Genomic DNA, 57,671 nt, shown 5'->3' with positions numbered 1-57,671 from the left:
TGCGGCGCACGACGTTCCTCGACGAGGTCGTCGCCGAGCTCGGCCTCTCCCACGTGACGGTCGTCCGCGGCCGGGCCGAGGACCTGCACGGGTCGGCCACCTTCGACGTCGTGACGTCTCGAGCCGTCGCTCCCCTGGAGCGCCTGCTCGGGTGGTCGATGCCGCTGGTGGCGCCGACCGGTGCGACCATCGCGATGAAGGGCCGGTCGATCCACGAGGAGATCGCCCAGGCGCGAGGCTTCCTGACCGCCTGGCGGTGCGGGGAGCCTCAGGTGTTCGAGGTGGGTGTCGATCTACTCGATCCGCCCACCACCGTGGTGCGGGTGCCGTGGGCCGACCCGGCCCGGATAGGTTGGCCCCTTGCCCGTGTTGCCAAGCGGCGCTCCGGGCGTCGAGACCGATCATCGGTCAAGCGAGAGGTGAGCTGAGTTGAGCCAGGGCCCCAGCGACAGCGCGGGATGGCGTCGGACCGACGACGCGCCCTACCCGTTTTCCACCGCTCCAGACCACTCCGCTGAGCGCGACTATCCACAGAATGTGGGTGTTCGTCCACAGGACGGGGATGACGGATCTGTTTCACGTGAAACGGCAGCGCAGGATGTTTCACGTGAAACGCGGCCGGCGTGGCAAGTACGCACCGCCGGAGATCTTGCCGGGCAGGACAACGACTTCGCCGACCACGCGACGCCGCTGGCGCAAGCGGCCCAGCACTCGGTGCTGGCTCGCACCGGCGGCCTCCGTCGACAGGGTGTTCCCCGCCCGGACGCCACACGCGTCCTCGTCGTCGCCAACCAGAAGGGGGGCGTCGGCAAGACCACATCGACGGTCAACGTGGCTGCTGGCCTGGCCCAGCTCGGTCAGAAGGTGCTGGTCATCGACCTCGACCCGCAGGGCAACGCCTCGACCGCCCTCGGCATCGAGCACCACCGGGGCGTCCCGTCGACGTACGACATGCTGGTCGAGGGCGCCCCGCTGGCGGACGTGATGACCGAGTCCGCCGACCTGCCGGGGCTGTGGGTCGTGCCGGCGACGATCGATCTCGCCGGCGCGGAGATCGAGCTCGTCAGCGTGGTCGCGCGCGAGCAGCGACTGGACCGGGCGATCACCGCTCACCCCCTGGTCGGCAGCGCCGGCGACGTCGGCGAGGAGCGCTTCGACTACGTGCTGGTCGACTGTCCCCCGTCGCTCGGGCTGCTCACGTTGAACGCCCTGGTCGCCGGCCGCGAGATGTTCATCCCGATCCAGGCGGAGTACTACGCCCTCGAGGGACTCGGGATGCTGCTGGAGACGGTCGAGATGGTCCGCCAGCACCTCAACCCGCGCCTGGTCATCTCCACGATCCTGTTGACGATGTACGACGCGCGCACCCGGCTGGCGGCCGGCGTGGCCGACGAGGTGCGCGGGCACTTCGGCGACCAGGTGCTGAAGACCGCGGTGCCGCGGTCGGTGCGCGTCTCGGAGGCGCCGTCCTACGGACAGACCGTGATGACCTACGATCCTGCGTCGGCGGGCGCGCTGTCCTACCTGGAGGCAGCCCGCGAGATCGCCAGCAAGGGAGCACCGGCATGAGTGAGGTCCTCGGATGAGCAGCAACGCACCGCGCCGAGGCCTGGGCCGTGGCCTGGGGTCGCTGATCCCCACTGCCCCGAGCCAGCCCCCGCCGTCCTCGACGACGATCTCGACGACGCCCGTGCCGGGCGCGACGACGGCCCCCGGTGACCGCGACGGCCGGCCGGAGCAGGCGGCCGGTCCCGTCGACGGCGCGGAGGCGTCGGGCGCCTCGGTCGCCTCGGGCGCCTACTTCGCCGAGCTGCCCATCGCGCAGGTCCGGCCCAACGCCCGCCAGCCGCGCCAGGTCTTCGAGGAGGAGGCGCTGGCCGAGCTCGTGCACTCGATCCGCGAGGTCGGCCTCCTGCAGCCCGTCGTCGTACGACGCACCGGCGAGGACTCCTACGAGCTGATCATGGGCGAGCGGCGGTGGCGGGCCTCGCAGCAGGCCGGCCGCGACACCATCCCGGCGATCGTCCGCGAGACCGACGACGAGGACATGCTGCGCGACGCGCTGCTGGAGAACCTCCACCGCGCCCAGCTCAACCCCCTCGAGGAGGCAGCCGCCTACGGCCAGCTCCTCGAGGACTTCGGCTGCACCCACGAGGAGCTCGCCCAGCGCATCGGTCGCTCGCGGCCGCAGATCTCCAACACGCTCCGGCTGCTGAAGCTCTCCCCCGCGGTCCAGCGCCGCGTCGCTGCCGGCGTCCTGTCCGCCGGGCATGCCCGCGCCCTGCTGTCGGTCGACGACGCCGGCCTGCAGGACCGGCTCGCGTCGCGGGTCACGGCCGAGGGCATCTCGGTGCGCGGCCTCGAGGAGATCGTGTCCGTCGGGGTCGAGGACGACGCCCCGGCACGCGTCGTACGCAACAAGCCGGTCGCCCCCGGCCTGTCCGAGCTGGCCGACCGCCTCTCCGACCGCCTGGAGACGCGCGTCAAGGTCGACCTCGGCAAGGCCAAGGGCAAGATCACCGTCGAGTTCGCCAGCCTCGATGACCTGCGCCGGATCGTCGACATCATGGACCCCCGCAACCGCGACGACCGTCCGATCTGAGACGCGCGCACCCGCGCCTCTCCCGCGTCGTACGCAACTGGTGGGGGGAGTCTGACACCTGGAGGGGGTTGTAGAGGCCTCCAAGAGGCAGACTCCCCGCCTGAGCGGGGACTCAGCGTCGAGCCCGAGCCGCAAATGTCGACAAAGCAACTCATCGACCTGTCGACAGATCGATGTAGCGACCTAGCGCTTTGTCTTCTTCGCCCGCTTGGCGGCGCGCTTGCGGGCCCGCTCGCGCTTCTCCTCGGCGTCCAGGCGCGCGGCCTCCTCCAGCGTGGGAGCCGAGCCCCCCATCGAGGCGGGCACCCACCACGAGCCCGGCGGCTGCTCGTCCGCGGGGTAGGCGGCGACGGTCTCGCGCAGCATCTGCGACATCTGGGCGTGGAGACGCGCGGTGTCGCCGACCGGGTCGTCGCCGGTCGGGTACATCGGCTCGCCCACCGTGATCGCGATCGTCTTCCCGCGCGAGAAGTCACGGGGGTGGTCCTTGGTCATCATTCGCTGGGTGCCCCACATGATGACCGGCACGAGGGGTACGCCGGCCTCCGCGGCGATGCGTACGGCCCCGGTCTTGAACTCCTTGAGCTCCATCGCCCGGGAGATGGTGGCCTCGGGGAAGATCCCGACCGCCTCGCCCTGGCGCAGGTGGTCGACCGCGGTGCGGAAGCTGTCGAGGCCGTCGCCGCGGTCGACCTCGATGTGGTGCAGCGAGCGCATCAGCGGGCCCACCCACCGGTGGTCGAACAGCTCGCGCTTGGCCATGAACCGCACGAGGCGGCCGGACGGATTGGCCGCGAGGCCGCCGTAGACGAAGTCGACGTAGCCGACGTGGTTGTAGGCCAGCAGCACGCCGCCCTCGCGCGGCACGTGCTCGGTGCCGGTCATCCGGAAGCGCTGCCCGAGGGCCTTGAAGGCCGCCTTGGCGGTGACGATGATCGGTGGGTAGGTCACATCGCGCATGGCGAGGAGCCTAGGGCACCCTGGAGTCAGTCGGGCCGCGCCTGCGACCCTTCGTGATCAGCGCCGCGTGGCGAGGAAGTCGGCGATCCTGCCGATGGCCTCCTCGAGCACCGAGGCCTCCGGCAGGGTGACGAGCCGGAAGTGGTCGGGGTCGGGCCAGTTGAAGCCCGTGCCGTGCGTGACGAGGATCTTCTTGGCGCGCAGGAGCTCGATGACGAAGTCCTGGTCGTCGTCGATGGGGTAGACCTCCGGGTCGAGCCGGGGGAAGCAGTAGAGCGCGCCCCGCGGCTTCACGTTGCTGACGCCCGGGATCTCGTTGAGCAGGCGGTGCGCGAGCATGGACTGCTCGTAGAAGCGGCCACCGGGACCGATGAGCTCCTCGATGGACTGGTAGCCGCCCAGGGCCGTCTGGATGGCGTGCTGGGCCGGGACGTTGGAGCACATCCGCATGTTGGCGATCAGCGTGAGGCCCTCGAGAAAGTCGGTGGCGACCTCCTTCGGGCCGGAGATCATCACCCAGCCGGCGCGGTAGCCGCACACGCGGTAGGCCTTCGAGAGGCCGGAGAACGTCAGGCACAGCACGTCGTTGCCGCCGTAGGTCGCCGCGTGGTGGTGCTGGGCGTCCTCGAAGAGGATCTTCTCGTAGATCTCGTCGGCCATCACGACGAGGTGGTGGCGGCGCGCGATGTCGACGAGCGCCTTGACCGTCTCCTCGCTGTAGACGGCACCGGTGGGGTTGTTGGGGTTGATGATGACGATCGCGTGGGTGTTCTCGGTGATCTTCGACTCGATGTCGGCGAGGTCGGGGTTCCAGTCGTCTTCCTCGTCGCACCGGTAGTGCACGGGCAGCCCCCCGGCGAGGGTCACCGCTCCCGTCCAGAGCGGGTAGTCGGGCGCCGGGACCAGGATCTCGTTGCCGTCGTCGACGAAGGCCTGCAGCACCATCGAGATCAGCTCGGAGACGCCGTTGCCGATGAAGATGTCCTCCACGCCCACGTCACGCAGGCCGCGGGACTGGTAGTAGTGCATGACGGCGGTGCGCGCCGACCAGATGCCCTGGCTGTCGGCGTACCCCTGCGACTGCGGCAGGTGGTGGATCATGTCGGCGAGGATCTGCTCGGGGGCCTCGAAGCCGAAGGGGGCGGTGTTGCCGATGTTGAGCTTGAGGATGCGGTGTCCCTCGGCCTCGAGCCGCTGGGCCTCGACCAGGATCGGACCGCGCACGTCGTAGCGGACACCTTGCAGCTTCTTGCTCTGTCGGATCGGGCGCACGCTCCATCCTCTCAGGCGCCATCCGGCGCTACCATCGAGACGTGTCCCGCAAGACCGCCCGCCTGACGGTCGACCACCTCGCGGAGCTGGCCGACCCTGTGCGCTCGTGCCTGTTCTGGGAGCTCACGCCCGTCGACCGGGCCCGGCTCGACCACGAGGAGCGGATCGCGGAGAAGGAGAGCTGGCTCTCGGCGGTGCTGCGTGACTGGGGCTCGTGCGGACGCGTCGTACGCCTCGACGGACGCACGGTCGGGCACATCGTCTACGCCCCCGCGGCGCGGCTCCCCGGGGCGGCGAGCCTGCCCACGGCGCCCGGCTCGCCCGACGCGATCATCGCGGCCACGGCGTGGATCGACCCTGCCTTCCGGCGCGGTGGCCTCGGCCGGTTGCTCGTCCAGGCGATGGCCGCGGACCTGGTCGAGCGCGGCCACACGGCGATCGAGGCGTACGGCGACATGCGCGGGAAGACGGTCGGCTGCGTGCTGCCGGCCGAGTTCCTCGGCAGTGTGGGCTTCAAGACCCAGCGCGCCCATCCGACCACCCCGCGGATGCGGATGGAGCTGCGCACCGCGCTGAGCTGGAAGGACGAGGTGGAGCTGGCCCTGGAGAAGGTGTGGGGGGTCGTCCGCCCCACGCACAAGGCGACCCGCCCGATCGGATCGGTGCGGGTCGCCTCAGGCGACTAGCGGGTATCGATTTCGACGCGCCCGTCGCGACTTCGTGCCTCAGTCGCGGGGCTTGCTCAATCTGGCCGAGCCCACGCCGACCGCTCGTTCCTCGCAGCCGGCTGCTCGACTCAGATGATGCCGTCGAGCTCCTTGAGGAGCGCGGCCTTGGGCTTGGCGCCCACGATGGACTTCACGACCTCGCCACCCTGGTAGACGTTGATCGTCGGGATGCCGGTGACGCGGTAGGACGAGGGGGTCACCGGGTTCTCGTCGACGTTCATCTTGAGGAACGTGAGCTTCTCGCCGTGCTCGGCGTTGAGCTCGTCGAGGATCGGAGCGACCTGGCGGCACGGGCCGCACCACTCCGCCCAGAAGTCCACGAGGACGGGCTTGTCGGACTTGAGGACCTGCGCCTCGAACTCGGCGTCGGTCACGGCGGCGATGTTGGCCACGGAGGTGCCCCTTTCAGGAGGTCTGGGTTGTCGAACGACTGTGACTACTCAACAGCACGTCACCGACAGATGTTCCCGGCGGCGCGCGTGGGGGAGGGGCTCAGGCCCCGGCGGTCTGCACCTCTTCGGCGATCGCCTCGACCGTGGCCGCGGCGTCACCGGCGGTGGACGCCTCGTGGTCGAGGGCTGCGATGAAGCGCTCGGCGTCGAGGGCGGCCGCGCAGCCGGTGCCGGCGGCGGTGATGGCCTGGCGGTAGACGTGGTCGACGAGGTCACCGGCGGCGAAGACACCGGGGAGGTTGGTCTTCGTCGACGGGTGGTCGACGAGGACGTAGCCGTCGTCGTCGAGGTCGACCTGGCCGGTCAGCAGCTCCGAGCGCGGGTCGTGGCCGATGGCGATGAAGAGACCGGTCACCTCGAGCGGGCGCTCCTCACCGGTGACGGTGTCGCGCACGGTGATCGACTCCAGCTTGTCGGCGCCGTTGATGGCAGCGACCTCGGAGTTCCAGACCATCTCGAGCTTCGGGTCGGCGAAGGCGCGCTCCTGCATGATCTTGGAGGCACGCAGCTCGTCGCGGCGGTGGATCAGGTAGACCTTCGACGCGAAGCGGGTCAGGAAGGTCGCCTCCTCGATGGCGGAGTCGCCGCCGCCGACGACGGCGATCGCCTGCTCGCGGAAGAAGAAGCCGTCGCAGGTGGCGCACCAGGACACGCCCCGCCCGGAGAGCTCGTCCTCGCGCGGCAGTCCGAGCTTGCGGTAGCCGGAGCCGGTGGACAGGATCACGGAGCGGGCGGTGTAGGTGTCGGTGGCCGTCTTGACGACCTTCACATCACCGGTGAGGTCGACCTCCACCACGTCGTCGGAGACCAGCTCGGCGCCGAAGCGCTCGGCCTGGGCGCGCATCTCGTCCATCAGGGCCGGGCCCATGATGCCGTCGCGGAAGCCGGGGAAGTTCTCCACCTCGGTGGTGTTCATCAGGGCGCCACCGGCGGTGACCGAGCCCTCGAACACGAGCGGCTCCAGAGCGGCGCGCGCGGCGTAGACGGCGGCGGTGTATCCCGAGGGACCCGAGCCGATGATGATGACGTTGCGCGTCTCGGTGCTGGTGCTCATGTGCGGTCAGTGACTCCTGGGGCTCTGGATCGGGGTGTGCGGTACGTCGTCCTCAACCGATCGTAGGCGACCGTTGTTCCGCGCCCCGCCGGGACCGCTCAGGGCGCGGGCAGGGTGAGCGTACGCACGGGATCGGGGGTGCCGCAGACGTAGAGCTCGACGCCCTGGTCCTCCCCCAGCGGGCGTCGGTACACGACCAGGCCGAGCTCGCCGTCGACCTGTGCCGGCACCACGGCGGCCCACCGACCCGCATCGACGCCGTCGCAGCCCTGCAGCGCGGCGAGCGACGTGAGGCGCTGCCGGCCGGTCGTGGCGTCCGGTCGGAGCACCACCAGCTGGTCGACGAGGTCGGCGTCGTCGTCGGAGAACAGGGTGGGGCCCGGCGCCAGTCCGGGACTCAGGAAGCTGTCGTCGGACTGCCGCGCCTCGCTGTCGGCGAGGTTCCCGGAGCCCTCATCTGCCGAGCCTGCCGAGTCGCCACCGCCGTCCTCGGACGTGGGCGCCTCGGCCAGGGAGCTGTCCGACGCCGATCCGGCGCTCGAGTCGGCGGCGTCGCCGCCGCCACGCGGGGGGCTGTCCGAGCGCGACGCCCGCGACCACGACGGAGGCGGCGGCCAGCAGCCCGATGCCGGCCACCCGCCGGCGGCGCGAGCCGATGTCGACGACGCGCCCCGGCGAGGTGTCCGCGGCCGCGCGCTCGGCCCGGAGGGCGGCAAGGGTGTCGTCGAGGCGGGCGACGACGTCGGGAGGCGGTGGCCCGTCGTGGCGCGTGTCGGCGAGCAGGCGGCGTACGGCCTCCTGCTCGGGCGGGAGTCCGGAGGACTCGGTCATCGGCGGTCACCTCCTCGGGGTGTCGGGTGTGGGGGACGGGTGCGGTCGGTCCTGCTCAGGGCGTGGGCGGACCTCGCGGACGCACGGTCGGTTGGACGGGACCGTCGGAGGGCGGGTTCCCGTGAGGCGGGTCACCGGCCGGCTGGTGGAGGTCGGTCAGCAGCGCGGCCAGAACTGGTGCGGCCGCGCGAGCAGCGCGACTTCACGGTGCCCTCGGCGCACCCCAGCATCTCGGCGACCTCGGCGACCGGGTAGCCCTCCATGTCGACGAGCACCAGCGCGGCCCGCTGCTCGAGGGGAGGGGTCGCGAGCGCGTCGAGGACCCGCCGGCGGCGTTCGGCGTCCTCCGCGACGGCCTCGGGCTGGTCGTCGTGCACGGCCGTGGCGACCACCGTGCCGCGGTCCTCCACGTCGTCGGGCAGGGCCTCGAGGCGCCGGATCTTCGAGGCCCGGATCCGGTCGAGGCAGGCGTTGACCACGACCCGGTGCAGCCAGGTCGTCACGGCGGCGTCGCCGCGGTAGGACCCCGCTCGCCGGAAGGCAGCGATCATGCCGTCCTGGAGGCCGTCGGCCGCGTCCTCCGGGTTGCCCATCGTGCGCAGCGCCACGGCCCAGAGCCGGTCGCGGTGGCGGGCGAACAGGCTCGCCGAACGCGTCGACGTCACCGTCGACGTGGGCCTGCAGCAGCCCCCGGTCGGAGCGGTCGTCGCTGGTGGGGGTGTGACTCACCCGAGGACCTGCACCTCGGTGATCGTGCCGCGGAACCCGTCGGGCACCTGCGGCAGGAGGGTGAGCCAGATGGTGACAGCGCCCCGACACCGGCTCCGCGAGGTCCACCGACAGGCTCGCCGTCGCCCGACGCCGTCCCGACGGGCGTGAGCGGAGACGCCCGTGGGCGCGTCGGAGGTGACGTACGCCGCCAGGGAGGTCTGGCCGCCCTCGGTGGTCACCAGCACCTGGCGCACGGCCCTCGTCGCGCCGAGGTCGACGACGAGGCCGACACCGGTCTTGAGCCCGGCAGGGCCGAAGTTCTGCTCGTAGGTGGAGGTGGTCCACGAGGTCGCGGGGTCGCCGTCGAGCACGTTGGGCACCGAGTCGGGGTTCTCCTGCTGGCCGTCGGTGCCCTGCGGGTCGAAGTCGTCGGCGACGAGGTCGGTGAACGGGGTCGGCGGGGCGACGCTGGGGGTGGTCTGGGTGGTCGGCTCCTCGCTGGTGCCGGGGGTGGGCGGCTTGAGACCGAGCCTGGTAGGCCGCGACCGCCGCCACCCCGACGAGCAGGCAGATCCCGACGATCATCGCGAGCCGGATCCAGGCGCGGCCGGGCACCTGGTCGCCGGTGTCGTCGAACCCGTCGCCGGTGTCCCAGCGGTCCTCCGACCAGGAGCCGGAGGCCCACGACCCGGTGTCGCGGCCCACCGGGCGCACCCCGGGGTCGCGGCCCGGGTCCCGACCGGAGCCGCCGGAGTCCTGGCTGGAGTCCCAGGGCCAGTACTCCGGGGCGGTGGTGGCACGGCTGCCCGGGCGCGGACGGCGTACGGGCTCGCCGTCCGGCGGGTCGGGCGCGAAGAGCGGCTTGGGGGCGGGGTCGGCGCGGGGGGGCGGGGGCGCGGGCTTCTCCGAGCGCGCGCGCAGCCAGTCGACCTCGTCGTCGTCGTGGAAGACGGGCATCCCGGCCTGGGTCGGCAGCTCGGTGCTCGGGCGCTGCGGGGCGTCCGTCGGCGGCGGCTCCTCGGCCCGGACGTCGGTGGTCACCTCGGGCTCCGGACCGACCGGCGCGTCGGCGGTCACGTCCGGCGCGTCGGGTGCGTCGTCGGTCGCGTCGTCGGGACCCGGCTCGAGGTCGGCGGCCGGGACGACCGGCACCACCGTGGTGGGGGCGACGGAGGAGGTGGGAGGCGGGGTCGACAGCGGGGCGGTCTGGCCGGCCTGGGAGGCCTGGGGGGACGGGTGCGGGGTCGGCCGCGCGCCCGGGACGGCGACGTGCGTGCCGGTCATCTCGCCCACGTGCTCGAGGAGGACGTCGCGGATGGTGCGCGCCGACGGGTGGGGGTGGTCGGACTCGCGCTGCGGGTTGAGCACCTGGTCGCAGAGGGCGTCGAGCACCCGCGGGATGCCAGCGCGCACCCGCCGCGGGCGGAGCACCTCGCCGTGCACCTCGGGAGCGGCGGGCAGCGCCGACGGCGACACGCCGGCCCACTTGCCGGTCAGCGCGCAGTAGAGGAGGCCGGCGAGGTCGATCTCGTCGACGTTGACCCGTCCACCGGGCAGGCCGCGCAGGGCCGCCTCGACGCCGAAGCCGATGATCCGCACCTGGCCGTGCTGGTCGATGAGCACGTGCTCGGGAGTCAGGCAGCCGTGGGCGAGTCCGGCCTCGTGGGCGCCGACGAGGCTGTCGGCGACCTCCGCCACCAGCCAGGCCGCCCGGCGCGGGGCGATCGGTCCCTCGCGGGTGAGCAGGTTGTCGAGGGAGTCGCCCTGTCCCCACTCGTTGACCACGAAGCAGCGCCCGTCGGCGGCCTCGGCGTCGAGGACCCGCAGCAGCCGACGGTCGATGACGGGGCCCGTGCGGCGGGCCGCCTCGAGGAGCGGCTGGGCGCGGTCGTCGTCCTCGGCGATGATGTGCACGGCCACCGGACGGTGGAGGACGAGGTCGTGGGCGCGCCAGAACCGGCCGGCACCGGCTTCGGCCAGCAGGTCGTCGAGGCGGTAGCGCCCGGCGAGCACGTCACCGGCCTGCATCGACATCGGCACCGCTCACCCCACCTCCCTCACCTGTCCCACTGCTGAGCAGATTGCTGGGCCCACTCTAGGGAGTCTCACCCGCGTCGCAGGCGCGCCGCGACGATGTCGACCAGGCTCGTGACCTCACGCACGCGCAGCAGGCGCGCCCCGCCGAGCACGACGAGGAGGCCGGCCAGCGCGCTCGCCCCGCCGCGGACCAGGCCGACCAGCGGCCCCGGGCGCTCGCCGAGACCGGCCAGCGCGAGCTCCACCGACCACGCGGCGGCGACGGCGGCGACGAGCACGAGCGACATCCGGGTGAGGAACCGGAGCAGCTGCGGGGTCTCGAGCCCCCCGACCGTGCGCCGCAGGAGGACGAAGCTCACGACCGCGCCCACGGCGTACGACGTCAGGTAGGCGACGACCAGCATCGGGGCGGTCTCCGCAGGTGGACGTGAGGGCACGAGGAGGGTCGCGACGAGGACGTTGGTGCCCGAGACGGCGATCTGGATGAAGAAGACGAGCCGGGTCATCTCCATCGCGTAGAAGCCGCGGAGCATGAAGTAGTGGACGGTGAAGAAGGCCAGGGCCGGGCCGAAGAGGGCGAGGGTCGGTGCGAAGCTGGCCGCCGTGTCCTCGCCGCCGCCCCACCCGAAGGCGAACCCGGCCACGTCGCCGGCGACGACCGGCAGCAGGACCGCGAACGGCAGGACCAGCGCGAGCGACGTGCGCATCGTCGACCCCACCGTGCTGCCCAGCTCGCCGAGCCGGCCCTCGTGGGCGAAGGACGAGATCCGCGGCAGGATCGCGGTCGCGAGCGAGACCGTGACGATCGAGTGGGGCACCATCATGATCAGCAGGCTGTTGGCGTAGACGGTGTAGCCGGTGCCGTCCCCGCCGGCGGCGGTGCCGCCCGAGGCGAGCTTGACCACGACGAGGTACGCCGCCTGGGTGACGATGACGAACAGCACGGTCCACACGCCCAGGGCCAGCGTCTTGCGCAGCTCGGGGTCGCGGAAGTCGAAGCGCGGTCGGTAGACGAAGCCGGACGCCCGGAGGTAGGGCAGCAGGACGAGGAACTGCGCGACGATGCCCACGGTCGACCCGAGACCGAGCAGCACCTGCTGGCTCGTGTCGAGGGGCTCGTAGAGCTGGGGCCCGTCGCCCACCGGGCCCCACACGAGGAGGTAGGTGACGAGCATGCCGATCGACAGGACGTTGTTGGCGATCGGCGCCCACATCATCGGACCGAAGCGCCCGCGCGCGTTGAGCACCTGCCCGACCAGGACGTACATCCCGTAGAAGAACACCTGCGGCATGCACCAGCGGGTCAGGGCGATGATCGAGTCGAGGTGCTCGGCCCGGTCGGGCTCGAGGTAGCGGTCGTTGAGGTAGAGGCTGAGCAACGCCGGGGCGAAGACGACCAGCAGCACCGTCACCGTGCCCAGGAACAACGCGGAGAGGGTGATCACCCGTCTGGCGTAGGCGTCGCCGCCGTCGGGGTCCTCCTTGATCCGCCGGACGAGCTGCGGCACGAGGACGGCGTTGAAGATGCCGCCGGCCAGCAGGATGTAGACCATGTTGGGCAGCGTGTTGGCGATCGAGAAGAGGTCACCGCGGATCGCGGCACCGAGCGCCGTGACCAGCAGGGCGCTGCGGATGAAGCCGGAGGCCCGGGAGAACACGGTCCCCGCGGCCATCACGGCCGAGGAGGCCAGGATCCGCTGTTCGCTCACGGGCGCTCCACCGCGGTGGGCGCGGTCGGCTCGGGTGCTGCGGCGTCGTCGCCCGCATCCACCTGTCCGGGAACGGGCTGCTGGTCGGCCTCACGGTCGGCGGCGGCGAGCTCGGCCCGGCGGGCCCGGATCTGGCCCGGCAGCCGGTAGCCGATCATCCCGAAGAGCACGAGCGCGCCGAGGGCCATGACGATCCAGATGAGCGCGCTCACCCGGGCGGCGCGGATGGGCAGCTGGTCGGTGGCACCGAGCGGCACCCCGTCGAGGCTGGTGACCGCGAGCCGGACGTTGTGCACGCCCGCCCGGCTCGTCGTCGCCTCGAACCGGACGACGCTGCGCGCCTGCGGACCCAGACGGCGTACGCCACCGCCGCTCAGCGTCAGCTCCCCGTCGGTGCGGACCTCCACCTGCACCTCCACCGGCTGGTCGAGACCGTTGACGAGGGTCACGCCCAGCGGGCCGGAGTCGCTCGACAGGGTGACGGCCGGAGGAGCCTCGATCGAGATCTTCGCGAGGTCGCCACGCAACGACTCCCGGACCCGGTCGGCCGCGCGCACGGCCAGTCGGGGTCGCGGCCGGTGCTGCTCGGACAGGGTGACGAGCACCTCGTCGCGCACCTGCGCCTCGATGGTCGTCACCGGGATCACCACCTGCTCGAGCAGGGTGGCCGTGTCGCCGGCCCGGTTGGCCGCCGCGAAGGACGCGGCGGGCAGCTCCTGGGCGATGTCGTCGTCGGTGTAGGTGAGGCTCGCGGCCGGGACGCCCTTGGGGGTGCGGGCGGCGACGGTGCCGAAGGGGACCAGGTCGAGCCACGGCTGCTCGAGGTCGGTGAAGAACGAGGCGGCGTCCTCCCCGCGCCACACCGTCGGCAGCGTGACGACCAGAGGGGCGGTGTCGTCGGCCTCGAGCCGGAGGGCCGCCTCGCTCAGCAGTCGCTGGCGCAGCGCGAGCGGGTCGTTGGCCGCGGTCGGCGCGGGACCGCCCGCCTCGGCGCCGGTGCTCGTGACGACCACCTCGTGGCCGAGCAGCCTGACCACCGACGTGGGGCTGGTCGGCGGGATGGCGAAGGCGTTGTCGCCGAGCAGGATCGTCGTGCCCTGCGGCACGGCGGCGATGGCCTCGGGGCTGAGCAGGTCGTTCTCCGGCGCCACGGTCGGCTGGGAGGGGAGCTCCAGGGCGGTCATCACCTGGGTGCTCTGCGCGACCGCCTGGTCGAACCGGGCGCGGTCGTGGCGGACCGCAGCCGAGACGTCGAGGTCGCCGTAGGGCAGGGTCAGCACGGGCGTGGCGCCCACGAGCAGCCGGAACCGCTCCAGCCACGCCGCCGCCGACGCAGCCAGCTGCGCCTCCTCCTCCGTCGGCTCCTCGGTGGGGACCGTCTCGGTCGGCGTGAGCGTCTCCTCCGCCGGCGCCGGGGACTCGCCGCCCTCCTCGCTCCCGTCCGTGGGCTCGGCCGGTGGCGGCTCCTGGCCGGGCACGTTGGGGTCGGGGGTGAGGGTGCGGGGCGGGTTGCCGCGGGCGAGACGCGCGAGGGCGTGCAGGACGGCGGGGTCGACCAGCCAGCTGTACGGCGCCGAGCCGGCCGAGTCGGCCATGTCGAGCACGCCGTCGAGGCTGCCGCCCTCGGCGAGCCGCTTGGCCCAGCGCTCGGTGCCCGCGATCCGGCCGTCCTCGTCGAACCAGACCCGGCTGCGGATCGGCAGGATCACCGATGCCTCCCGTGCCTGGCCGCCGCCGGACGGCTCGCGGGGGATGAAGGTGCGGGCCCGGCCGTCGGCGACGATGTCGCGCGGCACCGCCCCGTCGCCGATGGCGTGGATGCCGATCCAGTAGACGCCGGGCTCGCCGGAGGTGGCGAGCAGCTCGACGGGAACCGAGTCGCTGAAGGTCGCGGACTCCCCGGGTGCCAGCTCGTCGATCGTGTCGAAGGTCCCCGGCACCGTGACCCGCAGGCCGACGAACTGGCTGGGATCGATCGTCGCGGACTGCTGGAGGTTGAGCGCGTCGAGGATCGGTGCCTCGGAGGAGAACGGGTGCAGGTTGATGCGGGTGAACGTGTCGTCGCTGACGTTGGTGACGGTGCCGGTGATCTCCACGTCACCGGTGCGCGGCAGCACGGGGGTCATCGTGTCGATGTGCACGACCAGCGGGTCTGCGTCCTCCGCCGGTGCGGCCGGAGCGGGCGCGGCGAGCCCTGCGCTCGCGATGCCGAAGGTCAGGAGCCCCGCCAGGGCAGCACGGAACGACGACGAGCGGGGCACGCACCGATGCTAGACGGTATGAGTGACCCGTTCGCGGTGAAGGGGTTGCGGGCCGGGGCCTCACTCACAAATGGTCGTGGGTTACCGAGTAGGGGCTGCCTGCTCGGCCTATCCAACAGTTGTGGGAGGCCCCGGTGTTCACTGAGCGTACGAGCGTTGGGCTCGACGTGCACGCACGATCTGTCGCGGCAGCGGCGATCGACGGCGTCACGGGCGAGCTGGTCCAGACGAAGCTGACCCCGTCGTATGAGCACGTCCGGTCCTGGATCGAAGGCCTGGCGGGTCCGGTCGCGGTGACCTATGAGGCCGGGCCGACCGGGTTCGGGCTGCATCGTCACCTGGCTGCTGCGGGGGTCCGGTGTGTGGTCGCGGCACCGTCGAAGTTGCAGAAGCCCTCGGGGGATCGGGTGAAGACCGACGCCAAGGACGCGGTTCACCTGGCCCGGCTGCTGCGACTCGACGAGGTCACCGCGGTCGCGATCCCTTCAGCGGACCAGGAGGCCGCCCGTGACCTGGTCCGCGCGCGGGAGGACTGTCGAGGCGATCTGATGCGGGCTCGGCACCGGTTGTCGAAGCTGCTGCTGCGCCACGGGATCGTCTACTACGACGGTGACGCGTGGACCGGGAAGCACGATGCGTGGCTGCGTCACGAGGCGCTGCCGCAGCTGAGCGGTCGAGCGACCCGGTTGGCGTTCGACTCCGACTACGACACGGTGCTGGTCACCAAAGCGCGTCGCGACCGGCTCGATGACGCGATCGGTGAGATGGCCGCCGACTCCGAGTTCACGCCACTGGTGCGGCGGCTGGGGTGCCTGCGCGGGGTGAGCACCCTGACCGGGTTCGCCCTGGCGGTCGAGATCGGCGACTGGCACCGGTTCACCGGCAACACCATCGGCTCCTTCGTGGGCCTGGTGCCCAGCGAGTACTCCTCCGGGTCCTCGCGGGTGCAGGGGTCGATCACCAAGACCGGCAACACCCATGTGCGGCGGCTCCTGGTCGAGGCCGCGTGGCACCACCGCTCCCGTTACCGGGTCGGGAAGACCATGCGCGATCGGTGGGACCTGGCCCCTGCCGCCGCGCGGGCCCGTGGTGACGAGGGCAACCGCCGACTGCACCAGCGGTGGGTGAGGTTCATCGAGCGCAGCAAGAAGCCCACCATCGCCAACGTCGCGATCGCCCGTGAGCTGGCCGGCTGGTGCTGGTCCCTGGCAGTTCTCGAGGAGTAGCCGACCACGATCTGCTCCGTCGTCCACCGGGCTGGTGGCAGCGCGTGGAGCGACCCGCGAAACAACTATGAGCAACGGACATCTCGTCCGTGACGCTCGCTGCTAGACACGCGGTCCCGCTCCTGCCGAAAGCACCGTCCTGCGGTACCCAACCCGCGCATATCAGTCTGACCGCGCGTCGCCAACGACACGCTCGCCAGCACCCACGACGACGAAGCACGAGGCGCCCGCCCCGAACACCGGGACGGGCGCCTCACCCTGCCTCTTGACAGGAGGTCACTCCATATCAGTTGTTCGGCACCACCGGACCGGCACGTAGACTGGCCTGTCGTGTCCGACGTCGCACTGCAGCCCCTCACGATCGTCGAGATCCAGCGCCGGGTCGGCGAGGAGCTGGACCGCATCGGGTCGGTCATCGACGAGCTCGGCACCCTGTTCGCCGACGCCGGTGAGGAGCTGGCGCTGGTCGGCGGTCCGGTCCGCGACGCGATGATCGGCCGCCTGCAGAACGACCTCGACTTCACGACCTCCGCGCACCCCGACGTCACGGAGCGCCTCGTCTCCGGCTGGGCCGACGCGGTGTGGGACATGGGCCGCGACTTCGGCACGATCGGCTGCCGCAAGGGGCCGTGGCAGGTGGAGATCACCACCTACCGCTCCGAGAGCTACGACCCGTCCTCCCGCAAGCCCGACGTCGACTTCGGCGACTCCCTCGAGGGCGACCTGGGTCGCCGCGACTTCAGCGTCAACTCGATGGCGGTGCGGGTGCCGGGCCGCGAGTTCGTCGACCCGTTCGGCGGCATCGTCGACCTGGCCGAGCGGGTGCTGCGCACCCCCGGCACCCCGGAGGACTCCTTCTCCGACGACCCGCTGCGGATGATGCGCGCCGCCCGCTTCGCCGCCCAGCTCGGGTTCACCGTCGCTCCCGAGGTGGTCGCGGCGATGACCGCCATGGCCGGTCGGATCGAGATCATCTCGGCCGAGCGGGTCCGCGACGAGCTGGTCAAGCTCGTCTGCGCGCCCCACCCCCGGCTCGGGCTCACGCTGCTCGTCGAGACCGGCCTGGCGTCGTACGTCCTCCCGGAGCTGCCCGCCCTCGCCCTCGAGCGCGACGAGCACCACCGCCACAAGGACGTCTACGAGCACACCCTCACGGTCCTCGAGCAGTCGATCGACCTCGAGCACCGCTTGGGCGGTGGTCCCGACTTCGTCTCCCGCTTCGCCGCCCTCATGCACGACGTCGGCAAGCCGCGGACGCGCCGCTTCGAGACCGGCGGCGTGGTGACCTTCCACCACCACGACGTCGTCGGGGCCAAGCTGACCCGCAAGCGGATGAAGGCGCTGCGGTTCTCCAACCACGACATCGAGGACGTCTCCCGCCTCGTCGAGCTGCACCTGCGCTTCCACGGCTACGGGTCGGGGGAGTGGACCGACAGTGCCGTACGCCGCTACGTCCGCGACGCCGGCGACCAGCTCGAGCGGCTGCACATCCTCACCCGCGCCGACTGCACCACCCGCAACCAGCGCAAGGCCGACCGGCTCCGCCGCACGTACGACTCCCTCGAGGAGCGGATCGCCCGCCTCTCCGAGGAGGAGGAGCTCGCCTCCATCCGCCCCGACCTCGACGGCAACCAGATCATGGAGCTCCTCGGCATCGGTCCCGGCCGCGAGGTGGGCGAGGCCTACGCCTTCCTGCTCGAGCTCCGGATGGACGAGGGTCCGCAGACCCCCGAGCAGGCCGAGGCCGCGCTCCGCGCCTGGTGGGCCGCCCGGGGCTGACGCGACCTGATGTGTCCCTGATCCGCCTCGGGACTGCCAGTGGGGAGGATCGTCGTGACATGTCGGGGACGATGCTCCCCACTGGCAGTCGGGGGCGGGCGGGAGCGGGCGGGTGCTGAGGCACCCGAGCCTCAGGCGGTGCGGTCGCGGACCGCGTCGTCGAGCCAGGCAGGGAAGGCCGACAGGTCGTCGAGGACGACGTCGGTGCCGGCGTCCTCCAGCTCGGCCCGCGTGCACCCCCCGGTCAGCACCGACACGCTGAGCACGTCGGCGGCCCGGGCACCCTCGACATCGTGCACGTGGTCGCCGACGTAGGCGAGTGCTCCCTCCCGGCGCAGGACCTCGGCCTTGCCCACGCCCCAGACCCAGCTCTCGAGGTGGTCGGCCTCGAGGCCGAGGTGGTCGAGGTGGAGCTGGGCGTTGGGACCGTACTTCCCGGTGACGACGAGCACCCGACCCCCGTGGGCGCGCACTGCCGCGAACGCCTCGTGCGCCCCGGCCAGTGCGGGCACCGTCGTGATCGCATGGTCGGGGTAGAGGGCGCGGAACCGGTCGCCCGCCGGGCCGACCTGGTCCGGAGGCAGGTGCGGTGCGAGGAGGTGGTCGAGGGGCGGGCCGAGCCGCGCCGTCATCTCCTCGACCGGGAAGTCGACGCCGAGCTCGGCGCCCAGCGCCAGCAGCACCTGGCGGAACCCGGCCGCGGTGTCGATCAGGGTGAGGTCGAGGTCGAAGCCGACCACGAGGGGCGTACGAGCGGTCACGCCGGCGAGCGTACGGAGGCGCCGCCAGCAGCACGACGGCCCCGTCCCTGAAAGGGGACGGGGCCGTCGTCGACCCGGCGCCGGGCCGGGTCAGGCGTCACTCGCCCTTGATGAACTTCTCGAGCTCGGCGCGACCGAGCTCGTCGGCCATCTGCACGGGCGGGGACTTCATCAGGTAGGCCGAGGCCGGGAGGATCGGGCCACCGATGCCGCGGTCCTTGGCGATCTTGGCCGCACGGACGGCGTCGATGATGATGCCGGCCGAGTTGGGCGAGTCCCAGACCTCGAGCTTGTACTCGAGGTTGAGGGGCGCGTCACCGAAGGCGCGGCCCTCGAGGCGGACGTAGGCCCACTTGCGGTCGTCGAGCCAGGCGACGTAGTCGGACGGGCCGATGTGGACGTTGCGGTCGCTGACCTTGTCGGCGAGCTCGCCCTTGAGGTTGGACGTGACGGCCTGGGTCTTGGAGACCTTCTTGGACTCCAGGCGCTCGCGCTCGAGCATGTTCTTGAAGTCCATGTTGCCGCCGACGTTGAGCTGGTAGGTGCGGTCCAGCGCCACGCCGCGGTCCTCGAACAGCTTGGCCATCACGCGGTGGGTGATGGTCGCGCCGACCTGGCTCTTGATGTCGTCGCCGACGATCGGGATGCCGGCGTCCTCGAACTTCTTGGCCCACTCGGGGTCAGAGGCGATGAAGACGGGGAGCGCGTTGACGAAGGCCACGCCGGCGTCGATCGCGCACTGGGCGTAGAACTTGTCGGCCTGCTCCGAGCCCACCGGGAGGTAGGACACGAGGACGTCGACCTCGGCGTCCTTGAGCGCCTGGACGACGTCGACCGGCTCGGCGGCCGACTCCTCGATGGTCTGGCGGTAGTACTTGCCGAGACCGTCCATCGTCGGGCCGCGCTTGACCTCGACGCCGAGCGTCGGGACGTCGCAGATCTTGATGGTGTTGTTCTCCGAGGCGTCGATGGCCTCGGAGAGGTCCTTGCCGACCTTCTTGTCGTCGACGTCGAAGGCGACCACGAACTCCACGTCCTTGACGTGGTAGTCACCGAAGACGACGTGCATGAGCCCGGGGACGGTCCCGCTGGGGTCCGCGTCCTTGTAGTACTCCACGCCCTGGATGAGGGACGTGGCGCAGTTGCCCACTCCCACGATCCCTACTCGTACCGAACCCATGGGGCTCTCCTTCTCTGTGCTGGGCCTTCTGGCTGCTGGTCGGTGGTGGTGCTCAGTGGTGGTGCTCGGTGCTGGTGCTCAGTGCTGATGCTCGGTGGTGGTCTGGCTCGGCGGGGTGCCGTGCTCGTCGCCGCGCTCGGCACGGATGAGGTCGGAGAGCCAGCGCACCTCGCGCTCCACCGACTCCACGCCGTGACGCTGGAGCTCGCCGGCGTAGCGGTCGACCTCGGCCTGGGTGCGGGCGAGCTCGGCCTGCACGCGGGCGAGCCGCTCCTGCAGCCGCGAGCGACGTCCCTCCAGGACGCGCAGGCGGATCTCCATGTCGGTGGAGGAGAAGAACGCGAACCGGATGTCGAAGTTGTCGTCCTCCCACGCGGTGGGGCCGACCTCCGACATCAGGCGCTGGAACTGCTCGTTGCCGGCGGGGGTGACCTCGTAGACGATGCGCGGCCGGCGGCTCGTCGACGTCGTGGTGGCGCTGGCCTCGGTGATGAGGTTGGCCCGCAGCATCTTCTTCAGTGCCGGGTAGAGCGAGCCGTAGGACAGCACCCGACCCCAGCCGAGCATGAGGTTGAGCCGCTTGCGCAGCTCGTAGCCGTGCATGGGTCCTTCGTGCAGCAGTCCGAGGACTGCGAGCTCGATGGTGTCACCACGGCGTGCCATGTGACCTATCGTACCGATATATCTGCGGGTGACGAATCTGGGTTGTGGGACCCCTGCCCGTACCCTGTTGCCCTGTGAGTGCTAAGAAGCGGAGGGCCGACGGCAAGGCCCAGACCCGGCGTCCGAAGAAGCGGCGTACCGGCAAGCAGCAGGCGGCGCGGATCGCCAAGGTCCTGGCGATCGTCGGTGTCGTCGGTGCCCTCGTCCTCGGCGGTGTCGTGGTCGTCCTCTACCAGGCGATCAGCATCCCGCAGCCCAACGAGGACTTCGAGGCCCAGACCACCTTCGTCTACTACCGCGACGGTGAGCGCCAGCTCGGCACCTACTACGAGGACCAGAACCGGGTCTCGATCCCGCTGCGCGAGATGCCCGAGACGATGCAGGACGCGGTGGTCGCGGCCGAGAACCAGACCTTCTGGACCGACAAGGGCCTCGACCCGAAGGGCATCCTGCGCGCGGCGTTCTCCAACGCCCGCGGAAACGACCGCCAGGGCGCGTCCACGATCACCCAGCAGTACGTCAAGATCCTCTACCTGACCAGCGAGCAGAGCTACAAGCGCAAGATCAAGGAAGCGATCGTCTCGCTGAAGATCCAGCAGCAGCTGAGCAAGGAAGAGGTGCTCGAGGGCTACCTCAACACCATCTACTTCGGCCGCGGCGCGTACGGCATCGAGGCCGCGTCCGAGGCCTACTTCGACCACCCGGCCAGCGAGCTCAACCTGCGCGAGTCGGCCGTCCTCGCCACGGTGCTCAACAACCCGTCGAAGTACGACCCGGCCAACGGCAAGGAGGCCAAGGCGGACCTCAAGGGCCGCTACGCCTACGTCCTCGACAGCATGGCCGAGATGGAGACCATCACGCCCGAGCAGCGTGACAAGGCGCTCAAGAAGCTGCCGAAGTTCCCGAAGATCGCGGCCCAGAGCCAGTTCGGCGGGCAGCGCGGCCACATGCTCGCGCTCGTCAAGCAGGAGATCCTGGCCCGCGGCATCGCCGACGAGGACGAGATCGACGGCGGTGGTCTCCGCATCACCACGACGTTCGACCCGCAGGTGATGACCGACGTGGAGGAGGCCGTCACCGAGCAGCGTCCCGACGCCGGCATGCCCGGTGCCGCGGGCAACAAGGACCTGCACGTCGGCGCCGCCACCGTCGACACCGCGACCGGCGAGCTCCTCGGCTTCTACGGCGGCCAGGACTACCTGGAGTCCCAGATCAACTGGGCCGTCGCCGGCGGCATGGCCGGCTCGACGATGAAGGCCGCCACCGACGTGGCCGCCATCCGCGACGGCTTCTCCCTCAACGACACCTTCGAGGGCAACAGCCCCATCGACATCGCCGGCACCGAGTTCGGCAACCAGGGTGACACCGACTACGGCTCGGCCGTGTCGATGCTCAGCGCCACCGAGAACTCCGTCAACACCGCCTTCGTCGACATGGTGGACGCGATGGACGACGGCCCGCAGAAGGTGATCCAGGCTGCGGAGGACCTCGGCATCCCCGGCAACGAGGCGCAGCGGTGGGGCATCCCGCGCCGCTCGATCGACTTCCAGGACAACGTCGGGGTCACCCTCGGCACCGCGCAGGTCAGCCCGATCAACATGGCCAACGCCTACGCCACCCTCGCCAACAACGGCGTCCGCAACGAGGTCCACGTCCTGCAGAAGGTCGTCGACAAGGACGGCAACGTCCTCTACGAGGCCCAGCAGCGCAGCAAGGAGACCGTCGACCCCGACATCGCCGCCGACGTGACCTACGCCCTGCAGCAGGTCGTGGAGTCCGGGTCGGGCACCGAGGCGCTCGCCCTGGGCCGCCCCGCCGCCGGCAAGACCGGCACGGCCACCAACGACGACGACGAGGTCTCGTCCTCGTGGTTCGTCGGGATGACCCCGCAGGTCTCGACCGCGGTGATGTACGTCCGCGGCAAGGGCCGCGAGGGCCTCGACGTCCCGCGCCCCGACGGGGCCGACCTGTGGCTGCCGACCAGCTCCGACGGCAAGTCCGGCTACTTCGGCGGCAACTACCCCGCGAAGACCTGGACCTCGATCATGCAGCGGGTCATGGAGGGCAAGGACGTCGAGGAGTTCCCGGAGCCGGTCTACGTCGACGGCGAGGCGCCGTCGGACGGGCACGACTACACCCCGCCCCCGCCGCCCCCGCCGCCCTCCTCGTCCGCGCCGCCGCAGCCCTCCAACACGCCGACGGAGACCGCTGGGCCGCCGACCGAGGAGCCCTCGGAGACGCCGACGGAGACGCCGACGGAGACCCCGGTCCCGACGGAGACCCCGGTCCCGACGACCCCGCCCCCGCCGCCCGCGCCGACGGAGACCCCGCTCCCGACGACCCCGCCCCCGCCGCCGCCCGCGCCCACGGAGACCCCGACCACCCCGCCGGCCGCCGGCCGCCTCCAGCCGCGCCAGCCGCTGGCCGACGTCCGACCCTGAGCCCGTCGGTGGACCGCCCCGACCGCCCCGCGTCCGAGGTCGTCCTCGGCGACCACGACGCACCCACGCGCACCGACCCGGTCGCCGCGGCGATGTCGGAGGTGGTGGGTGGCCCGCTGGGCGACCACGCCGCGGGGCACCGCTGGTGGGACGCCGGTCGGGTGCTGGCCGGCGCGACCGCTCTGACCCTGGCCGCCGGCATGGTCAGCAAGGCCGCGTGCGTGCCGTCCGGCTGGAGCCACCAGGACCAGCCGTTCACCGAGCTGTGCTGGACCGACCTCGCCGGCACGTCGGTCGACGCCGGGTCGCCGCCCCGGGTCGCCGGCTGGCTCGAGCGGGCGGCGGCGTGGCTGCCCGGCACCGGGACGGTGGCCACCACCGCCGTGCTCGCCGTCCTCCTCGCGGCGCTCGCGCTGCTCGCGACGGCCCTGCTCGTGCGCGTCGACCGGCGCCGGCCCTGGGCCGCCGCCGGCTGGGCACTGGGCCCGGTGCTTCTCGTCCACTGGCTGTCGTGGGAGCTGGTGGCTGCCGTCGGGGTCGCCGTGCTGCTGTGGGGCTGGACCTCCGGGCGCCCCTGGCTCGCCGGCATCGGGGCCGGGGTGGGCGCGGCCTTCGCGCTGCCGGTGGCCGTCGCCTTCGTGGGCGTGGTCGCCGTCGGTGGCCGCCTGCGCGACCGGGTCGACGCCCTCCTGGCGGCTGGCACCGCCTACGTCCTCGTCACCCTGCCCGGCCGTGCGACCGCGGAGACCCCCGACATCGGGTCGGTCTGGTTCCTGCTCGCCCGCACGGACGTCGGCGGGTCCGCCACGACGCGCACGGTCGTCCAGGTCGTCGTCCTCGCCGCGGCTGCGGGCGCCGTCTGGTGGCTCGTCCGGCGCGCAGGGCGATCCAGCCCGCTGACCAGTGCCCGCGCCGGCCTGGTCCTCCTGGCGGCCGCGCTCGCGGTGGCGCCGTCGGCACCTCCCGAGACCGCCCTGCTGGTGCTGCCGCTCGCCGCGATCGCCGTACGCCGCTGGCGCGACCTGCTCGTGTGGCAGGCGATGCACCTGCTCAGCTGGGTGCTCACCGGGTGGTACGTCGGGCAGGTGCTCGTGCCGACCGTCGCCGACGACGTGCGCGCCTACTGGCTGGCGGTCCTGCTCCGGGTGGGCGGGCTGGTGTGGCTGGTGGCGGTCGTGCTGCGAGACGCCGCCGCCGGGTCAGTCGACGACGACGCGGTCGAAGTCGGTCGCCGTGAACCGGACCCGGACCTCGATGTCCTCGCCGATGCGGGGGACCCGCGCCCCTGACGGGACGAACAGCATCGACGCCTGCATGTGGGGCGGCTCGGCGAAGAGCCGCTGCTTGCCGTCGATGGAGAACGGGGAGCGCACGAAGCCGACGGCGTCCAGGCCGCCTCGTGCCAGCGTCGCGGCGCGTGCCTTGAGCGACTGGTCGCCGGTCGGCGCCTCCAGGCCGATGCCGTGCGCGGTGCCGCCGCTCACGACGACGATGTGGCCCTGCTTGGGCGCGCTGCGTCCCCGGTAGCCGAAGGTGTCGCCGCGATCGACCTCGTGGACGTCGAGGACCGTCGCGGTCACCGAGAGGGCCCCCCGGTCGCCGAGCCAGAGGTCGGTGCCGATGCGGGGACGCACCGTGAAGTCGGGGTAGGTCGTCGCCAGCTGGTCGAGCTCGGCCTCGGTGAGGTGGGAGACGAAGACGGTGCGCGTCGGCAGGCCGGAAGCCACGACGTCGTTGATGAGACGGGTCACCTCGCCGAGGTGCGAGGTGGTGTTGAGCGGGAGGTGCATGGCGACGCCGCACAGGCCGCGCCGGTCGCTGCGCGCCGGACCGAGCGTCGCGGCGGCCGCGGCGAGGCCGCGACGGGTCATCCCGTGGCGCAGCATGGAGGTCAGCTGCTCCAGCACGAACCGGGCGTCGGGGTCGCGCTCGCGCAGGGCCACCAGGTCCTCGGGGCGGCTGACCGTGTGCACCACACGGGACGCGAGTCGCGGGTCGAGGTCGAGCGCCGCACCGAAGGGACGCCACGGCGTGAGCACGAGGAGGTCGCCCGCGTAGCGGCTCGCCGCCTCGGCCACCTCGTCGTAGGTGCCCACCGCGACCGTGTCCACCGGGGCCCCGGTGTCACCGGCGTGGTCGGCAAGCCACTGTGCCCGCCGCGCGAGGCGACCGACGGACAGGCCGTAGCCGTTGCCCTTCGCCACCGGCACGATGCCCGGGTGGGTGCGGACCGTCTGGAGCAGGTGGGAGCGCCAGCGCTCGCCGTCGACCCGCAGGACCAGGCTCATGCGCGCCTCACCCGCGCCGGGCCAGGTAGAGCTGGAACGCCTTGTAGATGGCGCGGTTGACCGGGAGGTCCCACTCACCGGCGTACTCGACCGCCTCGCCGCCCGTGCCCACCTTGAACTGGATCAGCCCGACGTGGGGGTCGTCCGCGTCGAGGGTCTCGGTGATGCCGCGCAGGTCGTAGACGTGGGCGCCGGCGTCGAGGGCGTGGCGCATCATCGCCCACTGGACGGCGTTGGAGCCGCGGACCTCCCGCTTCTCGGTGGAGGACGCGCCGTAGGAGTACCAGGCGTGGGTCCCGACGCGGATCCCGATCGTGGCCGCGACGAGGTCGCCCTCGTGGCGGGCCAGCCACACCTGGATGCGGCCGGGGTCCTCGGCGGCGAGGGCGTCGTACATCGTCTCGAAGTAGGACAGCGGGCGCGGGGTGAAGTGGTCGCGCTCGGCGGTGTGGACGTAGAGGTCGTGGAACGCCTTGAGGTCGGTGCGCTCGCCCAGGGTGACCTCGACGCCGGCCTTGTCGGCCTTCTTGATGTTGCGGCGCCAGAGCTGGTTCATGCCCTTGAGGACCGCGTCCTCGCTGCGCGGCTGGCCGTCCTGGTCCACCAGCGGGACCTGGAAGTTGAACTGCGGCTGCCCGGCGGTGAAGCCGCCCTCGGCGGACTGCTGCTGCCACCCCAGCTCGTGCAGCTGCGCGACCACGCGGGCGCCGTCCTGCGTGCGCTCGAGGGGAGGTACGTCGCCGAGCCGGCGCACGGACTCGTCGGCGATGCCGGCCTTGACCTGATCGGCGGACCAGCGGCGGGTGACGACGGGCGGGCCCATGCGCACGGCGAAGGCACCCTCCTGCTTGAGGTGGGCGACCATCGGCCCCAGCCACGAGCCGAGGTCGTCGTCGGACCAGTCGATGACCGGACCCTCGGGGAGGTAGGCGAGGTAGCGCCTCACCTTCGGCAGCTGGCGGTAGAGGACGAGGGCCGCGCCGACGAGCTCGGTGCCGCGGAACCACCCGAGCGACTCCGAGCGCCACTCGGCCTTCACGCTCGCCCAGCCCGGGGTCTGGAGGAAGCTGGCGGACGACCGGCTCGCGATGAGGTCACGGTGCTGCTGGGTGGAGATGGGGCGCAGCGTCAGGGGGGTCGTCACCCCGGAGAGATTACAAGGGACCAGACACGACCCCCGTACGTGTCTGGTCCCTTCACCGGTAGAGACGCAGGGCACCCCCGTTTGGTTGCCCCGCGGTGGCGACTTCGTCGGGACCGTCCTCGCGTGGACCGCCTGTGGGGGTGGAGAACAGGAGAGTTCGTCCGGTGATCGTCAGAAGATCGTCAAGACGCTCACAAGGTTGGCCGCAATCCGCTATGGGGCCGTAGCAGTCGGGTACGGCAGGACGTTGCACAAGTGGGGGAGCAGAGCGGCCCGTGGGGACGATGCCGCCGCGCCCCTGCCACCGACGGCGCACCTCGCGCCGCACTCAACCCTTGGGGGACACCAGCATGAGCTCTACCGACCACTACCGCCTCGCTCCACGACTGGGCCTGGCCGCACTGATCTGCTTGGGGACGGTCGCCGCCGCCCCGCTCGCCGCAACCGCGGGGCCTCCCGGCAACAACGGCACCGTGAAGGTCGCCCCGTATGGCGACATCGACGCCATCCCGAACAACCACCCGCACGTCGGGTGCACCTTCCAGCTCGAGTGGTACGGCTTCGACGCCGGGGTGACCTCGACGGTCCTCTTCGAGGAGCAGGCGCCCACCACCGGCGTGGGCATGAGCGTCGCGGGTGACACCACCGTCCAGCTCGACAACGACCCCGGGAACGGCGCCGGCAACGGCGGCATCGACGGGTCGCAGGCCTACACCTTGTCCTTCACCGGAGCGCCGCACCCGCAGCAGGGCTACCACGTGAAGCTCACCATCAACACGCCCGAGTCCAACGGGGCGACGGTCAAGCACAAGGTCTTCTGGGTGGAGGGATGCGGCACCCCGCCGACGACTCCGCCGACGACTCCGCCGACGACCCCGCCGACGACCCCGCCGACGACCCCGCCGACGACTCCGCCGACGACTCCGCCGACGACTCCGCCGACGACTCCGCCGACGACCCCGCCGACGACCCCGCCGACGACCCCGCCGACGACCCCGCCGACGACCCCGCCGACGACCCCGCCGACGACCCCGCCGACGACCCCGCCGACGACCCCGCCGACGACCCCGCCGACGACCCCGCCGGCCACTCCGCCGACGACCCCGCCGGCCACTCCGCCGGTGGAGCAGCCGCAGGAGGCCGAGGACACCGAGTCGCCCGAGGTGCTGGGCGTCCAGGCCTTCGGTGACGACGGCGACTCGGGTGCCGGCTCGAACGACAGCACCAGCCCGTCGTCCTCGTCGCCGCAGTCGCAGCAGCTCCCCACGGCCGTCAACGCCGGCGCCGCGGGAGCGACGCCGGTCGGCCCCAGCCCGATGGAGGCCCTGCTGGGCCTGCTGATGGTGCTCGTCGGTGGGGCGCTCGCCCGACTGGGGTGGCTCCGCGTCCGTGGCTGACACCCGTCGTCGTCGTCGACTGACGACGCTCCTGCTGGGAGCAGCCGCACCCGCGCTCGTCGTGGGTGGGCTGTTTCTGGCGGGCGGGGGACTCGAGGCGACGGCACCCGTGCCGGCGCCGGCAGTGCAGGCGGCGCCGCCGCCCGCGATCCGGGTGGCCGGGCCCACCGGCGCGCCGGCGTCCGCGCCGTCCGGTCCGTCAGTGCCGTCCCCCGCCCCGGCGGCGGCAGCCGGCGTGCGACCCCAGGTGGTCGTCGTACCGGCCCTCGGGGTCGAGGCGCCGGTGACCCCCATCCGCACCGTCGACGGGGTGCTGACCCCGCCGTCGGACCCCCAGCAGGTCGGGTGGTGGGCGGATGGCGCGCGGCCGGGGGCAGCCCGGGGCGCCGCGGTCGTGACGGGTCACACCGTGCACACCGGTGGCGGGGCCTTCGACGACCTCGAGACGCTGACTCCCGGCGACCGGGTGACGGTGGGCTCGGGTGCGGACACCCTCACCTACCGCGTCGGCACCGTCGAGGTGCTGAGCCGCGACGAGCTGGCCCGGCGCAGCGCCGACGTGTTCGGCCGGACCGGCCCGGGCCGGCTGGTGCTGATCACGTGCGAGGACTGGGACGGCACGGGCTACCGCAGCAACGTGGTGGTCACGGCACAGCCCGTCGGCTGATCAGAGGTGCTCGCGGAGCCAGGCGAAGTCGGCCTGGTGCTCCGCCGCACCGCCCGGCGTCTCGCAGATCACGGGGGCGCCGGCCTCGCGCACGACACCGGCGAACTCGTCGGCCGGGAGGTGGCCGTGACCGAAGTTGGTGTGGCGGTCGGCGCCGGAGCCGAAGGTGTCGCGCGAGTCGTTGGCGTGGACGAGGTCGATGCGCCCGGTGATCCCGCGGACCTTCTCGACCGCGTCGGCGAGCTCGATGCCGCCCGCCCAGGCGTGGCAGGTGTCGAGGCAGAACCCGACGTCGTCCGCGCCCTCGGCCGACGAGATCGCGTCCCAGACGCCGGCGATGCGGTCGAGGTGGCGGGCCATGGCGTTGTCGCCGCCGGCGGTGTTCTCGATGAGCAGCGGCACCTTGATGTCGGTCGCCTCGATCGCCTTGCGCCAGTTGTCGAAGCCGACGGCCGGGTCGTCGCTCTTGTTGACGTGGCCACCGTGCACGATGAGCCCCTTCGCGCCGATCGCGGCCGCCGCGTCCATGTGCTGCTGCAGCAGCTTGCGGCTCGGGATCCGGATGCGGTTGTTGGTCGTGGCGACGTTGACCACGTAGGGGGCGTGGACGTAGAGGTCGACGCCGGCCTCCTCGGCCGCCGCCCGCAGCCCCTCCGCGCCGCCCGCGAACCGGACCTCGGGGCCCTTGTATCCCTGGGGGTCGCCCAGGAAGAACTGCACCAGCGAGGTGTCCCGGGCGAGCGCCTCGGCGATCGGGTCGGTCTGCTCGACGTGGGCGCCGATGGCGAGGGTGCTGGTCATGCGGTCCAGCCTAGGAGGACCCACAGACACCCGACGACCACGCCCGCGAGGCCCGCGACCGCGACCCACCCGACCCAGTCCACGGCGCGCGCCCGCGACGTCGTACGCCGTCCGCGCGGGGGCGGTCCCAGCCGGTCGGGCACCGGCGGGCCGGCGGCCTCCGGCACCGGGAGCCGGCGGAGCAGGCGCAGCGCCGCGTCGGCGGTCGCGATGCGCTGCTCGGGATCGGCCACCAGCAGCCGCTCGACGAGCGGACGCAACGGGTGCGACGGGATGGCGCCCTGCCGCGCGGGCGGCTCGCCGGTGAGGAGCTCGAGGGCCACGCGCCCCACCGCGTAGAGGTCCTGGGTCGGCTCCGGCGGGGCTCCCCGCGCCTGCTCGGGCGCCATGTAGCCGTCGGTGCCGATGGCGCCGGGCACCGTGGTGAAGCGTCGGTCCGCGACGGGCGCGGCGACGCCGAAGTCGCCGAGGCGCAGGTGGGGCGGCCCGTCCCCCGTGGCCTCGAGGAGCAGGTTGGCCGGTTTGACGTCGCGGTGCACCAGCCCGGCCCCGTGCACGGCCGCGAGGCCGAGCAGCAGCTGCTCGACGAGCAGGCCGCAGGTGCCTGCGTCGAGCGGGCCGTGCTCGCGCAGCAGGTCGGCCACCGACCCGCCGGTCACGAGCTCCATCGCGAGCACGACCAGGCCGTCCTCGGCGGCCCAGCCGTGCGGGGCCACGACGTGCGGGTGCCGCACGCGGACGGCCTGCTCCCGCACGAACCTGGCCAGCAGTGCGGAGCTGTGTCGTCCGAGGACCTTGAGCGCGACGTCGTCCCCGGTGCGCAGGTCGTGCGCGCGCCACACCGAGCCCATCCCGCCGGCCCCCACCTGGTCGAGCAGCCGGTAGCGGCCCGCCACCACCGTGGAGGTCCGTGGGGCGGTCCACGAGGAGGTCCACGAGGAGGTGGTCGCGCGCACCTCTCGACGCTAGCCCGCCCGGGAGCCGGTCCGGCGCTCCTCCACAGGCGCCGTACGACGATTCCGGCCGCGGGTCCGTGCGCTGGTAACCTTCTCCGGTTGCCTTCGGGCGACCGCGGCGCACGACCCACGTCGTACTCCCGCCGCGAACGCACAGTCCTCCTGCCACGGAGAGCCCGTGGCCGCTCTAGCCCAGAGGAGGTGGAGACCGCTATGCGTGCCTATGAAGTGATGGTCATCCTCGACCCGAGTCTCGACGAGCGCACCATCGAGCCGTCGCTCGACAAGTACCTCAACGTGATCCGCAAGGACGGTGGCTCGATCGAGTCGCTCGACGTGTGGGGTCGTCGCCGGATGGCGTACGAGATCAAGAAGAACGCCGAGGGCATCTACGCCGTCGTCAAGCTGACGGCCGAGCCCGCGACGGTCAAGGAGTTCGACCGCCAGCTCACGCTGAACGAGTCGATCCTGCGCACGAAGGTCATGCGTCCCGACGCCCACTGAGCGCCCTCCGGCGTCTGTGGATAGACCCTTCCCGCTGTCGGTGAGTGCCTGTTTGATGGGCTCATCACCGGGAGCAACCCGGATCAACCTGCACAGCAGCATTCTGAGGAGACCCTGACATGGCAGGCGAGACCACCATCACCGTGATCGGCAACCTCGTCGACGACCCGGAGCTGCGGTTCACCCCCTCGGGGGCCCCCGTGGCCAACTTCCGGATCGCGTCGACGCCGCGCACCTTCGACCGCCAGAGCAACGAGTGGAAGGACGGCGACACGCTGTTCCTCTCCTGCGCTGTGTGGCGTCAGGCCGCGGAGAACGTCGCCGAGTCCCTCCAGAGGGGCATGCGCGTGATCGTCCAGGGTCGCCTGAAGTCCCGCCAGTACGAGACCCGCGAGGGTGAGAAGCGCACCGTCTTCGAGATCGACGTCGAGGAGGTGGGCCCGTCGCTGCGAAGCGCCTCGGCGAAGGTCACCAAGACGACGCGGCAGGGCGGCGGTGGCGGCTACTCGGGTGGCGGCGGCGGCGGGGGTTACTCCGGTGGCGGTGGCGGTGGCGGGCAGCAGTCCGCTCCGGCCGACGACCCGTGGGCGACCCCGGCCCCCTCGCAGCAGGGTGGCGGCGGCTGGGGCGGTCAGTCCCAGGGCCAGCAGGGTGGCGGACAGTCCGCGCCGGCCAAGGACCCGTGGGCCACGCCCGGGGTCAACGGCGGCAACGACGAGCCCCCGTTCTGATCCGGAACATCAAGCAACGACATTCATTCCATTCCGTCCCTGATTGCCTTCAGGGCCGGGCTCACTGAAAGGGAGCACCACAATGGCCAAGGCAATTCTGCGCAAGCCCAAGAAGAAGGTTTGCCAGTTCTGCAAGGAGAAGGCGACCGGTGTCGACTACAAGGACACCACCCTGCTCCGCAAGTTCATCTCCGACCGCGGCAAGATCCGCGCCCGTCGCGTGACCGGCAACTGCGTCCAGCACCAGCGCGACGTGGCCATCGCCGTCAAGAACGCGCGCGAGCTGGCGCTGCTGCCCTACACGTCCACCGGTCGCTGAGAGGAGCACGGACGATGAAGCTCATCCTGACCCAGGAGGTCGACGGCCTCGGTGCTCCCGGTGACGTGGTCGAGGTCAAGGACGGCTACGGCCGCAACTACCTCGTTCCCCGTGGCCTCGGCATCCGCTGGACCCGCGGCGGCGAGAAGACCATCGAGTCGATCAAGTCCGCCCGCACGGCCCGCGCGGTGCGCGACGAGGACCACGCCAAGGACGTCAAGGCCAAGCTCGAGGCCAACGCGGTCAACGTGAAGGTCCGCTCCGGTGAGGGCGGCCGCCTGTTCGGCGCCGTCACCACCACCGAGATCGCCGACGCCATCACGGACGTCTCCGGCGAGAAGGTCGACCGCCGCACGATCGTGGTGGCCAACCCCATCAAGTCGCTCGGCGCCCACGAGGTGACCGTCAAGCTGCACGACGAGGTGTCCGCCACGGTGGCCCTCAACGTCGTTCCCGCCTGACGCGACCGACGTACGACACCACCACGGCCCGCCGCCCCTCAGGGGTGGCGGGCCGTGGTGCGTCCGGGACCGGTCAGGACCCGATCAGGACCCGGGACAGGAATCGGTCAGGACTCGGTCACTCGGTCGGCTTGTCGCAGCGCGCGGGCGGCTGGCTGCCGCCGGCGTGGTACTCGTAGGTCCGCCCCCCGGCGCGCAGCGTGATCCGTGAGCCGTCGACCAGCGCCTGGGTGTACGCCATCCCGGGCTGGGCGCAGCCGCGGCTGCCGTCGCGCCAGGTGACCTCCTCGACCGAGACCACCTCGACGTCACCCGCGTCGACGCCGAGCGCGGCGGCGAGGTCGTCGACAGCTTGTACGACGTCGGGGCGTGCGGCGCCACCCGAGGGCCCGGACGACGGGCTGGGCGAGGGCGGGCTGGACGACGGGCTGGGGTCCACGGCGGTCTCCTCGGTGCTCGGCGATCGGTCCGGCGCGCCGCACGCCACCAGGAGGGTGCAGGCCGCCAGCAGCAGGGCGGGGCGTCGCGTCGTGGTCATCATGGCAGTCTGACGGGCGGTCGGCAGCGGTCGTTCCGGGGGACGACGAAGGGGCCGCCGGTGTCACCACCGACGGCCCCCTCACGGTTCCTGCTACCTCACCTCATCGCACGTTCCTGCGATCGACGACGGTGAACTTGATCTTCTTCTTGCTGGACTCGACCGCTGCGTCACCGGAGTACTTGATGCGGACCTTGACCTTGCCGGTCCGCTTGAACTTCGGCAGCGTGACCTTGGCCTTGCCGCGCTTGTTGAGCTCGACCGTCCAGGTCTTCTTCTTCCCGGCACCCTTCAGGACGACCTTGACCTCACCGGTGGGGGTGACGTCCTTGGCCCGCACCGTCATGCGCAGCTTGACCTTGGTCCGGACCTCCAGGGGCTTCACCATCTTGGGGAAGATCTTGGACCGGACCTTGGCCGGGGCCTCCGCGCCCTTCGACACGACCAGGTTGACCGGCGCCGACGTGGAGCTGGAGTACGGAGCCTCGGCGACGTACCGCGCCGTCACGGGGACGGTCCCCGCGGCGGAGAAGCCCGTCAGCTGCGCCGTGGCCCGGCCAGCCGCGTCGAGCACCGCGGAAGCGGCCTTGCGGTCTCCCGCCCAGAACTCGACGGTGCCGGTGGGCGCGGTCGCGCTGGTGCCGAACACCTGCGCCGTCGCGGTGGTGGTGCCACCGGTCTGGATGGTGGTCGGGTCGAGCGACAGCGCCACGAAGGAGCTGGCGGCCGCGCCCGTGATCTTCACGGTGTGACGCGCCGAAGCGGGCTTGGCACCCGGGTCGTCGGTCGTGTGGACCACCTTGTTGGTCAGGTCCTTGGCACCGATGGTCGGGTCGACTGTCACCTGGTAGGAGAAGCTCGCGCCCTCCGCCGCCGGCTCGGAGTACGTCGCGCAGACCGCGAGGTCGTCCTCGAGGACGGTGCTCGCATCGCCGGCGTTGACGAGTGCCGCCCCCACCGAGCCGTCGGCGTTCTCCGTGCCGATGGTGGCGCCGTCCAGGAGCGGACCCGCCTCGACGTTGTCGTAGACGAAGACGAGGTCGTTGCTCCCCGCAGTGGCGATCACCTGCATGTCGAGCGAGCCACCGTCACCGGCCTCGTCGTCGTAGAGGCGCATGTCGTCGTACTCGATGATGGCGATCTCGCCCGGGTCGAGCGTGGAGTTGCCGTTGGCCGACGCCGTGCTGGCCAGCGACACACCGGCTCCGGTCCCGGCGTCGTAGCGGAACTCCATGTCCTGCCAGAGCAGCGCGGCGACGTTGTTCGGCGTCGCGGCGTTCGGCACGGCCTGTGGGATCCAGGGCGATCCGGCGTAGCCGTCCCCGTAGACGAGGAACCCGTCGTCGGAGAAGGTCAGGCCCTGCTGGAACTCGCCGTAGAAGCCGAACGTGCCGGTGCCGAAGGTGGAGAAGGTCTCCGTGTCGCCCACGACCGCCGACTGGGCCGGGATGCCCAGGGAGGCGAGGTCGAGGTAGCCGGGCGCACAGGCCTCGGGGTCCTCGGCGCTCGTCGTGAGCGTGTAGTTGCCCTCCTCGCCGTAGGTCGACGCGAGCTCACCGGTCCACGACACGACCCCGTCCTCGACGGTCGCGCCGTCGGTGGCCGAGCCCTCGACGTACGTCGCACCGTCCGGCAGCGTGTCGGTGATGGTGTAGCGCAGGTCCTCACGCGTGACGTTGGGCGCGACGTCGACGGTGTAGGTGACGGTGTCACCCGGAGCCGCCTCGGTCACGTCCGCCGACTTGGTCACGTCGTCGGCCACCCGCTCGATGGTCACCGGGACGACACCGATGTCGCCCTGGGTGGACGGCGAGGTGCCGAGCGTCAGGGTGCCGTGCCAGGTCTGGCCGGCCTCCATGGCGTCCTCGTCCCAGAAGGTGCGGAGCGAGAACGGCGTGGCGGCGGGAAGGTCACCCTCGGGGCCCTCGGCGCGCAGGTTGCCCTGGTCGCCGGCGACCACGGCGGTCACCAGGTCGGTGGTGTCGCTGCCGCCGGCCGTGCTGGCCTCCCAGTTCTGCACCAGGACCCAGTAGGTGCCCGGCTCGGGGTTGGCGATCTCGACCGACTCGTTGGAGCCCGCGCTGGCGCTCATGGCGACCTCGTTGGCCGCGGACACCTCACCGGTGCCGACGTAGAGGTCGAAGTCGGGTGCCGTCGGGTCCTCCAGCTTCGCGATGAGGCTGGTGGCGCCGGCGGGGACCTCGACCATCTCGACGTGCGTGCCGTTGCCGTCGTAGGGGTCACCGTTGGTGGTGTCCAGCGGGACGGTGAGCTCGACCCGGTCCTCGGGCACGAGCCCGCTGGCCTCGACCTGCAGGTCGGAGATGGCGACGGCCTCGAGGCCGTCCTCCACCTGCGAGCCGGCGTCACGACGCGTGGTGATGTCGATCGAGCTCGGCAGCACGCCCGCCGAGGGCAGGACGCCCACGGGCAGGTGGGCGGTCGGAGCCTCCGAGCCGGCGGGCGGCGTGAGCACCAGGGTGCCGAACAGCCACTCGTCGGTGGGCATCCCGGCGTCGATGGTCGCGGTGACGGCGACGTCGGCCGTGCCGCCGTCGGTCACCTCGATCGAGTCGACGTCGGTGGTGAGGGTGACACCGTCGGACAGGTTCTCCACCGAGACGTCCCACGTGCCGGCGCCGGTGGCGGTGCCGGTGAAGGTGCGGGTCCAGTCACAGGACTGGAGGCACTCGTCGTCGGCCATGCTCGCGGTGTTGAGGTCGCGGACGTCCCCGCCGGTGGCGGGGTCCGCGCCCTGGTAGCCGGCGAGGGTCTCGTCGAGCACCAGGCCGGCCTTCGCGGCGCGGCGCAGCTCGATGCGACCCGAGCCCATGTCGAACCAGTCGGCGGCGGTGCCGTCGGAGTCGGTGATCTCGCGCTCCGACGTGGTCATCAGCGCGGACTGGGCCTCGGCGGGGGTCCACTGGTCGGCCTCGGGGAGGTCGAGCTGCATGCCCTTGAGGAGCGCGAGCGCTCCGGCGGTGTGCGGGCTGGCCATCGAGGTGCCGGAGATGAAGTGCCACTCGACGCTGTTGTCCACGCCGGCAGCGGCGAGGATGTCCACGCCGGGCGCCGAGACGGACGGGCTGATCGAGGAGACCGCACGGTTGGGTCCGCGGCTGGAGAACGCGGCCATGATGTCGCCGTTGGCCGGGTCGACGTCGGCGACGGCGCCGGAGAGCGCGGCCTCGGTGCCCGGGTGGTCGGCCATGAACTGCTTCAGGGCCTGGCCGTCGGCGTAGCTGATGTGCGCCGTCGGCAGGGCGTGCGCGTCACCGTTGAGCGAGTTCCCACTGGCCTGGTCGTTGGCGAGGATCATGCCCTCGGCGTCGAGGGCCTCGACGTTGACGCCCTTCTCGACCCGGCCGTTGCCGCCGCGGTCGCAGATGACGATCTTTCCGGTGAAGTCGGTGCCGGCCGGGAACGTGGTGCCGGTCCCGGGAGGCGCGTCGGTCGGGGCACCGCAGAGCGCGTTGCCGAAGTCACCGGCGTACACGAGCGGGAAGGAGCCGTCGGTGGGGCCGGAGAGGCCGGTACCGGCGATGTCGGGCCGCGTGGCCTCGTCGGTCGCGGTGATGTCGACGACCGAGGAGACGTACTTGCGGTCGTGGGTGGTCGCACCGACGCTCGTCATCCACGGCACGTCGCCGGGGCCGCCGATCGTGGCGGCACCGGGTCCGGCGTTGCCGGCGGAGGTGGCCACGTGGATGCCGTTGGCGCGGGCGTTGAGGAACGCCACCGCGTCGGCGTCGGTCCACGGGTTCGACGCGGCGCTCGAGCCGATCGAGTAGTTGATGACGTCGACGTCGTCGATGATCGCCTGGTTGATCGAGGCGAGGATCGAGTAGCCCTGGCACCCGCCGTCGCAGACGTCGTAGCCGATGATGTTGGCGTGGGGCGCGACGCCCTTGATCGTGCTGGTGACGGAGAAGTCGCCGCCCTCGGCGAGCGCGGTGGCGTCGACCTGGTTGCCGGCGGTCGTGCTGCCGGTGTGGCTGCCGTGGCCGTCGTCGTCGTAGACGTCGTCCTTCGGGTCGCCGCCGGCGGCGGGGTTCTCGAAGTTGTAGTAGCCGATCAGCTTGTCGTTGCAGCCCCAGTCGGCGACGTACTGCTCCGCGTTGTCGGGGTCGCACATGCCGAGGTAGTTGCCGGCACCGAGGGGGTTGGTGTGGTCGTAGCCGTCACCGCCGTCCTCCTCCGGCACCACGTCGGCGAACGACGGGTTGGCCGGGTTGAGGCCGGAGTCGAGGATGCCGACGATGACGCCCTCGCCCTTGTTGCCCTCGAAGCCCGCCGGGACGTTGGAGCCGTCCCACACGGTGGGCGCGCCGATCCACTCCGGGCCCTTGTCGGTGGTGAGCTCGCGCTCGAAGTCGACCTGGACGGCGGCGACGCCGTCGATCCGCGCGACCTTCTGCGCCTGCGCGCGGGTGAGCTGCACCGCGATGCCGTTGATGGCCTCGGTGTAGCGGTAGAGCACCTTCGCGTTGCCGTCGGTCACCCGGGAGATGGACGAGACCAGGTCGGCCTGCTCGGACTTGAGGTCCTGGCGGTAGGCCGACTCCGACTGCGTGCCGGCCTCACCGCGGCCCGCCGCGCTGGCGCGGGTCGGGACTGCGGGAGCGTCCAGCTGGACGATGTAGGTCTCGGCCTTCTTGCCGGTGCCGAGGTCGAGCACGGTGCCCTTCTCGAGGGCCTTGGCCGGCGATGCCTTCTCCGGCTTGAGCTGGCCGGGGTCGAGGTCGGCTGCGTGGGCAGCCGTCCCCCACGGCACGAGGAGTGCGGCAGCGACGCTGGTGGCAGCGCCGGCCGCGATGGTACGACGGATCACGCGGATCTCCCGTTCGACTGAAATGGTCTGACCGCGCGACAACGAGACCCCGAGAGCGAATGGGTGCCGAGCAAGTCAGCAGAGGGTGGAGCCCCTGTATCCCAAGTCACTCCAGCATCTGCTGTCAACGAATTCGTCGGTGAAAGTTCTCCTGTAACGAGGCTGTAATACAGCAGTGTCGTGCGGCGGTCATCGGGGCGCGGCGGGAAAACGGTTGGGCCGCGCGACGACGGCGTCGAGGACGACCGGCCGGGCGCTCAACGACTCGATGACGATCCGCCCCGACCGGATGCCGGAGTAGCGGTCGATGACGACGAGCTGCTCCGACGACGTCTTCGGCCCGGACAGGTCCACCACGTGCCAGGCCCGCTTGCCGACGCGCACGCGCACCTTGCCGTGGCCCCGGCCCGTCGCCGCGAGGAGCCGGAGCTCGCCGACCCTCGTTCGCGGGAGCACGAGGCGGGCACCCCGGCGGGACGTCCTCACCGCGTCGCCGTCGACGTAGCCCGAGCCGGTGACCTTCTTCCAGCCGCGCTGACGGGTGAGGTCGCGCGGCACGAAGAACTCGATCGTCGGCGACCAGCTGCTGGCGTTGCCGGCGGCGTCGATCGTGCGGGCGGAGAAGCGGTGCCGTCCTGCGGTCGGGTCGGGGAGCTGCCACCGGCCGCCGGTGCAGGCGACGGGCCGGTCGTTGTCGGTGCACTCGAAGCGCGAGCCCGCCTCGCTGCTGTTCAGCCGGATCGGCACGCTCGCTCCGGTCACGACGGGCTGGGTCGGGGTGATCTCGTCGTAGGACGTGCCGGTGACGAAGACGAAGGGCGCCCGGGTGTCCTGGCCCCACGTGAAGGTCGCCGGCGTCGGGTCCTCGTCGGGGGTGTCGGGCACCGTGGGCGGGAGCAGCGGAGCGGTGTCGGGGGTGCGGGCCCGGTCACCGAGGTCCACGGCCCTGGCCTCGAGGACGTAGGTGCCCGCCGCGGCGTCGGGCAGGTCGGCGTACGTCACCGGGCTGGTGCAGGCGCGCCAGTCGTGGGCCTGCGGGCCGCCGGTCAGGCGGCACTCGAGGCCGAACGGCCCGGGGTCGCCGTCGGTGACCTGCCACCCGAGGGTGAAGGACATGGTCGACACGGTCACGAGACCGGCGGCGTTGGGCGCCGTGGACGGCGTCAGGGTGGTCTCGGGCGGGGTGCTGTCGTCGCAGCCGTCCTGCAGGAGGCTCGGCGCCGTCTCGTCGACGCAGCCCGGGGTGGCGCCTGCCGGTGCCGCGGCCAGCGGCACCAGGGCGCCGCCCAGCAGTCCCAGCACGGCCAGCCGGCTCGCGGTGCGGAGTCGATCCATGGGTCCTCCCTCGGGTCCGGCGCGCTCCCGTGCGCCCTCACCGGGGTCAACGAGCGGAGGCGGCTCCGGTCACGAGCCACCGGTCGCCGCGTGCCCGCCACGAGAGCAGGACGCCGCGCGCGCCCATGAAGACGACCGTCATCGCGACCCAGACCGCGACCAGGCCGTGGGGCAGGGTGGCCGCCCAGAGCGCGGCGGGGGCGTACGCCGCCAGCACCACGAGGCCGGCCCACGCGAGGTAGGCGCCGTCGCCGGCTCCGATGAGCACCCCGTCGAGGACGAAGACCACGCCGGCGACCGGCTGGCCGATCGCGGCGACCAGCAGCACCGGCACGAGCAGGTCGCGCACCGCGGGGTCGGTGGTGAAGAGCGCACCGACGAACGGGGACACGGCCGCCAGCCCGACGCCGGCGACGATGCCGCTGCCCCATCCCCACCGGACCATCCGGCGGGTGAGGCGGCGGGTGCCCTCGACGTCGCCGCTGCCCAGGGCGCGACCGGTGAGCGCCTGGGCGGCGATCGCGATCGCGTCGAGGCCGAAGGCGAGGAAGCTCCAGAGCGTGATGGCGATCTGGTGGGTGGCGACGTTGACGTCGGTGGCCCCGGTGCCCACCCGGGTCACCGCGTAGGTGCCCACGAGCAGGCAGGCCCGCAACGCCAGGGTGCGGATGACGAGCGCGACCGCGGCGTGGGCGGCGGCGGCGATGCCGGCGCGGTCGGGGCTCATCGGTGCGTCGTGCTCCCGGGCCGCGCGGACCACGACGGCGAGGAGCCATCCCGCGCTGAGGACCTGGGCCAGGACCGAGCCGATGGCCGAGCCGGCGATCCCGAGTCCGAAGCCGTAGACGAGGACGAGGTTGAGGACGATGTTGAGCCCGTTGCCCACGACCGCGACCAGCAGCGGCGTACGCGTGTCCTGCAGGCCGCGGAGCACGCCGGTCGCGGCGAGCATGATCAGCAGCGGGGTGGTGCCGAGGAAGGCGATCGTGAGGTAGGTCTCCGCGTGCCCGGCCACCTCGGCCCCGGTGTCGAAGACGCCGACGAGCGCCGGGGTGAGCGCGATGCCACCGGCGGTGGCGAGGACGCCGATGAGGACGGCGAGCCACACCCCGTCGATGCCCTGCGCGAGCGCGGCGCGCAGGTCGCCTGCGCCGAGGTGGCGGGCGACGCTCGCGGTGGTGCCGTAGGCGAGGAAGACGCACAGCCCGACCACCGTCTGCAGGACCACCGCGGCGACGCCGAGGCCGGCGAGCTCCGGTGTGCCGAGGTGGCCGACGATGGCGGCGTCGGAGAGCAGGAAGAGCGGCTCGGCGACGAGGGCGAGGAAGGCCGGGACGGCCAGCCGCAGGATCTCGCGGTCCGTCTCCCGGTGTGACTCCCGGTCTGCCTCCCGGTGCGCGGCCTTCACAGGTTCACCCTAGGAACCCGGCATTCTCCGCCGATTCCGGGGCGGCATAGCGACGGTTGTGCATCGACGTACATAGCCCGTTGGAACTACCTGTGCATGGCCGTGTGGATGACGGCGCGGCGGCGCCGTTCGTGGCAGGAGGGCGACCCGGCGGCAGGCATCTCCCAGATGACGGACGGATGAACGGTCCTGTCAGGCAACAATTTCGTGTCCACAGGGTGTGTGCGACGTTTGCGCAGGTCAGAGCCCTGAGCCGGATAGATTTCCCCCGTGCGTCCACAGGGTGTTCCACGGTGTGTGCACCTGGACCAGCGTGTCGTCCACGGCCGCCCCCACCTTCTCCACAGACCCTGTGGATAACTCGGGGTCGTCGGCTTCCCACCGGGGGTGGGGAGCACGTACCGTCCTGCGCGAAACCAGTGCTGGACCGGCTGGTGGAACTCGGGTGCGAGCGAAGCCGGCAGCGATGTCGGTCCGATGTCGGAGGTCGTCCCTAACGTCGTGGTCAGCGGACCCGAGCGAGGCCTAGCGAGTGGGAGGGAGCACCGGTGAGCGTCACCTTCGAGGGGGACACCGACGAGGCCTGGGGCGACGGACCGGCGGCCTACGAGCCCGGCCAGTCGCCGCGCTCGGCGGGCGACCGGACGCCTCCCCAGGACAACGCGGCGGAGCAGAGCGTGCTCGGCTCGATGTTGCTGTCCAAGGACGCCATCGCCGACGTCGTCGACGTGATCAAGGGGGTCGACTACTACCGACCTGCCCACGAGGTCATCCACGACGCGATCATCGACCTCTACGGTCGCGGCGAGCCGGCCGACCCGATCACGGTGGCGGCCGAGCTGGTCAAGCGCGGCGAGCTGCAGCGCATCGGCGGCGCCCCCTACCTCCACACCCTGTCGGCCAACGTGCCGATCGCGGCCAACGCCGGCTACTACGCCGAGATCGTGCGCGACAAGGCGATCCTGCGCCGCCTGGTCGAGGCCGGCACCCGCATCGCCGCGCTCGGCTATGCCGGCGAGGGCGAGATCGACGACGTCGTCGACCACGCGCAGGCCGAGGTCTACAAGGTCACCGACCGCCGCGCGGCGGTCGACTACGCCCCGCTGAGCGACATCATGAGCGGGGTCCTCGACGAGATCGAGGCGATCGGCAACCGCGAGGCCGGGCTCTACGGCGTGCCCACCGGCTTCGCCGACCTCGACGACCTGACCAACGGTCTCCACTCGGGCCAGATGATCATCGTCGCGGCGCGTCCTGCCATGGGCAAGGCGCTCGCCCTGGACACTCCGCTGCCGACGCCGACCGGCTGGACCACGATGGGGGAGGTCGAGGTCGGTGACGAGCTGTACGACGCCCATGGCCGCCCCACCCGCATCGTCGCGGCCACCGAGGTGATGGTCGACCGGCCTTGCTACGAGGTCACGTTCTCGGACGGGTCGGTGATCGTTGCCGATGCCGAGCACCAGTGGCTGACCGAGACCCGAGCGGCGCGGAAGTCGAAGTGGGCGGCCGACAACCGCTACAACCGGGTACGAAACCAGCGCATCCACGCATCCGTCGTGACCACCGAGGAGATCGCACAGACGGTTCGCCTGGGACGTGAGCAGCGCGCCAACCACGCCGTGCTCAACGCGGGCGCCCTGTCGGGCCACGACGACGTGCTTCCGATCGACCCCTACGTGCTCGGTGCCTGGCTGGGAGACGGTCACAGTGCCGGCGGTCGCATCACCTGCGAGACGCCCGAGATTCCGATGCGGATCGAAGGTCGCGGTTACATCGTCACGTCACAGGGCAACATGCGCTACAGCATCCGCACGCCGCGCACCGTTGCGACGGAGCGAGGTGTCTGCCCGGGGTGTGGCGGCGGCATGCACGGCAGCTACCTCTGCGCTTCGTGTCAGGAGGAGCACGGATCCTTCACGGCACTTCTGCGCGGTGCTGGTGTGCTCAATGACAAGCACATTCCTGACACCTATCTGCGTGCGTCGGAGGAGGCACGTCGTGACCTCCTCGCCGGTCTGCTCGACACCGACGGCACTGTGGTCAAGGGCGTGGGGTCCGTCCAGTTCGCGGTGACCAGCGAGCGGTTGGCCGACTCGGTCTACGAGCTCGTCGTGAGCCTGGGCTACAGGTGCGGCCGAACGACGAAGCGGGTGGCGGGCCGCTCGGAGGAGTCGTCGACCTGTTACATCCTGAACTTCTCGACCGTTGACGACGTGTTCCTGCTCGAGCGGAAGGCCTTGCTCCACAAGGAGGAGCGTCCCGCCTCCACTGTCCGCATCGGCAAGCGCTACATCACTGCCGTGAGGAAGATCGAGTCCGTGCCGGTGCGGTGCGTCCAGGTCGACAACGAGGAACACCTCTACCTCGCCGGCCGGTCGATGATCCCGACCCACAACTCGACCCTGGCCCTCGACTTCTGCCGGGCGGCGTCGATCCACAACAACCTCACCAGCGTCTTCTTCAGCCTCGAGATGACGCGCTCGGAGATCATGATGCGTCTGCTCTCCGCGGAGGCGAAGGTGCCGCTCAACCACATCCGCAACGGCACCATGCGTGACGACGACTGGGAGAAGCTCGCCCGCAAGATGGGCCAGGTCTCGGGGGCGCCGATGTTCATCGACGACAGCCCCAACATGACGATGATGGAGATCCGCGCCAAGGCGCGACGCCTCAAGCAGCGCCACGACCTCAAGCTCATCGTCATCGACTACATGCAGCTGATGAGCTCGGGCAAGAAGGTCGAGTCCCGCCAGCTCGAGGTCTCGGAGTTCTCCCGCAACATCAAGCTCCTCGCCAAGGAGCTCGAGTGCCCGATCATCGCGCTGTCCCAGCTCAACCGTGGTCCCGAGCAGCGTGGCGACAAGCGCCCGATGATGAGCGACCTGCGTGAGTCCGGATCGCTCGAGCAGGACGCCGACATGGTGATCCTGCTCCACCGCGACGACGTCTACGAGAAGGAGTCGACCCGCCCCGGCGAGGCCGACCTCATCGTGGCCAAGCACCGCAACGGCCCCACCCGCGACCTCACCGTCGCCTTCCAGGGCCACTACTCCCGCTTCGTGGACATGGCCCAGGGCTGAGGCAACACTGTTGTCGAGATGCAGCGAACTTTTCCAAACCGACGCAACATCTTTTCAACACTGGATCACTAGACATTGCCTTGAGGTTCACTGGTGGCGACGACGACTCAGATTCGGCCGTTCGATGACGCGACCGTGACAGCGGTCGCGAAGGCGATCGGTGATCTCTACTCCGGAACGGAGCTGTCGCAGGTGCTCACCACAGCGAAACTGGCTGACCCTGACGGCGAAGGCACCACGAAGTGGAAGCGGCTGTACAACGCCCTCGCCGCTCACCAGAACCAGCACGGGAATGGGAAGGCCACTGTTGCGCTGATCAGTACGGCGATGGCGCCGACTCGGACCCTGGATCGAATCGACAGGGCCGCGGTTGCGCGGGACACACTGAGCCAGGTGCTCTCGCTGTCCGGGCTCGGCGTCGGCAAGGACGGCCGGGTCCACCGGGCCCCGCAGGCACGGACCGACACCGACGCCCACTCTCGGGCGACTCGGCTGCGAGCTCGCCTTGATAGTCGAGGCATCCACACGATCGTGTTGAGCGGCATCAGGGACGAGTGGCTGCGCACCGACTACTACGACGCGGTCTTCGAGTCGATCAAGCTGTTGGGTCATCGCCTGCGCTCGATGGCCGGCCTCGACCTGGACGGCCACAAACTCGTCGACGCAGCTCTGTTGGGCTCAGCTCCGAAGGTCCTCCTGAACGCCTACGTGACCGCGACCGAGAAGAATGAGCAGCGTGGTGTCGCGTCCCTGGCGCAGGGGCTGTTCAGCTCGATACGGAATCCCCAGGCTCATCAGCCGCGATCGGTCTGGACAATGGACGAACAGGATGCCCTCGACGTGCTCGGGACGCTCTCCCTGATCCACAGGCGGCTTGATAGAGCGACGCTGCGTGGTTAGATCGCTCGCCGGTTCGTCGGCGTCGTGACGGAGGTGGCTGCCAAGATGGCTCCTGACACCGTCAGCGAGTGAAGGACGCGCGTGCCACCGAAGAAGAGGGCCCAACCGGCGAAGAGTCTCGAGGCGACGCTGTGGGATGCGGCGGACGAACTGCGCGGCAAGATGGACTCCGCCCAGTACAAGCACGTCGTCCTCGGCCTGATCTTCCTCAAGTACGTCTCGGACACTTTCATGGTCAGGCACCGCGAGCTCGCGAGGCTGGTCGACGATCCTGAGTCGGACTACTTCATGCCGAACGACGCGGCGAAGCGGTCGGTGCTTGAGGATCGCGACGAGTACACCGCAGAGGGTGTCTTCTGGATCCCTGAGGGCCACCGCTGGGACGACCTTCGCAAGGCGGCGAAGCAGCCGGACATCGGCAAGCGCGTCGACGACGCGATGGAGGCCATCGAGCGGGAGAACCCGACGCTCAAGGGCGTCCTGCCGAAGAACTACACCCAGCGTGAGCTGAGCCCGGAGAACATCGGCGGCCTGATCGACACCTTCTCTAGACAGGACCTCGCTGCTGAGGAGTACAAGGGCCTCGACGTGCTCGGCCGGGTCTACGAGTACTTCCTCGGCCAGTTCGCCTCCAACGAGGGCAAGAAGGCCGGTGAGTTCTACACGCCCCGCTCGGTCGTCGAGCTACTCGTCGAGATGCTCCAGCCGTACCACGGGCGCGTGCTCGACCCCGCCTGCGGCTCCGGCGGCATGTTCGTCCAGGCCGACAAGTTCGTGGCCGCACACGGCGGCAGCCGCAACGACCTGTCGGTCTTCGGTCAGGAGTCGAACCCGACCACCTGGCGGCTCGCGAAGATGAACCTCGCCGTTCGAGGCATCGAGGGCAACCTGGGTCCGGAGTGGGGCGATTCCTTCCAGGCAGACGCTCACCCCGATCTCCGCGCCGACTTCGTGATCGCGAACCCGCCGTTCAACGACAGCAAGTGGGGTGGCGAGCGGCTGCGGACCGACGTGCGGTGGAAGTACGGCGCGCCGCCGGTCCAGAACGCCAACTACGCCTGGCTTCAGCACTTCCTGCACCACTGCGCCCCGACCGGCACTGTCGGCACGGTCCTCGCCAACGGCTCGCTCTCCAGCCAGCAGAACGGCGAGGGCGAGATCCGCAAGGCGATGGTCGAGGCGGACGTCGTTGAATGCATCGTCGCGCTCCCCGCACAGCTGTTCTACGGAACGGCGATACCGGTCTGTCTCTGGTTCCTCACCAAGAACAAGGCCGGTGTTGCGAACGGCGCGAAGACTCGGCCAAGGCAGGCAGAGACGCTCTTCATCGACGCCCGTGGGATCGGCTTCATGGAGACCCGCACCCTGCGGGCGTTCTCCGAGGCCGACGTCATGAGGGTCGCCGATACCTATCACGCCTGGCGCGGCACCGAGACAAGCGAAGGGCAGGAGTACGCCGACGTGCCCGGCTTCTGCCGCTCGGTCACCACCTCCGAAATCGCCGAGCACGGCTACTTCCTCACCCCCGGTCGGTACGCCGGCAGCGAGGAAGTCGAGGACGACGGCGAGCCGGTCGAGGTCAAGATCGCTCGACTGTCGGCGGAGATCCGCGAGGGGTTTAAGAAGCGCGAGGAGCTGCAGGCGACGGTGATTGCCGCCCTCGATTCGCTGGTGGCCCGTGATGAATGAGTGGCCTGTCGTTCGTTTGGACGAGATCGCAGCAGCAGAGAAGAGCGCAATCTCGAAGCCATATGGGAGTGCGATCGTTCGCGACGACTACGTTCGTGATGGCGTCCCCGTCGTCAGGGGCGTGAATCTCGCCGACTGGCGGTTCCGCGACGAGGACTTCGTGTTCATCTCGGAGGACTTGGCCGACACGATGCCGGGGTCGCGGCTGCAGCCAGGTGACCTGGTCTTCACCCATCGGGGGTCGGTTGGGCAAGTGTCGATGATCCCGCGGGGACCGCGGTTCCCGCGCTATGCGGTCTCAACCAGTCAGGTCAAGGCGCGGCTGGACCCCGCGCGGGCACTCGCAGAGTTCTACTTCTACTGGTTTCGCTCGCCCGTTGGGCGAGCCTCGATCCTCCAGGGCGTGTCGACCGTTGGCGTCCCGGGCCTCGCAAGACCCGTCGAGACCATCAAGGGCCTGCGCGTGCCACTCCCGCCACTGAGCGAGCAGCGGCGGATCGCCTCGGTCCTCGGGGTTCTCGACGACTTGATCGAGGTAGAGGAACGCGCAGCAGCGCAGGCCGACGAACTTTGGCGTGTGGTCCTCGCAGCGGCACGCCACGACAGAGAGTCCGTTCCGCTGTCGTCGCTGGCCTCATTCGTCAACGGGAAGAACTTCACGAAGGGCGGAGGTACCCATGGCCTTCCAGTCATCCGTACCCCCGAGGTTCGCAACGGGCCGACTTCATCAACCGTGCTTAATGACGTGAGGGCTTCAGCCGAGAATCTGGCCGATCCGGGCGACATTCTGTTCGTATGGTCGGGCAGCCTGCTCGCCTCGCGGTGGCGATGGGCTCAGGGGCTCGTGAACCAGCACATCTTCAAAGTGATCCCGAACATGGGCGTACCCGACTGGCTGGTCCTTTGGGCCATTGAGGAGTTGATGGGGGATTTCCTGAGCCTCGCAGCTGACAAGGCCACGACGATGGGGCACATCAAGCGCGCGGACTTGGACCGGGTGGTCAATGTCCCTGCGCGATCGGCCTGGGAAGACCTGGATGCGATGATCCGCCCATATTGGGACGACGCACTGTCAGCACAGATGCACGCATCCGACGTTGCTGCAGCCCGTGATGAGCTCCTGCCGCTCTTGATGTCGGGTCGGGTGCGAGTGTCCGAGGATCTGGCGGTGGCGTGATGGTCGGGCCGACCGAGGACGAGCTCGAGCGCTGGGTCCTGGAGATCCTCGCCGAGCTGGGGTGGCCGCACGTCTACGGTCCTGACATCGCGCCGGGCGAGCCGGCCTCGGAACGCGGCGACTACCGCGACGTCGTACTGGCTGGTCGGTTGACGTCTGCCGTCGCACGACTGAACCCGCGGCTTTCGCCGGATGCGGTGGCCGACGTCGTACGGACGGTGCTGCGCGCCGAGTCGCCGTTGGTGGAGACGGAGAACTGGAACGCCTACCGGTACCTGATCCAGGGCGTCCCGGTGGACTATCGCGACGAGCTGGGAGCACTGCGCAGCGACCGGGCCTGGCTGATCGACTGGGAGCACCCGAAGAACAACGACCTCGCTGCGATCAACCAGTTCAGCATCAGTGGACCGAAGAAGACCCGTCGCCCCGACGTACTGCTGTTCGTCAACGGTCTGCCGCTCGCCATCTTCGAACTGAAGCGCCTCGGGAAGACCTATGCGCGAGTCGACGGCGCCTACCGACAGCTGCAGACCTACCGGAGCCAGATACCTGAAATCTTCAAGTGGAACCAGATCGCGGTCGTCTCCGACGGGATCGACGCCCAGGCCGGCTCGTTCTCGGCGCCGTGGAACCATTGGGCGTCCTGGAAGACGATCGACGGGGTGCGTCGCGACCCCCGCAACGTCGAGGGGCTCCGGATCCCCCGGATCGAGGTGCTGACGCGCGGCATGTTCCGCGTCGACGTCTTCTTCGACCTCTGCCGCAACTTCGTCGCGACCTTCGGTGAGGGCACCGAGACCCGGAAGGCGGTCGCGAAGTATCACCAGTACTGGGCGGTGAACAAGGCGGTCGCGCAGACGCTGGAGTCGGTCGAGACCGACGGCCGGATCGGCGTCGTGTGGCACACGCAGGGGTCGGGCAAATCGCTGGAGATGGCGTACTACGCCGGCAAGATCATGCGGCATCCCGGCATGGAGAACCCGACGGTCGTCGTCGTCACCGACCGCAACGACCTCGATGACCAGCTGTTCGATGAGACTTTCGCGCCGACCAAGCCTGGCTCGCCGCTGCCGGAGACGCCGGTCAAGGCAGAGTCCCGTGCCCACCTCAAAGAGCTGCTAGCCGGTCGAGAGTCGGGCGGGATCATCTTCACGACGCTGCAGAAGTTCGGCCTCACGAAGGAGGATCGTGACGCTGGGCGGAGCTTCCCGCTGCTCTCGGATCGACTCAACATCGTGGTGATGGTCGACGAGGCTCACCGGTCGAACTACGACCTGATCGACGGGTTCGCCCGAAACGTTCGCGATGCTCTGCCTCAGGCATCGTTCATTGGGTTCACTGGCACGCCGATCGACGAGAAGGACCGCTCGACAGCGGAGATCTTCGGTGAGTACATCGACGTCTACGACATGACGCAGGCCATCGAGGATGGCGTGACGGTCAAGGTCTTCTACGAGCCGCGGCTCGCCCGGGTCGAGTTGCCGACCGAGGCGAGGGAAGCGATCGACGACGAGTTCGACGACGCAACTGTCGGGTCGGAAGAGGAGATCAGCGAGCGCCTCAAAACCAAGTGGGCACGGGTCGAGGCGATCGTCGGCTCGGAGAAGCGCATCGGGGAGTTGGCCTCCGACATCGTCGCTCACTGGGAGGCGCGCCGGGACGTGCTCGCTGGCAAGGCGATGATCGTGACGATGTCGCGGCGCATCGCGGTCGACTTGTATGACGCGATTGTGGCGCTGCGCCCCGACTGGCACAGCGACGATGACGACGAGGGCGTGCTCAAGGTCGTCATCACGGGGAACGCGACCGACCCTGCGTCGTACCAGCCCCACATCCGCAACACCCAGGAACGCCGCGCCATGAAGGCGCGAGCGTCCGACGCCGCCGACCCACTTGAGCTCGTCATCGTCCGCGACATGTGGCTGACCGGCTTCGACTCCCCGCCGATGCACACCATGTACGTCGACAAGCCGATGCGATCCGCCGGGCTGATGCAGGCGATCACCCGCGTCAACCGGACGTTCAAGGACAAGCCGTCGGGCCTGATCGTCGACTACATCGGCATCGCCGAGAACCTCAAGGACGCGCTCGCGACGTACACCGACCGCGACAAGCAAGACCGGGCGATCGGCGAGGACGTTCGTTCTGCCGCGATCCCCGAGCTGATGGTCGAGCACGCCGTGGTCAGCGACCTGCTGCACGAGGTCGACTGGGTGAGCGTCCTAGGCAGCGGCGGCACGAAGGCATTTGTCTACGCGGTCACCGAGGTAGTCGACTACCTGCTGGGCACCGAGGACGATCGCGATGGCGACGACCTGCTGTGGCAGGAGCTTCCCGGCGAGTTCGATCACGCTCGATCCGACGAGCCGTCGGTCAAGAAGCGGTTCATGGCCCACTGCGGCCGCCTCAAGCGACTCTTCGCTCTGGTTCCCTCATCGCCCGAGGCGAGTGCGATCCGCGACGACGTCGCGTTCTTCGACGCCGTGCGCCAGTCCATCACGAAGATCGAAGCCGCCGACCGGACTGCCGACGGCGAGTCCGAGCTCGACACCGCCGTCCGCCAGATCCTCAGCCAGCACGTTGCTGGCTCCGGCGTCATCGACATCTTCGCCGAAGCCGGCCTCGAGAAGCCCGACATCTCCGTCATCGACGACGAGTTCAAGCGGAAGTTCGAAGAATCGGACCAGAAGAACCTCCAGCTCGAGGCCGTCCGCCGGCTCATCGCCAACGAGGTCAAGATTATCGGCAAGCGCAACGTCGTCGCCGGTCGGAAGTTCTCCGAGATGTTGTCTGAGGCGCTGAACCGCTACCAGAACCGGACCATCGACGCGGCCCAGGTGATCGCCGAGATCGTCGAGCTCGCCAAGGCGATCCAGGAACAGCGACGGCGCGGCGAGGAGACCGGACTTACCGATGACGAGCTTGCGTTCTACGATGCGATGCTCACCAACGAGTCAGCCCGTGCAGCCATGGAGGACGCGACCCTGCGCGCGATCGCCCACGAGCTCACTGAGATCGTCCGCAACGACGCCAAGACCGACTGGCAGCTCAAGGACCAGGTACGCGCCAGGCTGCGCACCCGAATCAAGCGACTCCTCCTCAAGCACGGCTATCCGCCTGACCAGGAGCCGGCTGCGACCGAGCTGATCATCAAGCAGGCCGAAGTCATCGCCGAGCACGACTAAGCGAGTGCCAGCCACCGAAGCCCTCTGGTCAGCTGGCGCGGTCGCTGGCTGACCTTGCCGTCCGTGCTGACGCCGGGTACGCGCTGAGCAACCAGCGAAGACGAGATGCTTCGGCTTCCGCTGCACGTAGTTCGCGGTAGGTCAACTCATCGCGATGGCTGTCAGCCTCGACATCCCGGAGCGCGGCATCAAGCCGCGACGATGCACTGAGTGCCCGTTTTCGACAGGCACTGGAGCAGAACAGAGCAGGGCGACCTCGCTGACCAGACCAGTGAACGCGGCCCGAGCAGTCCGGGTTGTCGCACCGCCGGCTGGCGTCGGTCGCCACCCTCGCATGCACATTTGACGACGGCATCCTTGTCACCGTTTCCAGTCCTGTCGGTTGCTGTGTTGTCGCGATTCCAGCGAAATGAAGGGAATCTCGGCGAAGCCGACCAAGTTCAAGGGTCTTTATTGTGCAGACAAGGCGCGGGTTTGTCACCTGCAACTCCATACAGCTGCACTAGTGCAGTTGTCTCGTGCGGTGATGCGGTCGAGCATCCAGGGCGCTAAATGTGGGCGGCATGCTTGTCTCGGCCGTCCTGCCGGGCATACGCTCAAGCGGTCGGTCATGAGGCGGCGCGCTGAAGCACGAAGTAGGTGGAGGCGTACCCGCGGCAACGGGCACGCCCCCTGGTCGACTCCCGATGGACGCTTGAAAGCGAGGGAATCGCCTTGCCCGATCTTAGTCGTCGCGTCTGCCTGCGGTCAGTGCCCGACGTGAACGAAGTGTCTTGGTCAGTACGCGCGGCGGCCGGCAGCATCGTCTGGGACTGGTCCAGCGGCGGCCCAGACCCGCGCCAGCTACTTCCGGTGCGGCGGCCGACATCGGGAGCGCTCTCGAAGCACGTCCCTGTTCGTGCGTTCACTGCGACCACCGGAAGCCACCTCCGGCTCGAATCCGGCCTTGAGCACGATCTGGTCCGGATGGTTGACCGGGACCCGGCAGTGACCTGGATCGTCTCCCAGCCGTGTTTGTTGGAGTGGGGAAGCGGTCGATCGACTCGGCGCCACGTGCCAGATCTGCTCACGACTGGCGCGGATGGAGCCATCAGCCTGTGGGATGTGAAGTCCCGGGAGGCAGCTGCATCGGAGGCGTTCGCGGAGATGCGGGCGCTGACGGCGGACGCCTGCACCAGGGTCGGCTGGCGGTACGTCGTCTTCACCGGGCTGCCGGCGGTCCACCGTCACAACCTGATCTGGTTGCACGGGTTCCGGCATCGACCCGCTTGGAGTGAGCGGTACGCGCCGCTCCTCTTGGAGAGCTGCGCGGAAGGCAGCACGCTCAGCGATCTTCTGGCTTGTTCCAACGCTGAGACCGCGGCCGTCATGTGGCACTTGATCTGGACTGGGCGGCTCAGGATCGACCTGACGCAGCGGCTCGTGCCATCGTCGTCGGTGACGTCGTGAAAGCCCGATCGACGTCAATGACGACCTTGGAAATCGGCGCCAAGCTGCTGTCGACCGACGGCTACCTCGTGGTCACTGCCCTCCGCCGCCACACTGTGAGCGTCGAGGGCAGCGCGGGCGAACGCCAAGACCTCGCGTACGACGAGATCTCCGCGATTGCCATTCAAGACGGGCGCGCGGACGCGACCCTCACTGCGCTCCAACCCTGGTGGTCCGGCCTCCCCAACGCCGTTCGCCGCAACGCGCTGGATCGGCTCGAAGTGGTCCTCGAGGTCCTCACGGGCTACCGGTGGGGATCGGCACGCCTCGCCCAACCAGGCGAACCGCACCCGCCCTTTGGTGACTCCGAGATGAGCATCCACAGTCGATGTGTCGAGATGGCGCGGCAGCTCTCGTACGAGCAGAGCGTCGACCGCAACGTCCTGCGTCGTGTCCAGGACGGCGAGTTGGCCGCGGCGACCGTCAGCCCGAAGACCGTCAACAACTGGATCAGGTCCTGGCAGACCGACGGTCTTCGCGGGCTGGTGGACAAACGGGCGGTCAAGAGTGCACGCGGCTTCGCCGCTATCGATGAGCGTGTTCGGCGGATCGCGGACGACGTGCTTGCCCGGTTCGACGGCGACATCTCGAAGGTCAACACCACCACCATCGAGGCGGACATCCGTCTCCAGATGAAGGCCGAGGGCCTCAGCGACGTCGCCCTCCCGCAGCGGCTGTTCCAGGAGTACCTCTCCGAGCGCCAACGTGCTCTTGGCAGGAACACCCGCGCGCAGCGCTCTCGGCATCTGCGCCGCAAGGCATCGGCCCACACCAGCTTTCCTGCGATGCATCCGAGCCACATCGCGATCGACGCCACCCGCGCCGACGTCCTCGTGTGGGACGAACTGCGCGAGAGGCCGGTCAGCGTCGAGATCCTGACGGCCATCAGCGTCTCAACCCGCGTCGTGGTCGGCCTGCGGGTCACGCCACGCTCAGGCAACGCCCTTGAGGCCGGGCTGTTGCTCTACGACGTCATGCGACCCATGTCGATGCTTGTCGAGGGCACCACGGTCGATGACTGGCGATGGTGCGGCGTACCGGAGTCACTGGACCTGTCGAACGTCGCCGTGCATCGCTCACCGAAGCGCATCGTCCCGCCCGGGCAGAGCCTTCAGGGCGTGCATCACAAGCCTGGTGTCCGGCCGTCGTCGATCCGTTGCGACCACGGGTCGGTCTTCCTGTCCGAGCACTTCGTCGCTCTGCTTAACGACTTCGGGATCGACCTGATGCTCTCCCGCGGCTCCAAGCCCACGGACAGCCCTCATGTTGAGCGCTGGCATGAAACCTTGCAGCGCGCGTACCAGCAGCTGCCGGGCTACAAGGGACGCAACGTCGCCGAGCGCGGTCGCAAGGTCGACGACACCGGCGACAAGCTCCTCACGGCACCCGAGCTCGAGCGGCACCTGCGTCGGTTCGTGGCGCTCGACTATCACCGCTCCTGGCACGAGGGCCTGGTGCTGCCGGGTGCACCCTCGGCGCGGCTCACGCCGCTGGAGATGTGGGACGCGATGCACGAGGTCACCGGCCGCATGCATGTGCCGCAGCATCCGGATCTGATCTACCAGTTCCTCCCGATCCGCTGGCTGACCATCGGCCACGCCGGCGTCGAATACAAGAACCTCACCTACGACGCCCCCGTCCTTGCTGACTTCCGTGATGTCCGCAAGGGCACGTTCCAGGCCGACTCCCGCAAGGCGCCGTTCCACTACGACCCGCGTGACGTCTCCCGGATCTGGTTCCGCCACCCCGACACCGGCCGCATCCACGAGATCCCATGGAAAGCCCGCCACCTGCTCGACATGCCCATGGGCGACTGGATGCACGAACGCGCCCTCTCCCGCATCGCCGAACGCGGAGGCAACACCGCCCTGAATCGGAAGTCCACCTGGCGGCAGATCATCGCCGAGCTCGGCCAGCTGACTTCGACGGAGGAGACGGCTGAGGCCCGCGCCAAGGGGTACGCCGCCCGACTGCGCTGGGAGCAGGCACAACGCGACCACGCCGAAGCAGCCGAGGCGGCAGAGATGTTCAACGGCGACCAGGACGGCGTGGTCACGCCGCTCCGGCCGCGCCGCGCAGAGAGCGACGACGGGTTCGACATCGACGCGGAGTGGCCGGACTACGACGAGGTGGGCGACTGATGGACGCCGAGATGTGGCACCACCAGGCAACCGCGCCCATGGTTGCTGCGCCGCAGCCGGCCACAGCAGCTGACCTGGACGCCATGAACCCCATGGGCAGGAGCACGTACGCCGACGCGGTCCGGGCTGCTCTGCGGGCGCGGCGTTTCTCCTCGCCCGTGCACGACGCCACCGCTAATGCGATCGACCGCGCGCTGGAGTCCGCGGTCCTCGAGCCGCCCGGCGCCCGCACCATCCTGGCCCTCTCGGCGCCGTACACCGCCGGCAAGTCGACGCTCATCAAGAGCTGGGCACAGGACCGCTACCGAACCTGGGCGAAGGCAACCCGATCGACCAGACCCCGATGGACGCCGGCGCCCGGCATTACCGCCGACCTGGTTCCGGTCTGCTACCTCACCCTGTTGTCCGAGTCACGCAGCAAGGACCTCTACACACAAATCCTCTCCTTCGTCGGCTACCCGGCCAGCGGCGTCGAGCGGACCCTCGCACTGCGCGCCGTCAAGGCACTACAGACGCACGGGGTCCGTCTCGTCATCCTCGACGACGCCCACATGCTCCGCACCACCTCGGTCACCGGTCGCGCCACGCTGAATGCGGTCAAGCACCTCAACACCGAACTCGGTGAGGTCGGGGGCGTCCTGATGCTCGTCGGCGCCGAACTGAGCGGCGGTGAGGTGCTCAGCGACCCCCAGATCCGCGGGCGGCTCTCGGAGCACACCCTCGCCCCCTACGAAGTCGACACGGCAACGGGACGCGCGCAGTGGCAACGATTCCTGAAGAACTGCGAGGACCTGCTCCTCCCGTACCTGTCCGACGAGCAGCCAGGTCTGTTCTCGTCCCGTCTGGCCGGTTACCTGTGGCGCCGCACCCAGGGGTACGTCGGCGACACCACACGCCTGCTGATCGACGCAACCGCGACCGCGATCGAGACCGGTGCACCGCTCGACCACGCGATCCTCGACCCGATCTGGGTGAGCCAGCGCGCCAAGGACGCCCAGATCGACCAGACCCGATCCAAGACCGCCAGGCGAGCCGCCTCCAGGCTGGCGGCCCGATGACGCCGCGGCTCCCGATCAGCATCGACCCGTACCCGGACGAGTCGATCGCCTCGATGCTGCGGCGCCTCAGCACGGCCACTGGCATCCCGGTCCACACCCTCTATCCGTGCGGCGTCAGCGGCCGCCTCACGGATCGTCAAATGGGGGCCCTCGCTCGCACCCTGGGGCTGCCGACGCGACGACTTCGCACCCACACCCTCCACCACCGGCTCGCTGGGCGGCACAGCCGAAGGCCGGCGAGCATCGAGCTCCGCCGCACCGACAGAATCATCTGCTCTGCATGCGGGATCGGCAGCCTGTGGAGCGGCCTGGTCTGGGTCAGCCACTGCCCGAGCTGCCAAGCCCTTCTCAACGAGGGCGTGACTGTCGACAGAGCGGTTCACGCACTGGAGATGCAGGACGCCTTCCTGCGATCGATGCGAGCACCAAACCTTGGGTTCGCCGATCGCCGCCTGCGGTTGCTGCGTCTCCTGCGTCTCCACGTTCACCTCGCCACCGTTCACGCCGCCACAGGTGCCCAGCTGGCGGGGTCGTGGCAGGCCCCCGCCTGGATCGCCGGGTTCGCCGAATACGCTTGGCCGGCCAGCCGGACCGTCCAGGCAACCCGCGACCTGATCGGCGAACGCACGTTGACCCATCTCGGCGAGACCCCAGCGCCGGAGGACGACTGCGCGGCAGTTCGCCAGGCCCTGCACGACCAGCTTCACGACCGGCTTCGCGGCTCGGAGATCACGGAGGCGGAGATCCCTGACTTCCTCCACCCCCGGCACCGAGCCTTGGACGTCGACGCGGCCGGCGAAGACCTCGGCCACGGCATCGCACGGGCCCTGCGCCGTGAAGCCATCCACGCAGCGACCGGAGCACGACCGACAGTCGCCCAGTTGGACGAGCGGTACGGCGACCTGCGCAAGCGGCCCATGACCGCGACCTGCGTCCAGCACCTTGGCAACACATCCGCTGGACTGCGGATCCTGGCTCGCGAGGCCGACCGACTCGCGCATGCTGGCATCCGCGACTACCGCTACCGACGCGCCGTCCTGATGACTCTGCATTCCGTCCCGATCTCGGCGCTCGCGCTCACAGCCGTGCCTCGCACGCCACGCGACCAGAGGCTGGCCGCCGCCTGGATCTGGCTGGAGCTCACCCAGGGCACGCTCGGGCTGAGCCCTCACCACGCCGGGATGCGACGGGAACTGCGCTCATTCGATCAAGCGCTCCTCGGGGAGGATCGGCTCGTCCTCATCGAGTACGGCCACCAGCTCCTCGGCGCCGTCGCCGCCGACGTCTCTCGTGACGCCCAACAGGCGGTTACCCGGGCAGCGAGACATGCCGATGCTGGCTGACCTGACACCGCTACCGGTCACCATCGCCCCCGTCGCCGGAGAAGCACTCGACGGATATCTCGAGCGGCTGGGAGCCGCGAACGCGCTCCCTCACCCCGTCCTCGTGCAGCGCCTCTCCGAAGCAGGCGCACCCACAGCCTTTCTGAGCGTCGCACCAGCGGAGCGGTTGATCGCGAACCTTGCTGCGCTGACCGGACTCGACCCGGTCGCGCTGCGGTGCTGCACCTTGGCCAGCATGGTCGGCATCGACACCGACGGACTCGACCCCGCGAACAAGAACAGCTGGCGTCGAGCCGCCGCCCGCGGCTGGCCGCCAGTGCACGGCACCGCGCTGTGCCCACGTTGCTTCGATGGCGACGGGATCTGGCAACTCAGCTGGCGCCACCCCTGGGTCACCACCTGCACCGAACACCGCCTGTGGCTTATCGATCACTGCCCCACCTGCGGAAGACGCTTGCGCTCACACCGCACACTCCTGCGCGCCGTCGACTCATCCCCTGATCGTTGCGGAAACCCCGACGGAGCTCGCGGACGTGGATGCCAGCAGCCCTTCGGTGAGCTCGACACCATCCCGGCACCTGCCGCGGTGCTTGTCGCTCAACGCCGCATCGACAGCGCCCTCCAAGGTCGGCCGGTCCCTGTCCTCGGCGACCTCATGGAACCCCGCGATTACCTGCGCGAACTCAAGTCCCTGGCGGTGCTCCTGCTGCACCTCGCCGTCCAGCCGGGCGGTGAGGACCTTGCGCCGTGGGCCGAGACTGCCCGCGCCGACAGCGAGCGAAGCGCCGGCGCCGGCGGCGTTCGCTGGGGGCTTGCCCCGCCAGCGAACCTGCAGCTCCGCGGCCAGGCCATCGCCGCAGCGGACGAGATCCTCCGCGCCGCGAGCCTCGACGACGCCGCTGACGAACTCCATCCCTGGACCGAGCTCACGCCGGCGACCAACGACGGCCAGCTCGGCTGGTTGGCCGATCACACCACCATGACACCGCTCCTCACCCGCCTGGTCATGGTTGCCACCTCCTCCCGGCGACGACTGGCAACGCTGCTCGATAGCTCCGGCATCCTGCTGCCGCTGACCGCGGTCCCCCAGGTCGTCCCGGCCGACCTCTACACACGGCACACGGCCGCGATGCTCGACGTCACCGCCCGCACCGGACGCCTGTTCGTCGCCCTGTGCCTCGCCCGCCAACACCTCAGAAACCTCACGTGGGCCCAGGCCGCCTCGGCACTCGGCCTCCCTCCAGAGCTGGGGTCGAAGACCGCCCGCGCCTGCAGCGCCGACCTCCTCGTCTCGGGCGGCGACTTCATAGCAGCGCTGACCCGAGTCGCGAACGAACTCGACCCCGCGGTCGACTACCGCGCTCGGGAGAACGCCGTACGACGCCTCTTGCGCCGCCGCGGCTGGTACCGCCCCTGGGCGCGGATCCACCTGCCGGGCAGCCACGCCACCAGCCAGCAGTACGCCGTCACCTGGCTCTGGACCGAGTACGCGCACGGCCACGTCGACACCAGCCCCGGCTGGCAGCACCCGCCTGACCGACAAGATCGCGCCCACTACCG

At 70.4% G+C, this 57,671-nt stretch carries 45 protein-coding genes and 1 pseudogene (2 of these 46 running past the window's edge); 24 read left to right on the top strand and 22 right to left on the bottom strand.

Going from position 1 to position 57,671, the window contains the following annotated elements; genetic code table 11:
• The 3 genes from rsmG to ACNKF0_RS22535 all read left to right on the top strand — a co-directional run.
• Window positions 1-428 carry the 3' portion of a 16S rRNA (guanine(527)-N(7))-methyltransferase RsmG gene (gene rsmG, locus ACNKF0_RS22545; RefSeq protein WP_416954950.1) on the top strand. The gene continues 256 nt to the left of window position 1, outside the view, so the window shows 428 of its 684 coding nt (coding positions 257-684); the start codon falls outside the window, past its left edge; the stop codon is at window positions 426-428.
• A gap of 286 nt (window positions 429-714) precedes the next feature.
• Window positions 715-1,569 carry a ParA family protein gene (locus ACNKF0_RS22540; RefSeq protein ID WP_416954949.1) on the top strand — a complete coding sequence of 285 codons (855 nt, stop codon included), beginning with the start codon at window positions 715-717 and terminating at the stop codon, window positions 1,567-1,569.
• 13 nt (window positions 1,570-1,582) lie between these two features.
• Window positions 1,583-2,602, top strand: a complete 1,020-nt coding sequence (locus ACNKF0_RS22535; RefSeq protein ID WP_416954948.1) for a ParB/RepB/Spo0J family partition protein — start codon at window positions 1,583-1,585, stop codon at window positions 2,600-2,602.
• Window positions 2,603-2,785: 183 nt separating this feature from the next.
• Here the strand turns inward: ACNKF0_RS22535 and ACNKF0_RS22530 are convergent, their stop codons facing one another.
• Window positions 2,786-3,562, bottom strand: a complete 777-nt coding sequence (locus ACNKF0_RS22530) for a lysophospholipid acyltransferase family protein (RefSeq protein ID WP_416954947.1) — start codon at window positions 3,560-3,562, stop codon at window positions 2,786-2,788.
• 57 nt (window positions 3,563-3,619) lie between these two features.
• Entirely contained in the window at window positions 3,620-4,834 is a 1,215-nt protein-coding gene (locus ACNKF0_RS22525) for a pyridoxal phosphate-dependent aminotransferase (RefSeq protein WP_416954946.1), read from the bottom strand.
• 41 nt (window positions 4,835-4,875) lie between these two features.
• Here ACNKF0_RS22525 and ACNKF0_RS22520 point away from each other — a divergent pair, with 41 nt between their 5' ends.
• Complete coding sequence (locus tag ACNKF0_RS22520; RefSeq protein WP_416954945.1) at window positions 4,876-5,520, top strand: GNAT family N-acetyltransferase; 645 nt, start codon at window positions 4,876-4,878, stop codon at window positions 5,518-5,520.
• Window positions 5,521-5,630: 110 nt separating this feature from the next.
• On the opposite strand, the gene trxA is transcribed toward ACNKF0_RS22520, so the two are convergent.
• The 9 genes and pseudogenes from trxA to ACNKF0_RS22475 form a co-directional block, all read right to left on the bottom strand.
• Window positions 5,631-5,954 (bottom strand): thioredoxin, encoded by a 324-nt coding sequence (trxA, locus tag ACNKF0_RS22515; RefSeq protein ID WP_299930264.1) that lies wholly within the window; start codon window positions 5,952-5,954, stop codon window positions 5,631-5,633.
• A 100-nt stretch (window positions 5,955-6,054) separates the two neighbouring features.
• On the bottom strand, window positions 6,055-7,068 hold the full coding sequence (gene trxB / locus ACNKF0_RS22510; protein ID WP_416954944.1) for a thioredoxin-disulfide reductase: 1,014 nt from the start codon (window positions 7,066-7,068) through the stop codon (window positions 6,055-6,057).
• Between the two features lie 98 nt (window positions 7,069-7,166).
• The gene (locus ACNKF0_RS22505) at window positions 7,167-7,397 is read right to left on the bottom strand and encodes a hypothetical protein (RefSeq protein ID WP_416954943.1); all 231 of its coding nucleotides are present in this window, start codon (window positions 7,395-7,397) and stop codon (window positions 7,167-7,169) included.
• A 124-nt stretch (window positions 7,398-7,521) separates the two neighbouring features.
• On the bottom strand, window positions 7,522-7,899 hold the full coding sequence (locus ACNKF0_RS22500; protein ID WP_416954942.1) for a hypothetical protein: 378 nt from the start codon (window positions 7,897-7,899) through the stop codon (window positions 7,522-7,524).
• Window positions 7,900-8,030: 131 nt separating this feature from the next.
• Window positions 8,031-8,564, bottom strand: coding sequence for an RNA polymerase sigma factor SigM (gene sigM / locus ACNKF0_RS22495; protein ID WP_416954941.1), 534 nt, complete (start codon window positions 8,562-8,564; stop codon window positions 8,031-8,033).
• Window positions 8,565-8,624: 60 nt separating this feature from the next.
• Window positions 8,625-8,990 (bottom strand): hypothetical protein, encoded by a 366-nt coding sequence (locus ACNKF0_RS22490; RefSeq protein ID WP_416954940.1) that lies wholly within the window; start codon window positions 8,988-8,990, stop codon window positions 8,625-8,627.
• 1,243 nt (window positions 8,991-10,233) lie between these two features.
• Window positions 10,234-10,638: pseudogene (locus ACNKF0_RS22485) on the bottom strand (hypothetical protein); the annotation flags it as partial.
• A gap of 77 nt (window positions 10,639-10,715) precedes the next feature.
• The gene (gene murJ, locus ACNKF0_RS22480) at window positions 10,716-12,356 is read right to left on the bottom strand and encodes a murein biosynthesis integral membrane protein MurJ (protein WP_416954939.1); all 1,641 of its coding nucleotides are present in this window, start codon (window positions 12,354-12,356) and stop codon (window positions 10,716-10,718) included.
• Complete coding sequence (locus ACNKF0_RS22475; protein ID WP_416954938.1) at window positions 12,353-14,617, bottom strand: DUF6049 family protein; 2,265 nt, start codon at window positions 14,615-14,617, stop codon at window positions 12,353-12,355. The genes murJ and ACNKF0_RS22475 overlap by 4 nt, the downstream gene beginning before the upstream one ends.
• 167 nt (window positions 14,618-14,784) lie before the next feature.
• Between ACNKF0_RS22475 and ACNKF0_RS22470 the strand changes: the two genes are divergently transcribed.
• Window positions 14,785-15,843 carry an IS110 family transposase gene (locus tag ACNKF0_RS22470; RefSeq protein WP_416953145.1) on the top strand — a complete coding sequence of 353 codons (1,059 nt, stop codon included), beginning with the start codon at window positions 14,785-14,787 and terminating at the stop codon, window positions 15,841-15,843.
• 369 nt (window positions 15,844-16,212) lie between these two features.
• A complete protein-coding gene (locus ACNKF0_RS22465; protein WP_416958616.1) occupies window positions 16,213-17,622 on the top strand; it encodes a CCA tRNA nucleotidyltransferase in 1,410 nt (469 codons plus the stop codon).
• Window positions 17,623-17,753: 131 nt separating this feature from the next.
• Here ACNKF0_RS22465 and ACNKF0_RS22460 read toward each other — a convergent pair whose 3' ends face one another.
• The 3 genes from ACNKF0_RS22460 to ACNKF0_RS22450 all read right to left on the bottom strand — a co-directional run bounded on the left by ACNKF0_RS22460 (window position 17,754) and on the right by ACNKF0_RS22450 (window position 20,226).
• Complete coding sequence (locus ACNKF0_RS22460; protein ID WP_416954937.1) at window positions 17,754-18,383, bottom strand: HAD family hydrolase; 630 nt, start codon at window positions 18,381-18,383, stop codon at window positions 17,754-17,756.
• A gap of 97 nt (window positions 18,384-18,480) precedes the next feature.
• On the bottom strand, window positions 18,481-19,563 hold the full coding sequence (locus ACNKF0_RS22455; RefSeq protein ID WP_416954936.1) for an inositol-3-phosphate synthase: 1,083 nt from the start codon (window positions 19,561-19,563) through the stop codon (window positions 18,481-18,483).
• A 78-nt stretch (window positions 19,564-19,641) separates the two neighbouring features.
• Window positions 19,642-20,226 (bottom strand): helix-turn-helix transcriptional regulator, encoded by a 585-nt coding sequence (locus ACNKF0_RS22450; RefSeq protein ID WP_416954935.1) that lies wholly within the window; start codon window positions 20,224-20,226, stop codon window positions 19,642-19,644.
• A 74-nt stretch (window positions 20,227-20,300) separates the two neighbouring features.
• Between ACNKF0_RS22450 and ACNKF0_RS22445 the strand changes: the two genes are divergently transcribed.
• A complete protein-coding gene (locus ACNKF0_RS22445) occupies window positions 20,301-22,667 on the top strand; it encodes a transglycosylase domain-containing protein (RefSeq protein WP_416954934.1) in 2,367 nt (788 codons plus the stop codon).
• Between the two features lie 8 nt (window positions 22,668-22,675).
• Complete coding sequence (locus ACNKF0_RS22440) at window positions 22,676-23,956, top strand: hypothetical protein (RefSeq protein ID WP_416954933.1); 1,281 nt, start codon at window positions 22,676-22,678, stop codon at window positions 23,954-23,956.
• Here the strand turns inward: ACNKF0_RS22440 and ACNKF0_RS22435 are convergent.
• Both ACNKF0_RS22435 and ACNKF0_RS22430 read right to left on the bottom strand, forming a co-directional pair.
• Window positions 23,867-24,955: an alanine racemase gene (locus ACNKF0_RS22435; RefSeq protein WP_416954932.1), complete on the bottom strand. Its 1,089-nt coding sequence runs from the start codon at window positions 24,953-24,955 to the stop codon at window positions 23,867-23,869. The two genes, ACNKF0_RS22440 and ACNKF0_RS22435, sit on opposite strands and share 90 nt — an antisense overlap.
• Before the next feature lie 7 nt (window positions 24,956-24,962).
• Window positions 24,963-26,099, bottom strand: a complete 1,137-nt coding sequence (locus tag ACNKF0_RS22430; protein ID WP_416954931.1) for a lipid II:glycine glycyltransferase FemX — start codon at window positions 26,097-26,099, stop codon at window positions 24,963-24,965.
• Window positions 26,100-26,449: 350 nt separating this feature from the next.
• Between ACNKF0_RS22430 and ACNKF0_RS22425 the strand changes: the two genes are divergently transcribed.
• Window positions 26,450-27,496 (top strand): hypothetical protein, encoded by a 1,047-nt coding sequence (locus ACNKF0_RS22425; protein ID WP_416954930.1) that lies wholly within the window; start codon window positions 26,450-26,452, stop codon window positions 27,494-27,496.
• Window positions 27,489-28,163 carry a class F sortase gene (locus ACNKF0_RS22420; RefSeq protein WP_416954929.1) on the top strand — a complete coding sequence of 225 codons (675 nt, stop codon included), beginning with the start codon at window positions 27,489-27,491 and terminating at the stop codon, window positions 28,161-28,163. Before ACNKF0_RS22425 ends, ACNKF0_RS22420 begins: the two co-directional genes overlap by 8 nt.
• Here ACNKF0_RS22420 and ACNKF0_RS22415 read toward each other — a convergent pair whose 3' ends face one another.
• A complete protein-coding gene (locus tag ACNKF0_RS22415) occupies window positions 28,164-28,964 on the bottom strand; it encodes a deoxyribonuclease IV (protein ID WP_299927197.1) in 801 nt (266 codons plus the stop codon).
• A complete protein-coding gene (locus ACNKF0_RS22410) occupies window positions 28,961-29,920 on the bottom strand; it encodes a serine/threonine-protein kinase (protein WP_416954928.1) in 960 nt (319 codons plus the stop codon). The genes ACNKF0_RS22415 and ACNKF0_RS22410 overlap by 4 nt, the downstream gene beginning before the upstream one ends.
• A 213-nt stretch (window positions 29,921-30,133) precedes the next feature.
• Between ACNKF0_RS22410 and rpsF the strand changes: the two genes are divergently transcribed.
• From rpsF to rplI, 4 genes are all read left to right on the top strand, one after another.
• The gene (gene rpsF / locus ACNKF0_RS22405) at window positions 30,134-30,424 is read left to right on the top strand and encodes a 30S ribosomal protein S6 (protein WP_135837775.1); all 291 of its coding nucleotides are present in this window, start codon (window positions 30,134-30,136) and stop codon (window positions 30,422-30,424) included.
• A gap of 119 nt (window positions 30,425-30,543) precedes the next feature.
• The gene (locus ACNKF0_RS22400; RefSeq protein ID WP_299927186.1) at window positions 30,544-31,155 is read left to right on the top strand and encodes a single-stranded DNA-binding protein; all 612 of its coding nucleotides are present in this window, start codon (window positions 30,544-30,546) and stop codon (window positions 31,153-31,155) included.
• Between the two features lie 82 nt (window positions 31,156-31,237).
• Entirely contained in the window at window positions 31,238-31,474 is a 237-nt protein-coding gene (gene rpsR, locus ACNKF0_RS22395; protein WP_056603689.1) for a 30S ribosomal protein S18, read from the top strand.
• A gap of 14 nt (window positions 31,475-31,488) precedes the next feature.
• Window positions 31,489-31,935 carry a 50S ribosomal protein L9 gene (gene rplI / locus ACNKF0_RS22390; protein ID WP_416954927.1) on the top strand — a complete coding sequence of 149 codons (447 nt, stop codon included), beginning with the start codon at window positions 31,489-31,491 and terminating at the stop codon, window positions 31,933-31,935.
• A 118-nt stretch (window positions 31,936-32,053) separates the two neighbouring features.
• Here the strand turns inward: rplI and ACNKF0_RS22385 are convergent, their stop codons facing one another.
• From ACNKF0_RS22385 to ACNKF0_RS22370, 4 genes are all read right to left on the bottom strand, one after another.
• A complete protein-coding gene (locus ACNKF0_RS22385) occupies window positions 32,054-32,473 on the bottom strand; it encodes a hypothetical protein (protein WP_416954926.1) in 420 nt (139 codons plus the stop codon).
• A 103-nt stretch (window positions 32,474-32,576) separates the two neighbouring features.
• On the bottom strand, window positions 32,577-37,304 hold the full coding sequence (locus ACNKF0_RS22380; protein ID WP_416954925.1) for a S8 family serine peptidase: 4,728 nt from the start codon (window positions 37,302-37,304) through the stop codon (window positions 32,577-32,579).
• A gap of 189 nt (window positions 37,305-37,493) precedes the next feature.
• The gene (locus tag ACNKF0_RS22375) at window positions 37,494-38,639 is read right to left on the bottom strand and encodes a hypothetical protein (RefSeq protein ID WP_416954924.1); all 1,146 of its coding nucleotides are present in this window, start codon (window positions 38,637-38,639) and stop codon (window positions 37,494-37,496) included.
• A 46-nt stretch (window positions 38,640-38,685) separates the two neighbouring features.
• The gene (locus tag ACNKF0_RS22370; RefSeq protein WP_416954923.1) at window positions 38,686-40,047 is read right to left on the bottom strand and encodes an MATE family efflux transporter; all 1,362 of its coding nucleotides are present in this window, start codon (window positions 40,045-40,047) and stop codon (window positions 38,686-38,688) included.
• A gap of 548 nt (window positions 40,048-40,595) precedes the next feature.
• On the opposite strand from ACNKF0_RS22370, the gene dnaB reads away from it, so the two are divergent.
• The 10 genes from dnaB to ACNKF0_RS22320 all read left to right on the top strand — a co-directional run.
• Window positions 40,596-43,130 (top strand): replicative DNA helicase, encoded by a 2,535-nt coding sequence (gene dnaB, locus ACNKF0_RS22365; RefSeq protein ID WP_416954922.1) that lies wholly within the window; start codon window positions 40,596-40,598, stop codon window positions 43,128-43,130.
• 93 nt (window positions 43,131-43,223) lie between these two features.
• Window positions 43,224-44,030 carry a TIGR02391 family protein gene (locus ACNKF0_RS22360; RefSeq protein WP_416954921.1) on the top strand — a complete coding sequence of 269 codons (807 nt, stop codon included), beginning with the start codon at window positions 43,224-43,226 and terminating at the stop codon, window positions 44,028-44,030.
• Between the two features lie 81 nt (window positions 44,031-44,111).
• Complete coding sequence (locus ACNKF0_RS22355) at window positions 44,112-45,719, top strand: type I restriction-modification system subunit M (RefSeq protein WP_416954920.1); 1,608 nt, start codon at window positions 44,112-44,114, stop codon at window positions 45,717-45,719.
• A 16-nt stretch (window positions 45,720-45,735) separates the two neighbouring features.
• Window positions 45,736-46,896: a restriction endonuclease subunit S gene (locus ACNKF0_RS22350; protein WP_416954919.1), complete on the top strand. Its 1,161-nt coding sequence runs from the start codon at window positions 45,736-45,738 to the stop codon at window positions 46,894-46,896.
• Window positions 46,896-50,081 carry a type I restriction endonuclease subunit R gene (locus tag ACNKF0_RS22345; protein ID WP_416958615.1) on the top strand — a complete coding sequence of 1,062 codons (3,186 nt, stop codon included), beginning with the start codon at window positions 46,896-46,898 and terminating at the stop codon, window positions 50,079-50,081. The genes ACNKF0_RS22350 and ACNKF0_RS22345 overlap by 1 nt, the downstream gene beginning before the upstream one ends.
• Window positions 50,082-50,831: 750 nt before the next feature.
• Window positions 50,832-51,530 (top strand): TnsA-like heteromeric transposase endonuclease subunit, encoded by a 699-nt coding sequence (locus tag ACNKF0_RS22340; protein WP_416954918.1) that lies wholly within the window; start codon window positions 50,832-50,834, stop codon window positions 51,528-51,530.
• 17 nt (window positions 51,531-51,547) lie between these two features.
• The gene (locus tag ACNKF0_RS22335; protein ID WP_416954917.1) at window positions 51,548-53,710 is read left to right on the top strand and encodes a transposase; all 2,163 of its coding nucleotides are present in this window, start codon (window positions 51,548-51,550) and stop codon (window positions 53,708-53,710) included.
• A 92-nt stretch (window positions 53,711-53,802) separates the two neighbouring features.
• Window positions 53,803-54,768, top strand: coding sequence for a TniB family NTP-binding protein (locus ACNKF0_RS22330; protein ID WP_416954916.1), 966 nt, complete (start codon window positions 53,803-53,805; stop codon window positions 54,766-54,768).
• Complete coding sequence (locus ACNKF0_RS22325) at window positions 54,765-56,111, top strand: TniQ family protein (RefSeq protein ID WP_416954915.1); 1,347 nt, start codon at window positions 54,765-54,767, stop codon at window positions 56,109-56,111. The genes ACNKF0_RS22330 and ACNKF0_RS22325 overlap by 4 nt, the downstream gene beginning before the upstream one ends.
• Window positions 56,095-57,671: the 5' portion of a TniQ family protein gene (locus ACNKF0_RS22320; RefSeq protein WP_416954914.1), read on the top strand. Its footprint extends 91 nt past the window's final position; 1,577 of the gene's 1,668 nt are visible here — the first part of the coding sequence; its start codon is at window positions 56,095-56,097; the stop codon falls past the right edge of the window. Before ACNKF0_RS22325 ends, ACNKF0_RS22320 begins: the two co-directional genes overlap by 17 nt.

Origin of the sequence: Nocardioides sp. T5, from assembly GCF_048161455.1 — a bacterium.
Classification (GTDB): Bacteria; Actinomycetota; Actinomycetes; order Propionibacteriales; family Nocardioidaceae; genus Nocardioides.
Note: the sequence above shows the minus strand (reverse complement) of the source record. Positions and strands in the feature narration are given on the sequence as shown.

What these genes read in the sequence shown, in the direction of transcription:
- ACNKF0_RS22425 (WP_416954930.1), top strand. Translation starts at nt 26,450, where the DNA reads ATGAGCTCTACCGACCACTACCGCCTCGCTCCACGACTGGGCCTGGCC.
- ACNKF0_RS22455 (WP_416954936.1), bottom strand. Translation starts at nt 19,563, where the DNA reads ATGGGTTCGGTACGAGTAGGGATCGTGGGAGTGGGCAACTGCGCCACG.
- rpsF (WP_135837775.1), top strand. Translation starts at nt 30,134, where the DNA reads ATGCGTGCCTATGAAGTGATGGTCATCCTCGACCCGAGTCTCGACGAG.
- trxB (WP_416954944.1), bottom strand. Translation starts at nt 7,068, where the DNA reads ATGAGCACCAGCACCGAGACGCGCAACGTCATCATCATCGGCTCGGGT.
- ACNKF0_RS22325 (WP_416954915.1), top strand. Translation starts at nt 54,765, where the DNA reads ATGACGCCGCGGCTCCCGATCAGCATCGACCCGTACCCGGACGAGTCG.
- rpsR (WP_056603689.1), top strand. Translation starts at nt 31,238, where the DNA reads ATGGCCAAGGCAATTCTGCGCAAGCCCAAGAAGAAGGTTTGCCAGTTC.
- ACNKF0_RS22330 (WP_416954916.1), top strand. Translation starts at nt 53,803, where the DNA reads ATGGGCAGGAGCACGTACGCCGACGCGGTCCGGGCTGCTCTGCGGGCG.
- rplI (WP_416954927.1), top strand. Translation starts at nt 31,489, where the DNA reads ATGAAGCTCATCCTGACCCAGGAGGTCGACGGCCTCGGTGCTCCCGGT.
- ACNKF0_RS22400 (WP_299927186.1), top strand. Translation starts at nt 30,544, where the DNA reads ATGGCAGGCGAGACCACCATCACCGTGATCGGCAACCTCGTCGACGAC.
- ACNKF0_RS22535 (WP_416954948.1), top strand. Translation starts at nt 1,583, where the DNA reads ATGAGCAGCAACGCACCGCGCCGAGGCCTGGGCCGTGGCCTGGGGTCG.
- ACNKF0_RS22450 (WP_416954935.1), bottom strand. Translation starts at nt 20,226, where the DNA reads ATGGCACGCCGTGGTGACACCATCGAGCTCGCAGTCCTCGGACTGCTG.
- ACNKF0_RS22345 (WP_416958615.1), top strand. Translation starts at nt 46,896, where the DNA reads ATGGTCGGGCCGACCGAGGACGAGCTCGAGCGCTGGGTCCTGGAGATC.
- ACNKF0_RS22530 (WP_416954947.1), bottom strand. Translation starts at nt 3,562, where the DNA reads ATGCGCGATGTGACCTACCCACCGATCATCGTCACCGCCAAGGCGGCC.
- ACNKF0_RS22415 (WP_299927197.1), bottom strand. Translation starts at nt 28,964, where the DNA reads ATGACCAGCACCCTCGCCATCGGCGCCCACGTCGAGCAGACCGACCCG.
- ACNKF0_RS22435 (WP_416954932.1), bottom strand. Translation starts at nt 24,955, where the DNA reads ATGAGCCTGGTCCTGCGGGTCGACGGCGAGCGCTGGCGCTCCCACCTG.
- ACNKF0_RS22500 (WP_416954942.1), bottom strand. Translation starts at nt 7,899, where the DNA reads ATGACCGAGTCCTCCGGACTCCCGCCCGAGCAGGAGGCCGTACGCCGC.
- ACNKF0_RS22375 (WP_416954924.1), bottom strand. Translation starts at nt 38,639, where the DNA reads ATGGATCGACTCCGCACCGCGAGCCGGCTGGCCGTGCTGGGACTGCTG.
- ACNKF0_RS22385 (WP_416954926.1), bottom strand. Translation starts at nt 32,473, where the DNA reads ATGACCACGACGCGACGCCCCGCCCTGCTGCTGGCGGCCTGCACCCTC.
- ACNKF0_RS22335 (WP_416954917.1), top strand. Translation starts at nt 51,548, where the DNA reads ATGACGACCTTGGAAATCGGCGCCAAGCTGCTGTCGACCGACGGCTAC.